Source organism: Pseudomonas fragi (assembly GCF_002269505.1).
Taxonomy (GTDB): domain Bacteria; phylum Pseudomonadota; class Gammaproteobacteria; order Pseudomonadales; family Pseudomonadaceae; genus Aquipseudomonas; species Aquipseudomonas fragi_D.
Genome location: NZ_NQKQ01000004.1, coordinates 2,301 through 59,971, shown reverse-complemented (window position 1 = coordinate 59,971; position 57,671 = coordinate 2,301). Strand labels below are relative to the sequence as shown.

The window sequence follows — 57,671 nt, the reverse complement described above, 5'->3', positions numbered from 1 at the left end:
CAAAGCAGAAGACATCAGTCGGGCCATCAACTCGCTGACGGCGGCTGGCCTGCCCCGAACAACGCGTACCACACTGGGCGATATTTTTCGCAAGGAAGGCGTCATCTCCACGCCACTGGAAGAACGTGCCCGCTATATCTATGCCCTGTCACAAGAACTTGAGGCCACGCTGTCCAATATTGACGGCGTTATCGTGGCACGCGTGCATGTCGTACTTCCCGAGCGGGTGGCTCCGGGCGAAGCGGTCCAGCCCGCTTCTGCCTCGGTGTTTATCAAACATGACGCCAGGCTGGACCCCGACAGCATCCAGTCGCGGGTAAGGCGAATGGTCGCCAGCAGCATTCCGGGCATGACCACGGCAATCGACAATCCGCACAAGATAACCACGGTGTTTGTGCCCGCCACAGCGTTTCAAGACAAGCAGCAACTGTTGTTTTTCGGGCCGTTTCTGGTGCCAGAGGAACGCTTGGGGTTCTGGCAGGCAACCTTCGCTGCAACAGTGTTCGGCTGCCTGCTGGCGATCATTACACCAGTCATATGGCTAACGCGGCGCCACAAGGGCTCGGCATGAACGCCACCGACAAATGGTTACAGTGGTGGGCTTTCGCCTGGCGCTTCGCTCACCCGCACTGGCACACCCTAGATGCCTCGCCCGCCGAGGTCCGCAGCCTGCATGCAAGCGCCAGCACAGGTTTCGACATCGCCCCCTGCCTACCCTGCTTACCTGCCGCCAGCCTGATGCAACTGGCCCAGGCGCCGCTCTCGCACTATGACGCGTTGCTGCAACGAGTCGAACATATCTGCCGGCCCACACTCCCTACGACACTGGACGCCGCCGAGCGCCTGTGGTGTCAGCGCCTTGGCAAAGTATTGCGCTCTCAGGGCTGGCTCGAACCGGCCGACGATGTTCTGCAATTGCTCAGGGCATGGGTCGAGCCAGCGGTGTGGCAGCGTTTGCGACTACGCTTTGCCCCCGCACGGATAGAAGCTCTGGAACAAAAGCCTGTGCCGCCCATCTCTGCAGCCAAACTCTTGACGCTCTGGCAAACAGTGCTCTGGCACCAACTACCCGCTGACAAGGAAAGCGACCATGCTGTCACGCCGCACGATTGAACTGCGGCCCGGCCCCCCCGGACTGCCTGAGGCACTGATCAGCAGTCAGACCCTGATCGACTGTAGCCAGGCCAGTGAGATACTGACACGGGCACGCGCTCAGGCTGATGAACTGCTGAGCAACGCTCAACAAGCTGCCGAGGCCCTGCTGCAAAAGGCCCACGACGAATTCTGGCAACAGGCCAATACCCATTTGGCGCGCTGGCAGCAGGAACACAGCGCCTTGTGCCAGGCGATTGAAATCAACGCCTCGCAAGTGGTCAATCTGGCCCTGGCGCAACTGCTCGGTGAGGTGCCGCCACAGATCCGTATAAACGCCTTGCTGAGGCAACTGGTGCAAGTCCAATGCCCACCACTGGGTGCAACCTTGCGTTGCCACCCACAGATGCTTGCACCTGTGCAGCAGTGGCTAAGTACCCACCCGGACAGCTCTTGGCAGCTGCAAACCGATGACCGCCTCGATACTCAGGCTCTGGTGCTGGTTACGGCACAACATGACCTGCACATCGACTGGACCACAACGCTGAAGACATTGTTTGTCTCCACGCAACCGATGGAACCGATCCGCCAGGCACCACCACTGAGTTGTGAACATTGACTGATGGAGGATGTATGGCTTCGTTCGAAAGTATCCAGCGCCGCATCGACACCCGCTTTCTAAACGCGCAAAAAAATCTGGAGACTATCGCCCTGAACAATCAAGGCGACCCCGAAGACATGGCGCGTTTCCTTGACGCCTCACGCAAAGTGGCCATCACCAGCTTCTCAATCAACGAGCAAACCCGATTCAAGCACAGCCTGACCAAAAGCATTATTGATGCCGTGCAATGAGAGTCTGGATCAAGCGCGCCAGCTATATGGCACTGTTGTCATGCGTTCTTCTGCGGCCCCCCGAGACGATGGCCGCCGTCCCCGCAGACTGGAAAAACACGCCCTATGCCCGTGAAGCCAATAACCTGCCGTTACGTGCCTTTTTGCAGGAATTCGCCCATACCGTGGGTCTGCAACTGCAAATTGACGGGACGCTACAAGGCGTCGTAAGGGGCAAGCTGCGTGCCGATACGCTCACCGATTTAATGGAGCGGCTTGCACTGGAACACCGCTTCCAGTGGTTTGTGTATAACAACACGCTCTACATCAGCTCACTGGACCAACAAACCTCAACCCGCCTTGAAGTCGCGGACGACACCATTGCCGATCTGAAACAGGCCTTGAGCCAGGTTGGCCTGCTGGATGAACGTTTCGGCTGGGGCGAGTTGCCCGATATCGGGGTCGTGCTGGTGTCCGGGCCCAAACGCTATATCGAGCAGATCAGGCAGTTCAGCCGCAAACGGGCAGGGCCAGCCAATAAACAGGATGTGTTGAATTTCACACTGCAATTCGCCAACGCCGCAGATCGACAGATCAACTATCGCGGGGAAAAGCTGAGCATTCCCGGTATCGCCAGCCTGTTGCGCGGCCTGCTTGATGCCAAATCATCGACCCCGTTCGATGCTCTCCTCCCCGGCGCCTCACCGATATCCGGTATTGCCTCCAGCATGCCTTACTCAAACAACCCTCCATCGGCCCCGCTCACCTCCGAGCCGCAACTATCAGGCCATAACGCCATCCGCGTGGAGGCCGATGTGCGCAATAACAGCGTACTGATCTACGACGTCAGCGAACGTCGGCCACTGTACCAGGCACTGATCGCCGAGCTGGATGTGCCGCGCAAACTGGTGGAAATAGACGCGATAATTCTCGATATCAACCGCACCCAACTCAACCAGCTGGGGGTGAACTGGGGCTTTCAGAGCGGCCGTTTCGGGGCAGCTACGGGGTTGTCGGGTACTGGCTCGACAACCGTGTCCATGATCCAGATTGACCGTTTTGCAGCCGATATAAAGGCACTCGAAGCGCGCGGCCTGGCAACCGTGGTGTCCAACCCCTCGATCATGACCCTGGAAAACCAGCCCGCGGTTATCGACTTCAATCGCACACAATATATCCAGGCCGTCGGTGAGGGAGTGGCCAATATCATGCCGGTGACCACGGGCACCAGTTTTCAGGTCATACCCCGGGTGATCGAAGCCAATGGCGCCAATCAGATTCACCTGATCATCGATATTGAAGACGGCACTTTTGCCGACACCACCGGGCAACAGTCCACACCGGATGTGCGCAAAGGCAACGTCAGCACCCAGGCGGTGATCCACGAACAGCAATCGCTGGTCATCGGTGGTTTTCATGTGGCAGAAGAAGCCGACAATCTGAATAAAATCCCCGTACTGGGGAATATCCCCTGGCTGGGCAAGCTGCTGTTTTCGTCTACGCAGAACACTAAAAACCGCCGTGAGCGGTTGTTTATCCTGACACCCCGCCTGATTGGCGATCAGACCAACCCTGCCCGCTACCTGCCGCAATCGGATCAGGCGCAACTTGAGGCAGCTCTGACCCCATTGGCACGGCGTGATGCGAAGCAGCCGGTGGTTCAGCCCTCCGATATTATCCAGGTGTTCCGACAACTGGTCACGGGCCACGTCCCTGACCGGTTCACTGCCAGGCCGATGCCGGTCCGGCCGGCCAGTCTGTGCAAAAAGCTCACGTCTGTGAAGGTCGATACCAAGCGTCAACAGTGGTACGAAAGTGAGGATTACAACGTGGCCGTACTGGTATTGCACAACCAGGGTCAGAGCCGGGTGCGCGTCGATGAACGTGATTGCAACACTGCCAGCACCCTGGCGGTCAGTGTCTGGCCGACTCCGTGGCTGGCGCCCGGTGAGCGTACGCAGGTGTTTATCGCGACACGTGCGCCCAGCCCCGACGAACACTCTAGAGTGTCTCGGCCATCACTGCTGGAGGCCACACCATGACTCGGTTTACCGCAGTTGCCATGGCAGCGTGCCTGGTTGGACTGCTCCAAGGCTGCACCCCCCATTGCCGTGGAGACTTGTGCGCCCGTCCGGCCTCCAGCGCCAGCATGCTGGTGATCTGGTGGCCGCCACACATGCGCCTGGAATCAGGTCCGAACGCTGAGCGTTCAGATCATCAAGTTGTGCCCCTTGAACGATAGATCAACCGTGCAAGTAGAGGTTGCGCTGGTGATCTGAAGCCATTCAAACCGACTCTTCCACTAGTGCGCCGAGTCTTTTTCCTCGCAACCTTGTACCGGTCTGCCTGATTATCAGGCAGACCGGTACTGTCATTACATCAAAGGGTTGCGGCTCTGCCGGACCCTTTGATCAAGCTGCTGGGGATTCGGCTCGCGAATACGGACCGTGGGCGACGTATCCTTGAACTCTACGCGCAATGGGGCATTCTGGTCCTTGCCATATTTCAGCTCAATGCTGAGGAGTTTGCTGGAATGGCTCAATGCTGCCTTACTGGAATATGACAAGAGAGGAACGGGTGTTTTTATCCCGTCGGTTCTACTTGCCGTATAGCTCACGGTCAGGGTTTTAATCCGCAGGTTGTCGGTATTTTCCAGGGCCTTTTGCACATCATTCATGGCTTCTTGGCTATCCCCGAACTGATTTTCAATCATGCGCAGTACCTGCGGCTTGACCTCTAGCCCGATCACTGCCGAGGTGCCCTTGCTGCTTCCCAGATCATTGAGGATCCGCTCAAATTGTGGCTGCTGGGCAAACAGCCGGAGAATTGCCGCCTTGTTAGCGGGCGCAGCGTCATCCAGCCACTCATGATCAGGGCCACCTTTTACCCTCATGTATGAAACCGTTCTTTCAACTGATATGAGTTCTCGCCGGCCTTGTGCGGCAAGCGCCTGCTGGTGAAGGCAAGTTTGCAGTTGTTCATTGAGGGCATGGTGCTCTTCAGAGCGGATGGCCGGTGATGGTAACTGCTCGAATAGACGATGCAGACGTTGCAGTTGCTCCACAGGCGAGCCTTCTGCTGAAAAAGAGTCCAGCTGTTGCTTGAGTTGCGCAGAATGCCCGGACAAGACATTGCGTAACCCATTGACTTGCGCCTGATCGATCACAGCAGGCTGTTTGAAGGTAAAACGCATGCTGCGGGCAACACTGCGATCAAAAGCCAGGGTGAATGAAGAATCATTCATGGCATAGGGCACCAACGCAGGGCCACCGGCATCGAAATCAGTCCACAAGAACATAGTGGCCGGCGACCCCCCTAAAGAAGCACTGCCGTTGGGTAACCATTGGGTATTCGAGCCTTTGGTCCGGGTCACCTCATCCTGCCCCAACTCAGCAGTGTTACGCTTGTCAGCGTGAAACAGTTCAAGATTGCCTACCCCATTCACCATGGTACGCAACAGGCCACCTGATGCATTGGAGCTTCCCGGCATCAACACGTTCAAACAGGGCTGCACTTGAGCTGAAACACTCCAGTCCAAAGCGGTTTTCAAACTCTTACTGCTCTTGTGATGGCTGCCAAGATCCAGCAAGTCGAAAACACTCCCTTTCTCACCGGTCAGGATTTCCATCATTACTGGAAAATCAGCTTCCTTTATATCAAAGCTGATGCTGTGCTCCTTTTCACGTGCCACCTCCAGTGTTGTCCCGGCCCCCACCTTGAGCCGGGCTTCGAGTACATTCCCAGGGGGAAACAACAAGTGACCTACACCTGCATAGCCACTGACTGAACGGGTAGTGCCCATAGTGATGTCAACTCTGGCCCCCTGATCGGTTCGACTCATCGTTATACCGTTGGTATTGTCTCTTGAAACACCACCCTCGATCTCAAGCCACGGTTTAGGAAGTATAAATATGGATGCCGATAAGGTCTTGCTACGGCTCGATGCAACTGATTGGCCGCTGTCCGACTCTTGAATGGATTGCAACAGAGCCTGCTTGACTGTCTCTTGCGCCTTGAGCCCCAAGACAGTGGTTAAATGATAATTGAGTGCTGATCCCGGAGTACCCAGGTCCTTGGCCAACAACTTGAAGTTGTTATACAAGGTTTCTGCTTGCTTCAAGCTATTGATGTTTTGCGATGTTTTCTTGTGTACTGGACTGCTTTGATAGCCCTCTTTCACTTTCTCCAGGCGGGCTGCTATATCGGCCTGATCCGGCGATTTACCCTCCAGCCGGCCGACAAGTTTGACGAGTCGAAAAAGTGTCCGGGCGTGCTGAATCAAATCACTTTCAATCAGCCCTGTCGGATTGCTCAAATCACGTTTAAGGCCAACGGCGTGCAACGACAATGAAACGCCCTGTTTCTCATAACTGCGCAGCAACGCCGCTGTGATATTGGACGTTGAAGGGGCCAGTTTTTCAAAGGCCTTGCGCATTTGGAGCAGGTTGCTCGTTGCGCCTTTAGTGAGATTGCCAATAGCTGTGGGCAGATATTCCGGAATCACACTGGCGCCCTTAATGTCGCCCAATCGCCTGGCCAATTGCACGCTGTGTTCTTCTACCTGATTCAGAAAACGCCCGAGTTCTTTGGCCAGGGCCTGCGTTGGCTTGCACTCGCTCAGGCGGTCAAGGCGAGTCTTAATATCCATCGTATGCAGGGTCACGTTCGCCAGCGTATGCAAAAGCCCCTGCAATTCCCGCGCATCAATGTAAAGCTCTGCCAGTCCGCGTCGCCCTTTAACATTATGCAGGATGCCAAATCCGATATTTTTAAGTCCCTGAACAGGATGGAAATGGGCGAAAGCACTTTGAATAAACCCTCGTTCAGCCGGCAGGCCTTCAGTCACGTGGCCATAACTTTCGGAGGTCACGGCCCAAGAGGTGCCATTGTTCTGACTCTTTAACAACGCGCCCACTGACCCCTCGGGTGTGTTTGGCTGTGCCGTAACAGGCTTCCATTGCGGGTCGCCATCCGCTGAAACAGTCAACTGCCGATACTGTTCACCCCATTTTTTTTGTAGCGCATTGTTTTCACCCCAACTGACGATCAACTGCTGACCTGCCCCCATACGCAGCGATTTAATGGGCATATTGTCCGGGACCGGCACTGGAGTCCAGGTGAGTTCTGATGTGCCAGGGGCTTGCCATTGAGCCTTTTCGAGCCTGAGCAACTCGCCGGCTCTGGTCTGTGCATAAAGGTCTCCCAGACGATCAAGTGCCAGTGCCACAAGCTCTTTTGGCTGGGTAAAGGCCAAGGCCATATCGTTTCCGTTGACGTGTGCAACCAGCTTGTTTTCAACATCAAGAGTTACAAAGCGTCTAGGGTTATCGATAGCAAAACGGGTGATCTTTCGTCCGTCACTCTCAATCAGCGCTACATCAAGATTCACATGGGAATGGGCCTCACTTAAAGGTGTCAAGTCATAACTGGCACCGCTGTTCGCCGCATCCCGCGTTTTATGGATAGCCAGCGCTTTCAGCTCCGCGCCTTGCAATACATAAGCGCGACCATCCAGACCACGCTCCAGTCGCGCCACATTCTGGTGATCGGTTGTATCCCATTGCTGTGAATTCCCATTCCAGCAAAGCAATGAGTTGCCCTCAAGCGCAACCTTGCCCCGCGGCCCAAGGTCCACCATACCAGCGAGTGTGCGCAGCCTGGGCTCGGGCAAACCTTTGTCGTTCACTCTGAGCATCACATCACTGAGGTTCCAGCCCGACACCTGATCAGGGCCATCGCTCAAAGGGGTGCTGTGTAACTGTCTGCGGGAATCGAGAATAAGAGCATTGAGCTGGCCATGATCGTCATGCATAAACCCCTTGATGCTGACTGCACCCTGGTGCAGTTGCTCAAGCTTGTCGAGCGATTCAGGCCGCATGATCAAATGCCCGCCCTCAGCATTGCGCAAATCCGCGCACAAAAGCTCACCCTCAGGTGTCGATGCATACAACACATCGTCCGCCAGCCCCAGATGCGCCAGCTGCACCGGTTTGCTCGACTCGTTGACGGGAACGAGAGAAAGGACCGCTGCGGCTGTGTCGCGACTGATTTGTAGCCTGGAACCCTCCAGGCTCGCCCGGGTTTTACCATCTATGCTCATGTCCAAGACACTCCCTGGCACTTTCATCAGTTGCCCTTGAGCGCTCAAGCCAATACGGCTGTATTGGGCCGCGTCTTTATCGGGAAACCAACGATAAGTCTGCGGCTCAAACCGGTGCAGGCGCTGGTCAACCAAGCGGAATTGATCACCGTCGACCGTTGTGTGCACATCACTGATTTTCCCCAGGTGGGCGCGCCCGGGGTTGATCGGGGCCGCCAGGTGAGACCCCTGGGGGAGGCTGCTTTTGAATACCCCGGCAGCGGCAGGTGTGGACTGGATATGAAACACATTAAACCTGTGATCCAGCATTCGCAGGCCCTGATCGATGCCCACTTTTTGGGGGTCTTGCGTGAACTGGCCGGGCAACCGATTGAGCTGCTCGGCAATGTCCTGGCCCACATACGAGCCTTGGGTCACGACTTTCCCTTCAACCAGGCTGGCGCTGAATACCAGGGAGGGTTGGTCATAGTGGCGAAAGTCAGTCATTTCCACAGATCCGATGATGCGACCGGTATGCGGGCAAATGGTGCCGTTTTTTTCTGACGGGATCGGTTTTGTGAGGTCAAACGACTTTATGGGCATTTAGACTCGACTCTGATGGGCTGATGAAGAGTGAGTGGCCTGAAGCACCGTGCGGTTCCTGCCCCGATCAACGTTGTTCAAGTTCCGGCAATTCGATAATTTGACCCCGAATGTCATCATCCAGCTCCCGCAAAGTGCGGTAGACCAGCGCAACCGCCTGCAGGGTCTCGCGGCTGATGCAATTCCCGATCTCAACGCCGTACAGCGTACGCGCCAACCACACACACTGAATCACCGGAACATCCGCAGCCTGTGCCCTGTCGATCATTCGTCGTGCCTGGGCATCGGTACCCTTGGCAATCAGTGTCGGCAAAGGGGTCTGTGGCGGCCGGTAGTACAGGGCCACGGCGAAATGCGTGGGGTTGATCAGCAGCATATCGGCCTCTTCCAGCGGCGGCGCCCTGGCCGCAGGCTCTTCATGGGCCAACTCTTGGGCCAGTGACCGACGCAGCATCTTGATATGCGGATCTCCCTCCATACCCTTGTATTCCTTGACCACCTCGACATGGGTCATGCGCATGCGCCGGGCAAAAAAATACCGTTGCAACGCCAGGTCAACCGCTGCGAGCACCAGCAGCAGGCCAAGGCACACGTGCAGCAAGTGCCGGAACAAGACGACAAGAGCGGCGATATAGCCTGGCAGGTCAGCGTTTACCAACCCCACCAATGCCCCAAGGGACGGCCCGATCACCCGGTAAAGCACCACACAGATCAGCAGTGCCTTGACCAAACCGGTGAACAGGGTCATCAGCGACTGGGGCGAAAACATCTGTTTGGCTTGATTAAGGGGGTTGAGCCGGTTGAAGTCCGGGGTCAGTACCTCGGGGGCAAACAAAAAGCCGAATTGCAGCCAACTGCTAACCAGCTTCATTGCAATGGCAGTCCCCGTCATCAGCAAGGCAAATCCGAAAAAAACATGACCGGCCTCAGCAACGACAGCTGGCAGCGAGCGGCTGAACGGCTGCCCGACCAGCGATACGGGCAGCATCAGCAATTGCCCGAGTTGATCCAGGCTGCTCTGAGCCCTGAACAAAGCAATTTCACTGATAACAGCCAGCACCAGCAGTTTGCCGATGTCCTGGCTCTGCGCGACCTGGCCTTTTTTGCGTTGGTCCTGCAGTTTTTTTTGGCTCGCGGCGTGTTTCTTTTCGCCTGAATCTTCACTCATGGCGATGGCACCTTGAACAGCAGGCCCAGTGCATGTTCAAGATCTCCCAGCTGGCCCATACGCCCCACGATCAGCTCTTGCAGTTGCGGCAGATAGAACAATAGAAAGCATAGCCCGGCCAGACTTTTGGCCGGCATCGACAACACGAACACCTGCAACTGCGGGCTGTAAAGGCTCAACAAAGCAACGGCGAACTCGACAAACAACAGCAATGCAATAAAAGGCGCTGCGTACAACACCATGTGCGTAAAGGTATCGCCCAGCAGCGCCAGGAACACGCCAGGGCCATCCGCAGCCGGGGCCGGAAACCAGAGCGCAGCAGGCCAGATCAGGTAGCTGTCCCAGATCACCTGGGTCAGGCTGCCCAACCCCAGTGTGACCATCAACAAGAAAATGCTCAGTTGCTTGAACAAATGCCCGACAGGCGTGGCATCCGGCCCCAGTGAAGGATTGAGTTGCCCGCCGATCAGTGCGCCACGCTGGTTGTCGAGCAAAGCCCCTGCCGACTCGAACAGCCAGAACGGCATGTACAGCAGCATGCCCAGCAAAAAGCCCAACACGGCCTCTTTAAGCATCAGCCCGCAGAGCGCGAGCAAGCTGTAATCCATACCAGACAAGGCGTGATAAATACCGGGAGCAGGCATCAGTGCCAGGGCAAAAACGATGACATGCCGGGGCATGCCCCGCACATGTTCAAAGCAGAATGCCGGGATCAGGAGAAAACAGGGATAAAGGCGCGCCATCGCAATTGCGAGGCTGGGCAGGTATTCGAGAAACGGAATCTGTGGGGCCATCGCGTGCTCCTTTTACAGTGCCGATCGAGCGGCCATGTCAAAGGTGAGGTTGATCAATTGAATCAACTCAACTCCGATCCAGCGCCCCGTCAGCGCCAGCGTGACGCCCACCGCAACCAGCTTGATGCCGAACGGCAGTGTCTGGTCCTGTACCTGCATCAGTGCCTGCATCAGCGAGGTCAGCACGCCCACCACAACGGCCACAATCAGCGGTGGCGCGGACAGCACCACCACCAGCAACATGCCCTGCTTGAACATCACAATCGGCTCCATTGGCGCCTCACAGAAAAGACAGAAAAAGGCTGTCCAGCAAGCGTGTCCAGCCCGAGACCAGCACAAACAACAGCAACTTGAGCGGCAGTGAAATGGTCATGGGCGAAACCATTTGCATACCCAGGGCCAGCAGCAAGTTCGAGACGATCAGATCGATAACGATAAACGGGATATAGATCAGAAAGCCGATCTCGAAACCCGCCTGCAACTGCGACAGGACAAAGGCCGGGACCAGCAAAACCATGTCATCGCGGCTGACCTGTCGGGCCATGTCTGCTGGCCACAGGCGCTCGGTGTTGTCCAGCAGATGGGTCTGCACATCCGGGTCGGTGTTGCGCACCATAAAGGCCTGCAAGGGCTTTACTGCCTCCAGCCCGCTGCCCTGCAAAGCTTGCACGCTGCTCATATCCAGTGGTGATTGCTTGAGGATTTGTGCGGTTTCATACCCCACCGGCGCCATGACAAACAGTGTTGCAGCCAAGGCAATGCCGTAAAGGGCCATGCTCGGCGGCACTTGCTGTACGCCGATGGCGTTGCGGGTAATCATCAGCACAATGCAGATTTTCAGGAAGGCGGTGCACACCACCATCAGCATGGGCATCAGTGACAAGGCACCCAGAAACAGCGCCAGCAGAAAGGGATCAACCCCTTGAACGGTCATTGCGAAAAACTGATGCGCGACAGTTGCAGGCCCAGGCGGCCGTCGACCTCCACCAACTGCCCGTGGCCGATCGGCCGGTCGCCGTAATACAACCCGGCCATGCCCGTACCATAGCCATCCAGGTTCAACACCATGCCGGGGGCCAGCTGGCGCAACTCGCTCAGGCTCAACTTGAGTACGCCACAGCGCACGCTCAAATCCACCAGCAAGGTTTCAAACAGCTCATCGCCTTCATGAACGCCAACGTCCGCACCCGCACCCGCAAACATCTCCTCATCCACAACCGACTCCTCAATAGAACACACTGTCAGGCACCGACGCCCGCCGTCATCATCAATTTGCAATTGCAGCCGCAACCGCCCCACGCTCATCTGCCCCACGCCATCAGCGCTGAACAGCGGGCGTTCCGGCACCAGTACGTCGCCGGGCCGTACTGTGCGCAACTGCTCAACCGTCAACGGTAGATAGCCGAGCACCACGGGCACAGGCACGGCAAAGCATGTGGGCAACGGTGCCTTGACTGCTTGCCACTGCCCTGCGTCGCAAAGCGCCAACAGGCTGCGTGCCGTCATCATTAATCGGCCGATACTTCGTGACTGCCCCAGCACCACGCTGAGGCAGCACTCAAATGCACCCGGCTGCCTGTCGGCAAGGGGCCGCAGAAAGCCAAAAAGCGCCGTCAGTTGCTCACTCATGCGCTGCTCAAAATGCCTCCAAAACCATGACTGCGGGTCGTTGCCGGTCTCGGCCAGCACTACCGGGCACTCGCCAAACAGGCTAAGCAATGGGCCTGCATCACTCAGCGTAAAGACCCCGCAGCGGCTCTCGAACGAGACACATACACCGCCCTCTGGCGCACGCCCCGGTTCCAGCAAAAGCTCACCGGGCTCGCCTGCGACCTGGAACGAATAGCGCAGGCCACGGCCAAGCCGCCTGCAAGCCGCGACCGTGGTTGCGTCCAGCCGTGGCAAGGTGATCGGCGCTATCGTCATCACTGGCTCTCCTGCAATAACCGGATCCTGACGATCTGTCCCAATGCACGGGCCAGACGCCGTTGACAGGGTTGCTGCTGACGGGCGAGCCATTGTCGGGTGGCGGATTGCTGCGCTCTTAAAGTGATGAGCCAGCCTTGATGTTCATAACAGGCGCTCACGTTGACCCGCCCGCGATGCGCCAGATGCAGCACAAACTGCATACATGGCTGGCACCCCGTTGCACGGGGCATCAGGGCCTCGGACAACGCCTGTGCCAAGCCCTTATCCGCACCTGCAAGGCTGTCTGCAAACAGCTTGCAGTCGGCTGCGTGCTCAGGGGCTACAGCCTGAGAGCGATCCCGTGCCAACAGCAGCGGGATTATTCCTGATGACCCGGCCATTGATCCTCCTCTGCCAGCAACACCGACAACTCCAGCAGTTTTTCGACTTTTCTCTGGCATTCACCCGCGTATTGGCGGGCACTCTCGACATGGATCGCAACCAGGCGTTGCTGCTCAAGCAGCACTTGCAAAGCCCTTGCCTGCTGCGCTGTTTGAGCCGCCAACTGGCGCTGTGATTCGTCCCAACCGGACAGGATTGCGGGCGACACCACCTGGCCCTGATACCGGCCTGTCAGCTCGGCCTGCTGCCGGCTTTCGTGTTGCCTGGCCTGCTCAACCGCCGAACGGGCCTGCTCGATGCTCAGGCTCAAGGCTCGCTGCTCCATACGCTTTATGTGCCACAAGCGCTCAGCCCGATCGACCCGATGCTGGCGTAAAAGCCGCAGGGGATCGGTTACCTGCAGACTGTTTTCAGAAGGGCACATGGGCCGTCAACTCGTGCAGTTGCTCAAGGGTTGCCGCAAAACCCGCAGGCTTGCGCAAGTCCTGACGCAAAAAGGCCTCAACCCGCTGTCGGCTTTCCACGGCCATATCGGTCAATGCATCGTTGCCCGCCTGGTACTCACCCAGCCTGAGCATCAGTTCGATCTGCTGATGCGCGCTCAGCAATCGCCTTAACGCGACCATGTTTTGTACATGTTCTGGCGCAGCCACATTGCTCAGAATCCGTGACAGGCTGCCCAGCACATCTATTGCCGGGTAGTGACCGCGCTCTGCCAGTTTGCGGGACAACACAATGTGACCGTCCAGCAAGGAGCGGACTTCATCTGCAACCGGATCGCCCATGGAGTCCTGCTCGATAAGTACGGTATAGATCGCGGTGATAGCTCCCTCGCGGGTCAGGCCTGCGCGCTCGACCAGACGTGGCAACAGGCTGTAAACCGAGGGCGGCAACCCGCCTCGCCCCAAGGGTTCACCAGCAGCCAGGCCGATTTCCCGCTGCGCGCGGGCAAAGCGGGTCAGGGAGTCGATCAGCAATAACACCCGCTGCCCTTTTCCACGAAAGCCTTCGGCCAGGGCGGTTGCGGTAAAAGCTGCCCGCGCACGCTCCATACTTGAACGATCAGAGGTCGCGCACACCAGCACGGCTTTGGCCCGCAGCCCCGCGTCCAACTCATGGTCAAGGAACTCTCGCAGCTCGCGGCCACGCTCGCCGATCAGGCCAAACACGATCACATCACACTCGACGTTGCGGGCGATTTCGGCCAGCAGGGTGGTCTTGCCGCAACCGGCACCGGCAAACAGCCCGACTCGCTGACCCTCACCCAGAGTCAACAACCCGTCGATGGCCCGTACCCCTGTCGGTAAAGCGCGACTGATACGTGGCCGTTGAGTGGCCAGGGGCGCGTCGCATACCACTGCCTTGGCATCATCGCAAGGCGGCCTGGCAAAGGCGCCTGCGCAACTGTCTGCAAGCGCCCGGCCAAATCCGTCGAGCACCTGCCCCAGCAAGTCATTGCCGACGCGAACCTGATGCACAGCCCCAAGCCGCTCAACTGCTGCCCCCGCGCTTATACCTTCCAGGCTCGCCAAAGCACTGAGCGTTGCGTCGAGCTGATCAAAGCCGATGATCTCTGCCAATACCCATGCGCTACCCTGCGTCTGAACCCGACACAGATCGCCAATTCGGGCCTGGGGCAAGCGGCATTGCAGGAGCATGCCATTGATCCGCAACACCCGACCGCACAGGGTCACCGGTGAAAAGCCCGCCAAGCGCGTGAACTGACGCTGTCGCCAGCACTCAAGGCCATCAGCAGTCGCACGGTTCACCAGTTCACCTCATAGCGCTGCTTGCCTTCAAACAACACTCGGCGATTGTCGATCGCAGTCAGGCGCAAACCATCAGTCTCATCACCAAAAAACAGCCGTCGCCCGTCTGCCAAAACAACATGGGCCTTTTTACCGCCGATTATCTGGACGATCCTGAAGGGCAACGCCGTGCTGATCTCCTGAACCTGATTGATGATCGCAACCGGCGTTGCAAACTGCGCCTCGAAGCTATCGAGCATCCGCGAGATCAGCGCCAGCGAGTCTTTGCCGACATCACCGACCAGAGTGATTCGATCATCCCCCACCTGCAGCCGGATAATGTTGCCCAGCTCTCGCTCGATCAACATCTTGAGCAATTGCTGATGGACCTGAAGCGTTGTTGCAAGCTGACGTCTGTCACTGACTGCCGATGGCATCGGGGAAAGTGCCTGTGCCGTGTTCAAAGGCTGCCAGGCCAGTACCGCCAGTATCAGCACGGACACGCTCAGCGCCAGCGCCAGCCACTTGCTCTTGCGGCCAGCAGGCACTGTATTTGGGTGATCGAATACCGCTTCGCTCTGTACGCCAGATACTTCTGCGGGTTCATCCACCCAGGCACTTTGCGTATTGGCGACACACAACTGAATACCGCCAATTGAAAACAGAGTACCTGGAGCCAGATCGGCAATCTGTGCCCGGGCCGTACCGGTTTCATCCTGCAAGAGACCTTCCTGCGCCTGTACCGTCCAGCACCCGTCCATGCAGTGCAACCGGGCATGCCGGGCTTCAACACCAGGGTCGTACAACTCAAGGTCGGCGTCTTGATGGGCGCCGATGCCCCAGCACTCACCAAACAAAGGCAGTGCAGCCCCCACATGCAAACCGCTCAGCACTCGTAACTCGAACAACAAGCCAGGCTGTACCGAATCGGATACCACGGCGGCACCATCAGGATGAACATGCCCCGAACTCAAGACACGGTCTCCCGCAGCACACCGTCGAATTGCAGATCAAAACGCCCGAGCACCTTGACCTTGGCCGCGCCCATCAACTCGGCGAAGGATAAGACCGGCACATGGTTGAACTCATCAAACAACAATGTGCGCAACGGGCTGCGCAGATCCTGCGCCACCAGCAATACGCTGGTGTCCGGCTTACGGGGGGAAAAAGCCTCTTTGAGCAACGCTACAAATTGCGTACTGAGCTCATGGTCCAGGGCAAGGAACACGCCAGACTGGGTTTGGCGCAATGCCTCGCGAAAGAGATTTTCGCTATGAGCGGACAACAGCCAGGCATGCAGCCCGTCAGCCTGACTGTACAGATGATAGATCTGCGACTTCAGGGCAATCCGCGCATAGTCCGCCAGGGCTGACACTTCCCGTTCATGCTGGCCATGTTCGGTCAGGACTTCGACAATCAGACGCACAGCCCGCAAGGGCACGCCTTCACTGGCCAGACGCTGCAGCACACCAGAAAATCGGGACAGGGGCATGATGCGCTGCAACTCCTGGACCAGCTCAGACTGGTGTTGCTCAAGCCAGCCGAGAATCAACTTGCACTCCTGCAGCCCCAAAAACTGCGGCCCGCTGATCATCATGGCCTGACGCATGCGCTCAATAATCAAGGCATGGGTACTGAATGACTCGACGCCTTCCCGTGCCAGCAGCGGATCGTCGGGCTGCAGCCATAGCCAGTCCAGTTCGTCTCGCTGCTCGCTGCCTCTGAGGGCACTCGGAGGAGCATCCGTGACACTGTCCCGTGCCACGGCCCGGCGCTCATCAAAGGTCGCCTTGAGCATGGGTACTTCGTGAATACAAAAGCGAAACTCATCCTCAGCCAACAGGTCGCTGTATTCGATTTCAAAGCAGGGAAGGGTCAAGCCGATGCGGGTAATGATACTGTTGCGCACCTGACGGATCCCGTGAATCAGCCGGGTGGTGCGCTCCAGGCTTTGATGGGCGGTGGCGAACTGCAACAGATAAGGGCGTGTAGGATCAAACGTTCTCAGGTCTTCATCACCATTTTGCTCAGGGGCAACCTGCGCTGCTTGCGCCTGATCCGACTCCCCGGCCGGCCTGTTTCTCGACCACAAGTAAAACCCCAGCGCAAAGGTACACAGTGCAATAAAGCCAAACACCGGGGCGGGCATTCCCGGCAGTGCTGCGAAGGCCAGCATTGCCGCCGATGAGATCATCCAGCTCTTGGGCTCACTGGTTATCTGCTGGCCGATTTGTGCACCGATATGACTGCTTGGCGATTGGTCGTCGGGGGCGACACGGGTGATGATCATCCCCGCGGTCAAGGCAATCAAGAGCGCCGGAATTTGCGCGATGAGACCATCGCCGATGGTCAATACCGAATACAGCGTTATGGCCTCGCCAGCGCTCATCCCGTGTTGCAACATCCCCGTGGAAAACCCGCCCAGGATATTGATCAGCACAATCACCAGGCCTGCGATGGCGTCCCCTTTGACGAATTTCATGGCTCCGTCCATCGCACCAAACAGCTGGCTTTCCCGGGACAACCGGTCACGCTTGTGGCGGGCCTGCGCACCATCGATCAAACCGCCACGCAGGTCACTGTCGATGGACATCTGCTTGCCCGGCAGCGCATCCAGACTAAAGCGCGCCGCCACTTCAGCGACACGCTCCGAACCCTTGGTAATCACCAGAAAATTGACGATTGTGATGATCAGAAAAACCACCAGCCCCACCGCCAGATTGCCCCCCACCACAAAGTTACCAAAGGCCTCGACAATCTTACCGGCATCCTGCTCCAGCAGGATCAGGCGGGTAGTGGCAATCGACAACGCCAGACGAAACATCGTGGTCAACAGCAAAAGTGCAGGAAATGAAGAAAATGCCAAAGGGCTGGGTAGATAAAGCGCCAACACGATCAACAGGCTGGCTATGCAGATATTGACCGCGATCAGCACATCGACCAGCCAGGTCGGCAACGGCACGATAAAGATAAACACAATGCCCAGCACCAGCATGGCCCCGAGTACTTCGCCCGGGCTTGCCACATTGCCAAGGCCTTTGTTGATCCATTGCACAATCCTCATCGAATCTGCCTCAACAGCCCGGGCGACAGCTGGACGATACCTTCGCGTTGCGTGTGCTCAACCATCAGGTTAAAAAAAGCCTGCAATACGTCCTGACGGCTTGGCGAATCACTCCAAACGGCCAGCGGGAGGCGCTGGACCAACGGATAGACTTGATTGAGCGAGACCAGTTGACTGGAAAGGCTCTCGCCACCCAGCTCCCGACTCAGGCTTTGCACCTCTTCGCTATCGATGCCCGTGCCCGCGTACTCCAGCAGACGTTGCAACAGGGAGACTGGCGACAGCTCGGCCTGCCTTTCGCGGGATGACAATCGCTCAATAGACAACCTGCAACTGTGCAAGAGGCTGCTCAACTGGGTGCAGCCTTGAAGTCCGATCAACAAGGTACGCAGCTTGAGAGTCGGCACCGAGGGTCGGTGGGCAGCGATATCATCCGCCAGCGCGCGCGACATCATACGCAATCCGTCATTGACCCTCTCTTCATCGAATAACTCCAGCAAGGCCTGGATAATGCTGACCAGTGATTGTTTGAGCACCACCTTGGAGTAATACAACGTGCGAACAGCCTGGCGCAGAGCGGCATCGCTTTCGTCTGCCGTCAGTGCCAACGCAATATTCAGACCCGCCTGAATTTGCCGGGAATAGCCGGAGTGCAGCTGTGCCTGAACGTTCTGCGCCAGCTCCGTTTCACGTTCATGCCCTTGTATCCGGGCCTGAGCGGTCACGTATTGCAAAACAACACTGGTGCGGGCCGGGTCATCGCCGGTCAACGCCAGCAAATGCTCAACCCCCGTATTTGTCGCCAGCTCCAGACGAACTTGCCGGGCCAGCAGCCCCAGGCTGATCTGACCTGGATGCCCCAGTTGTTCATAGAGTTCGTTCAACTGCTGGATACCCTGAACCTTCTGCACCCGTGCATCTACCGTGCGCAGCTCGCGTTGAGACAATACCTTGCTGCTGCTCTCGACTTTCTGGCTGAACAACATGCCGACTTCTTCGGCGGCACTTTGCGCAGAAGACTGCGGTGTCTGCCTCCCAACGCCCCAAGAGGAGAGCAGGATCTGCGCGGTATCATTTCGCCCGTCAACTTTCATAGCGGTGCCAAGTCCGGAATTTTCAATGACCTGTGTGGTTGACCACAGGCAAAGGGTTCCCTGAGAGTTCCATTGACATGCTTTTGAATAAACTGGCGCAAGCACAAGGCCCGCTACGCAAGATCCGGCACAACAGCGGTTATTGAACGACAGAAAAACACATACAAATCATATAGTTGAATTCACCTCACGGATTGGCATACGCGATGCTTAGGAGTCTTTGTCGAAACCATTTTCGATAGCACTCACCCTGAGGAAAAAAAATGGATCACCTTGATCATGCTCCCCCCCCAGCCCCCGACATTCTGGATCTGTCGACTAACCTCCAAAAAAAGCTGAAAGCGTTTATCCACAAGCGCGTACTGAACCCCGAAGATGCAGAGGATATTTTTCAGTTGACCTGCCTGGAGGCGTGGCGCAGCCAGGCACGCTTCAACGGCCAGGCAACGCTCAGCACATGGATGTGCGGCATTGCCCAGAACCTGATTCGCAATCATTTTCGTCGATTGCACGCAAGGCCTGTGCATTGCGAGTTCGACGAGACGCGGTGCCATGAACAGGACCACAGCCGCGACCTGTACGGTCAGCTTGAGACTCGCCGCAGGCTTGAGCTAACGCTCATTGCCTTCAACCGGCTGCCCATCGAAATGCGCGATACGTTGTATGCATCAGTGCAAAGCGGCAGCAGTTATCGCGACACCGCCAACGCTCTGGAAATTCCCATAGGGACAGTTCGCTCACGCATCTCGCGAGCTCGCGAACAGCTCAAGATGGCGACCCACTGCTAATGCCCGCCACGGACGCTCAGAAATGTCCATGATTGAGGGCACGCCTGGAGCAAGGCCAAGGAGTGGCCCCCACTACCGATTCAGGTTTTTTGCGTTCGCGGCAGCAAAATCGCCAGCACGCCGAACAACGGCAGATAAGAGCACAGGGTATACACATACTCGATGCCATGAATGTCCGCCAAATGCCCGAGCAAGGCAGCGCCAATCCCGCCAAAACCAAACATCAGGCCAAAGAAGATACCGGCAATCATCCCCACATTGCCCGGTACCAGCTCCTGGGCATAGACCACAATGGCCGAGAATGCCGAGGCCAGGATAAAGCCGATGATCACGCTGAGCACACTGGTCCAGAACAGGTCGGCATAGGGCAGTAGCAACGTGAACGGCGCAACCCCGAGAATTGAAAACCAGATTACCGCCTTGCGGCCGATACGGTCACCGATCGGGCCGCCAAAGAACGTGCCCGCCGCAACTGCGCCCAGGAACAGGAACAGGTACAACTGTGAGGTAGACACTGACACGTCGAACTTTTCGATCAGGAAGAAGGTGTAGTAGCTGGTCAGACTCGCCATGTAGAAGTACTTGGAGAACACCAGCAAGCCGAGCACCGTCAACGCACCGAGTACCCGCTGCTTCGACAACCCATGAGTAGCCTTCTGCCCGGCCTTGAGCTTGAACAGATTCAAATGGTTGCGGTACCAGCGGCTGATGACATACAGCAGCCCGACGGCGAACAGCGCAAACAGGCCGAACCAGGCCACGTTACCCTGACCAAAGGGAATGATAATTGCCGCAGCCAGCAACGGCCCGAAGGCCGAGCCGGCATTGCCACCTACCTGAAAGGTCGACTGCGCAAGCCCGTAGCGCCCGCCTGAGGCCAGCCTTGCTACACGGGAAGCTTCGGGGTGAAACGTAGAAGAGCCGATACCCACCAGGGCGGCGGCCAGCAAAATCAGCGGAAAACTGCCGACCTGAGACAACATCAAAATCCCGACCAGGGTGCAAACCATCCCGGCTGGCAACAAAAGCGGATTGGGATGACGGTCGGTGTAGTAACCCACCCACGGCTGCAATAGAGAAGCCGTCATCTGAAACGTCAGGGTAATCAGCCCGATCTGGGTAAAGGTCAGGTCATATTTGGCCTTGAGCATCGGATAGATCGACGGCAGTACCGCCTGGATCAGGTCGTTGATCAGATGCGCCAGGGCCACGGCGCCGATAATGCGCATGACCAAGGGGCTGGTCTGTGGGGCAGGAGAAGACGCTGTTGTAGTTGTTTGTGCGTTGCTAAGAGCCATTGGGGTTTCCGTACGACTGGTGAATGCGCGCTTGCAGGTGGGTCAATGTGCCATTCTTTTGCAAGATATTGCCATCCAAACGCCGTGAAACCTTAAGCAATTGATAGAACGAAGATTTTTTTTAGATATTTGCTTGACACACCCCCCGTACGAGGGAATAATGCGCGCCATCGGCTACATAGCTCAGTTGGTTAGAGCATAGCATTCATAATGCTGGGGTCCGGGGTTCAAGTCCCTGTGTAGCCACCAAACGCTTGTTTACAGAAGTCTCCATGAGTCTGCAGACAGTACAAGAAGCCCGCCTAGTGCGGGCTTTCTTGTGTCTGGGGGTTTCTCCTTGTCTCCCCCTATACCTTCCCTCCGTGTATCCCCTCCTGTGTATCCCTGGCCAAAAAAGCTACAAAGGGAAAACCAATACCTCAGCTAGTCCTGCAGACATGCTGCTGATCTCTAAGCGCGTACCTTTGTTGGATCAATACCTTGTGACACATCGACCTCCCCGACTCCCCAACTGAACCAGTACAACCTGCCATAATTTGCCAACCTATAGGCAAGTTGCGTACACTTTAAGCCAATGAAAACAGTTTTCTTTGAAACTACAAGCTTCACCGCCACGGTAGGCGACTACCTTAACGACGATGAATATCGGCAGCTTCAGGTAGAAATGCAGGCGAACCCGCTTGCGGGCGATGTAATGCCGCGCACAGGAGGATTCAGAAAGCTACGCTGGCAAGATACCCGCAGAGGGAAAGGCAAACGAGGTGGGTTGAGAGTGATCTATTACTGGCTGTTGGATGATGGTCAGTTTTGGATGTTTGCAATCTACGACAAAGATGAACTGGAGAACCTGACCGCCGATCAGGAGAAAGCGCTAAAAACAGCCATCGGCGCAGAATTGAAACAACGAGGTGGGAAATGAAAAAGCGCGATCTGTTTGCCGAGCTAATGCAAGGCGTAAACGAGATGGGCGAGCAGCGTGAAGGAAAGATCACCCTTCGCCAGTACGAAATGAAGGCGTTACCAGCTCCTGAAGTAACTGCTGCCGAAATCGTTTCCATCCGCAAAAAACTGCATATGTCCCAGCCAGTGTTTGCCCGGCAGATCAGAACCAGCCCGGACACCCTGAAAAACTGGGAGCAATCAAAATCGAAGCCAAACGCCCAGGCGGCGCTGCTGATCAAATTGGTTGAACGCTTCCCGGATATGGTTGATCGACTCAACGCGGTTTGAGTTGATCACTTCTCGCAGAGCGATGATTATTGTGTGGGAGCGTTGCGCGCTTACTCCAACTTGACAATATCCACCGATATCTCCACCGCCTGTACCGCCCCCCTGTTCTCAAGCCAGTGCGTAGTGTGCCTGTCTTCGGGCCAGCCCACTCCCGGACCATACTCCGTGGCGATACCATTTCGATGGTCAGTGATAACTCCATGCAGAATGTAGACGGTACCGGGCCTGTCTATATGGTTATGAACCGGTCCGAAAACACCCCCAGGCTCAATCGTCACCCTGCGCATGCGAAGCTGGCGCCCTGCCATTCCCTCGATCTCGGGGCCAAGGTCGATGGTGGCCAGCAACGTGACCGTAACGCCTTTCGTCTCGGGTACTGCGTGTTCATTGCTCATCGCGCCCACCTCTTCAAAAGACAAAGCCTTATTGGAAGTAAACACCCTCGAAGGCGTAACGAGTGACGAGGCGACAAAGGGACAGGCAGAACAGATTTGCTCCACCCGAAAACAAAAAACCCCCGAAGCCATGAGGCATCAGGGGTTTTGCTGTTGTGGTGCCCAGAGACGGAATCGAACCGCCGACACGGGGATTTTCAATCCCCTGCTCTACCGACTGAGCTATCTGGGCAAGACGGCAATTAAACGTGTTTTACTGTCGGTGCGTCAAGCCCGAAATAAAAAAAGACCAATGAATACCTGCGCTTACGATCCCGGGTTATGTGCCAAAACCCCTCATCTCAAGCCTGACATCAACCCAGGGGCAGGATTTTTCCAGGGTTCATCAGTCCAAACGGATCGAGGGCCTGCTTGACCAGGTGCATGACACCCAGCGCGGAACCATGCTCCAGGTGCATGAACTTTATCTTTCCCGAGCCAATACCATGCTCTCCGGTGCAGGTGCCCTCCAGGGCAATGGCACGCTCGACCACCCGTTCATTAAGCGCTTCGGCTTCAATCATTTCTGCGGCATTGCCCGGGTCGACCACCATCCCCAGATGGAAGTTACCGTCACCCACATGCCCGACCATACCAACGAAAAATGAAACCCTGGCCACATCTTCAGCCGTTTCGGCAATGCACTGGGTCAGCGCTGAAATGGGTACGCATACATCGGTGCTCCAGATCCGCCCATTCGGCCGCATAGACTGCATTGCATAGTGGACACTGTGCCGGGCACGCCACAAGGCATTGCGCGCATCAGCATCGCCAGCCGCCTGAAAACCCAATGCACCATTGCTTTCAACAATCTCTCGGGTCAGTTCAACCTGCTCCGCCACACTGGCCGGGGAACCGGCGAACTCGAAAAACAGCGTCGGTGTTTCAACCAGGCCCATCTGCGAAAAACGGTTGACCGCCTGCACCGTGCGCGCATCGAGCAACTCGACCCGTGACACTGGAATGCCGTACTGAATGATCGACACCACCGAACTGACCGCCGCCGCAATAGTCGGGAAGGTACACACCGCCGCGCAGGTGGTTTCCGGAATACCGTAAAGGCGCAGCGTGACTTCGGTGATGATCCCCAGGGTGCCTTCCGAGCCGACAAACAAGCGCGTGAGGTCATAGCCCGCGGATGATTTTCGCGCCCGCCCGCCGGTCTTGATCACCTGACCGTCAGCCAGCACCACGGTCAGGTTCAATACGTTTTCACGCATGGTTCCATAACGCACCGCATTGGTCCCTGAAGCGCGGGTCGCCACCATGCCCCCCAGGGTACTTTCACCCCCCGGGTCGACCGGAAAGAACAGCCCGGTGGTGCGCAGTTCGGCATTGAGCTGCATGCGAGTAACCCCGGCCTCCACAGTGACATCCAGATCATCCGGGCGCACAGCGATGATTCGCTGCATGCGGCTCAGGTCGATGCAGACCCCGCCCTGCGTCGCACCCACATGCCCTTCCAGTGAGGTGCCACCCCCAAAGGCAATGATCGGCACCCGCTGCGCGGCACAAAGCTTGACGATAGCCGCGACCTCGGCGGTGGACTCGGCATAACACACCGCATCCGGCGGCAGCGTCGGGTGGTAGGACTCACCACGCCCGTGCTGCTCGCATTCGGCACGGCTGGTGCTTAAGCGCTCACCGAGCAGCTCGCGCAAGGCGTCAAGCAAGGTGGGCATGGAGGAAGACAGAAACGCTGGGTTGGAGACCATAGAAACGTCCATATTATTATTGGGGGACGAATCCAAGATACAACAGTGATCCTGTGGCGAACATCCATCGCAAGCGGCGCGTTAGCCCTTCGGGTACAGCTCCCCTTCAACCAGCCTGGCCAGCACGCGGTGCAGACGATCGAACAATGCATTGATCACTTTGCCGGTCTCGGGATTCAAGGGCTCGCGCAGCAAGGCGATTTCACACGCATTGCAGGCCGCCGCCAGAGTGGCCGCTCCAACCGTTGCAAAAGAGCCATTCATCCGGTGCACGTAGCTGACCAGCGTCGAGGTGTTGGCATTTTGCAAAGCTTGCTGCGCCTTCGCCAGGTCCTCCTGCAGGGTAGTGATGAACAGACGGTGCATCATCGGCGAAAGGGTAATCCAGTCTTCAAGATCATCCGCTGCCTGCAACACCGCATCCACCTTCAGCGTGAGCAAAGGCGCCGTTGCAGGCCGGGGGCAGTAGGCTGTGAGGGTCTGGCGCAAGGTGGTCAGGCTCAAAGGCTTGACCAGCCAGACATTCATCCCGGCTTCCAGGCAATGCTCACCCTCTTCGCGCAAGGCATTGGCGGTCACACCAATAATCGGCACCTGCGCATCGAGCGAGCGCAGGCGGCGGGACAACTGATAGCCATCGAGTTTGGGCATATTGACGTCGGTGATCACCAGATCGAACGCCGCCTCATGCCAGCGCTGCAGCGCCTGCTCACCGTCCTCGGCCAACGTCACCTGCACCCCCAGGGCCTCCAGCTGCTCCTTGAGAATCTCGCGGTTGACGGGGTTGTCTTCGGCGACCAGAACGTTCAACTCAAGGCGTGTCAGAGGCTGCCCCGCGCTGGAGGTCAACTCGGGAGCGGTACCATGAGCAACCTGCATCAGTGTTCGGGCAATGGCCCGGATATCATAGGCATTGACCTCCCAGCCCCGATCAGTTTTTTGCGGCTGGCTGCGCCCCGCTTCGGTTGCAATCACCCGCTCACCCGACCAGTGCGGCGTGAGCTGCGGATCAGGGTCAACGTCCAGCAGGATGACAGGACCGTCACGCGTCTCCACTGCCGGAAATACCTGAGCCCGCGCGCCCCAACGACTTAACCAGTCAACCAGGACTTGCCCGATATCACTGCGCGGCGCGCGCACACAGACATTAACCCCCTCAAGGTCGATATCGGCGCTGTTATCCAGCGCGCCAGCAACCACCGGCAAACTCATGTGCAATGAGAAACTACTGCCCAGCCCCGGCTCACTGACAACCCGCAGGTTGGCGCCCATCATCTCGCTCAGCCGGGCGCAAATTGACAACCCCAGACCCGCGCCAGCAGCGCGTTCGCTGCTGCCTACCTGAGAAAAGGGCTTGAACAGGCGCGTCAGTTGCTCCTCGCTAATGCCCACGCCAGTATCGGAAACCTGCCACTGCAAGGATGCCTGCCCTTGCTCGATGCCGATCACCTTGAGCCTGAAAACCACCCAGCCAGCGTCTGTGAATTTGATCGCATTGCTCAGCAGGTTATTGATGATTTGCCGAATACGTACCGCATCCCCGGTCAGGAGCGGCGGCAAACTTGCGTCAGGACAGGCAAAAATCTTCAGACCTTTATTGCTCGCCGCCGCCGAATAACTGCGTACGCAGTCTTCAAACAAATCCAGCGGGCAGAATGTTTTGAGCTCGACAGCCATTTGCCCGGACTCGATCTTGGACACGTCCAGCACATCGCTGATCAACTGAAACAACACCGTTGAAGAGCGCTGAATGGTTTGCAGGTATTCATGCTGACGATCACTTAGAGGCGTGAGCCCCAACAGTTCAAGGTTGCCGAGCACCCCGTACAGAGGTGTTCGGATCTCATGGCTCATGGTGGCCAAAAACATGGTCTTGGCCTTGCTGGCCTCATCCGCCGAACGACGGGCCTGTTCCATCAGGTTGGCGTCATCCACATGCCGGGTAATGTCGTTGAAACCACAGAGCACTACGTTCTTGCCCTTGTAGCGAGTGAAAGCAAAACAGGCCTGCAGATAACGGCCTGAGACCTCAAGCTGGATTTCCCCCAACTCATGTTCACCATAATCGCGCTTGAGCAGGGCTATCAGCTCAGGCGTGCCCTGCCATTCGTGCGCGCGCTGGTTTTCCAGCAAGACTACACCGGTACCGCGCTCGACCACGCACAGGCCAACGGGGGCGCTGTCGAGCATGACACGGCTGAATTCTTCGCTTTCCGTCAGGGACTGACTGGCCCGCTGGGCAGGTTCGATGATTTGCTTGCGATACCAGCGGTTGACGCGCCAGCCAATCAGTACAAACAGCAGAAGCAGGCCAATGGCTCCCGCCAAAGGCCATTTGGCATAGCCAAAAAAATTCTGATAGCTAATTGCATACAAGCCGATCCAGGGCGTGTTCCCGCCCGAACTCAACTTGAAGCGCAAGCCTTTGCCGGTAATGCTCAAGCCCAGCGGTAAATCCTCGACATCCTGAACCTCCCCCAGCAGCACATCACCTGCAGGCGAGATCAAGGTCAGGCGACTGTTGGTGGGGTGCATCAACAAGCGCTCCAGGTCACTGATATCGCTGACATCCAGCAAGGCACTGAGGATCACCGAGTCATGGTCATCAACCCCCGGCGGCATAAACTGACGGGACAGGTTAAGGCCGATAGCGCCAACAATGTACCTGCGCTTTTGAATCAGCCCCTGCGGGGCTCTTAACCAGATCAACGTATCCCCATCAAGCTCCTGACTGTGCGCTACAAGCTCATCGTACAAACGCTTGGTCACATCGAAAAAGGTGTTTTTGAGAAGGATGGGGTATTGCCGTGTGCCATCAATGCCGGGCACCGCAATGGTGAATTGATCGCTGGGGGAAAAAACAAATACCTGCGGCGCCACATAGTGGGAATCGGACCAGTAAGCCGTGAAAAGGTCAGTCAACTGCACCCCGAACGAGTAAACACCCTGCATATCTTCATGGGTGTACTTGTCTCGCTGGCTCACCGTAAAGGGCAATGACTTGGCGGTGTCACGGTTCTGGAACAGACGCTCATCGCCCTGACGGATCAGCGCCATGTGCGAGCGTGGCTGGTTGTCTATCAGCAGGTTGTCGTTGGACTGACTGTAGCTCTGCGCAGCAATACGTAAAAAGGCTTCATGTTCATGAATGCTTTCCATCAGCCGAGCGAAATGAAAATCGGTCTTCTCGCCCTCTTCCTTCAACACCCGGTTAACAGCCCAATAACTCATGCTCACCAACAGCAGGGCAAGCCCGGTCAGCAGGAGCAGCAGTTTGTTCAGTCGCAGTGAGCTCAGTGCCAATGCACCAAGACGTACCTTTGCTTGCTTCATGGTTATTGCCGCTCTAGCAGGAACTTTGCGGGTCAAGGATACAGAGACAGCCAGAACAGGAATCGTCTGATGGGGTTCAGCCTCTTCTAATTGCATCCTGTGTAACACCTGCTGCGGCAAGCCGTGAACAGGAGGGGGCAATAAAAATGGGTAACACACATCACTCGTCTGTAGAGGTCATCTCACATGTTTCAAAAATTCGGTAAATACACTGCGCTTTGTGGTTCTTCGCTACTGATCGTCATGGCTGCCGCTACCGCGCAAGCAGCTGATGGCCAGGTTGAATTCACCGGCACCATCAACGACAACGCTTGCACCATCAACAGCGAAAGCGTGAAAAAATCCGTTGATATGGGCCAGGTTCGCATTGCCGACTTCCCGAACACAGTCGGGGCTGTCGCTACTTCAGGCGCCACGCCGTTTTCGATCTCACTGGAAAACTGCAGCGGTTCAACCCTGAAAAACGCGTCCATCAAGTTCAGCGGCCAGCAGTCCGGCACCGATGCAACCGTGCTGGGCATGACCGGTGAAAACCAGGTGAGCGGCGTCGGTATCCAGATCAATGATGCCCGTACAGGTAACAAACTGGCATTGAACACTGCCAGCAACGATTACGTACTGCGTCCACAGTCCAACACTTTTGACTTCACCGCGTCTTATGTACGTCTGGTTGCCGACACCGAGGCTTCGGGCGACACCCCGGGTGCACGCGGTATTGGTACCGGTAAAGTCAATGCATTGGCCAGCTTCGACGTTACCTACAAGTAATTCATGTTTTTAACGAGGGAGCTCGCGGCTAATCGCGAGCTCTGACGTTAACTAGAGGACACCTTCATGCGTTTAAAAGTTGCAGCCTTTTTGGCTCTGGCAGCAGGCTTCTGGCTGCCTCAGGTTCAGGCAGGCGTCAACGTGGGCTCCACGCGCGTTGTGTATCAAAGCAAGGAGAAGGAAGCCAACCTGGTACTTTCAAACTCGGGCGATGATGGCGTGCCCTATCTGGTTCAGTCATGGGTCAGCCCGTTCGACAATCGCGATGCAAGCGCGGACGAATTTATTGTCACGCCACCCCTGTTTCGCCTGGACGCCAAGGGCCAGAACATTTTGCGGGTGATTGCCACCAATGCGCAGAACCTGCCCAGTGATAAAGAAAGTCTGTTTCTGCTCAATGTCAAAGCCATCCCGGCCAAGAGTGAAGAGCAGCGTAATCAAAACGTGCTGCAAATCGCACTCAAGACCACGATCAAACTGTTTTATCGCCCAGCCAACTTGAAAGGCACTTTACCCGAAGCGGTAGAAAAACTTCAGTGGGGTACGCAAGGTGGAAAACTGACGGTGCATAACCCGTCGGGCTTCAACGTTGTGGTCAGTGAACTGTTGGTCAACAACACCGCCAGCAAAGACATACCCGAAGTGATCAAGCCGGGCAGCACGGTAACCACCGGCACTGCCGTCAAGAACAGCGACACGCTGGTCCTCAGCTACATCAACGAATACGGCAGCACGGTCAAGGCAGCTCCCGTTACCCCGCATTGATGACTGAATAATTCGCCGACTGGAAGGACTCCCTCATGCTGCGACCGCGCATGTGCGCTTTCGCGCGCAGAATAAAGTGTTGGAGCATCGTCACCCTCGGCGCTGCCGGTCTGACATCGAACGTAGTCCATGCTGATTACAGCTTCGATTCTTCCTTTCTGGAAATTGGCGGCGGCAATGCTTCGAGCGAAGTGGCCGAGCAAGTAAAAGCCTTGAGCCAGGGGCAGCTGCCTGGCATTTACCGGGTTGACTTGTCAGTCGATGACCGGCTTGTTGAGCAACGCGACCTGCATTTTATTCGCGAGACAGCGAGCCAGATTTCGACCCCCAACGGGCTGTTCCCCTGCTTCAGTCTTCAAGGCCTGACGGATTTGGGCATTGATCCGGCTCGTCTGAAAAACGCAGACATCAGTACTGACAATTGCGTGTACTTCAACCGTGACCTTACGGGTGTCACCTATGACTACGACTTCAACAAGCAACAACTGAACCTGCAAGTTCCCCAGGCGTACATTGGCAGCGTTCCATTCGAGACCCGGCGCAAAACCTGGAACGACGGAGAACAGGTAGCCTTTGCCAACTACAGTTTTTCCGGCAGTAACTACGAGAACCAGTTCGGCAGCCGCCAATCCCAGTTCGGTAGTATGCACAGCGGATTCAATAGCGGCGCCTGGCGCTTTCGCAATTTCTCCACCTGGCAAAAAAGCACTCACGTCGATGGTGACTGGAAGTCCGTAGACACTTACGTACAGCGTGACCTGGGTAAACTGATGGCTATCGCCACGGTGGGTGAAAGCGCGACCGACAGTGATTTGTTTGACACCATTTCTTACCGTGGCGTGGGCATTGCCTCTGATCTGGACATGCTGCCCGATGACGCGCGCAACTTTGCACCCGTAGTGCGTGGAGTTGCCAATGGCCGCTCGCTGGTGACGTTGCGCCAGCGTGGTTACGTGATCAGCGAGCAGTGGGTTCCGTCAGGCCCGTTCGCGCTCAAGGACCTGTACTCGACCTCCGGCAACGGCGATATCGAAGTCACCATCGAGGGCCCCAACGGCGAGCGCCAGGTGTACATCCAGTCGTTCTCGTCGGTACCGTACATGCTGCGTGAAGGCCAGCAAAGCTACGCAGTGACCGCAGGCCAGTATCGCCCTGCCGACGGCGCACAGAACACGCCAAAACCAGGTTTTGTCCAAGGCACCTATCGCCGCGGGCTGACCGAAGGCACCACGCTGTTTGGCGGCAGTATCGTCAGCGAACAATACAAATCGGCGCTGCTGGGTTTTGCCCACGACTTTGCGGGCTTTGGCGCCATTTCACTGGACGTGACCCATGCCATCAGCGACGACATGGGCACCGATGCCAAAACCATGAGCGGGCAGTCCTATCGCTTTCGCTACTCCAAGTCCATCGACCTGACCGACACCAGTTTCAGCCTGATCGGCTATCGCTACTCCACCAGCGGTTACTACAGCTTTAACGAAGCGATCAACGCACGCTCCAACAACTCGCTCGCCCCCTATACGGATGAAATGCAGTTCAGCAGTGCGACGTTTTCGCCGTATTTGACCGGCCACATGAAAAGCAGCTTTACCGCCAATGTGTCGCAACAATTTGGCACCTATGGCGGCATGTACGCCAACCTGACCAAAACCGATTACTGGAACCGGGCCAAGAGCAATACGTCCGTTCAATTGGGCTACAGCTTCAGTGTTGGCAGCGCCTCTTACAATCTGGGCCTGGCCCAGAACAGCGGAACCGGGGATGACATTCGCAGCGTTTCGCTGAGTGTCAGCCTGCCGCTGGGTAACCCGGGCAGCAGCAGCCGGATAGGTTTGAGCACCAACCAGGACTCGGCTGGTAATGCCAGCCGCAACGCCACGTTCAGCGGCTCGCAGCTCAAGGACGATGCCCTGTCTTACAACCTGGGCGTCAACCAGCAAGTCAGCGATGACGATCGCGTGCTCGGTGGCTCGGTGGCCGCCCGTTACAACGCGGCCAATGCCATCTGGCACGGGTCATACAACAAGGATCAAAACACCCGCCAGATGGACTACGGCGTGGAAGGTGCGGTGGTAGCCATACGCAACACCGTAATGTTCACCCAGCCATTGGGCGAGACCAACATCATCGTCGCCACCCCCGGTGCCGCCGATGTGGGCGTACTGACCAAAAGCGGGATCAAGACCAACAGCAGCGGCTACACGATTATCCCTTCGGCCCAGCCGTACCGGAAAAACAAGGTATCGCTCAACACCGACTCGCTCTCGGACAACACCGATATCGCCAATCTGGTACAGGAAGTCACCCCTAACCGTGGTGCCTTTGTAATGGCCAATTTCGAGACCCATAACGGCCGCCGCCTGCTGGTCAGCGTCAGTGCAAGCAATGGCAAACCAGCCCCTTTTGCCGCCGAAGCGCAGCTTTATGACCTCAACGGTACCTTGCTGAGCACCGCGATGGTTGCCGACAAGGGCCGGGTATTTATGACCGGCGTGCCCGACAAGGCGCGACTGCAGATCAACGTCAACGGCCAGCCGTGGTGCGCCAAAGACCTGGATCTCAATAACTACAACCTGTCAGAGACGGGCATCGGTCAACTGCACGTCAGTTGCGATGCCAAACCGACAGACACCCAAAGGACTCCCGATGCGTGATTCAACCTCCAAATCATCTCGCCTGAGCCTTTTGAAAGGTAGCTTGTTGCTGCTTTGCATCCTGCTCAGCCTGGCAAGCCCACAGGCGTTTGCGTTGATTCAGAACAACCTCGCGTGCACGGCCACAGGCACTACCGGCATTATTCAACTTGGCGATATCTCGCCCTCAACGAACTACACCGCCAACATGACCGCCAACTGCCGCGTTACCCGTTGGTATCCCTATGGCGCGTCATTGCAGCACAGCCAGTTCTACAACGCGGGCAGAGGCAGCAAGGTTCAAGTGTTCCATACCAACTCGGGTTTGATGGTGCCTGAGCTCCCTATAGGAACTGCCAGCAGCACATGCATGCCCTCAAGCTGCGTTCAATTATTCGTAGGCAACACCTTTTCCTACAATGTACTGCTCCTAGGAACGGCACCCGTTACGCCCGGCAACTACATGGTCAGCGTTTCACTCACCGATACCTCTATCCGGGGTTATGAGGCTTACGGCGACTACCTGCAGACAGTCATTCTCAGCTTCAGGGTCATCCAGCCGGCCTGCTCGATGGGCTCGGCAAAAACTCTCAACCTGCCCTTCGGCACACTCAGCAGCAATGACTTCGCCAGCTCGCAGCAAATTGCCAATATCACCATGAATTGCACTCGCGGTACGCAAGCGACCGCCACGCTAGTACCTACCCAGGCAGCCATCAGCGGCAGCCCGGGGGTTTCAGCCACGACCCTGGCAGGCCTGTCGATGGCCGCCACGTGGGCCGACAACAACACCGCAGTGACCTTCAACAGCCCGCGTACGCTGGCGCTCACAAACGGTGCCAACAATATTCGCCTGGGTTTCCGCCCACGCCTGAATACCAGCGTTTCACCCACTGGAAATTTCTCCAGTCAGTACACCCTCAACATCACCTATCTCTGATCAGGCACAGGAACTCGACCATGAAATTATCCATCTCGCTGACCGCTGCACTTTTTGCGGGCCTGCTCAGCACAGCCGCCAACGCCGTAACTGACACCGTGACCATCAACCTGAGCGGGACCCTTACACGTCCGCCCTGCACCCTGACGAGCAGCAAGACGCTGACCGCCAACTTCGGCAGCCTGCGCTATGACCAGGTTGCCGATGCCGCGCTGATCGACATCCCCCTCACCATGACCTGCCCGGCCAACTCGGTGCTGGCCGTCAGCATTCTGGCAGCCCGCACGATTCAGGGCTCAACCACCCAAGCGTCAACAGGCAAAGCCAATCTGGGCTATTCACTGCTCTGGAACAGCGACAGCACAGCCGCCAACATTACCGGAGTCAAACGCAACCTGACTAACCAGAGCGGTACGGTAGACCTGAGCTTGAAAGCCAAGTTGATTGCCTTGGGCGTACTGACCGAGGGCGCATTCAGCACCTCTGCGGTCATAAGTATCGAGTACCTGTGAGGTGTCCATGTTCGCCAGAGTAAGCCTGTGGGTGGCTCTGCTATCGACCGCTGCGCTGCTGTTCAGCTCGGCCAGCCGCGCACAGGATGGCGCCCTGATTGAAGTGCTCGGCACGCTGATAAAACCGCCCTGCACGGCCAATTTCCCGACCTCACAGAATGTTGATATTCCCAAGACGAATCTTAATTCGCTGAATTCGGACATCACCGGCTGGACTGACGTGAGCCTTGATTTCCAATGCATCAAGGGCAGTCAAGTACACCTGCGCTTCAGTGCGGGAAATGGCTCTTTTGACAGTAATACACTGCGCACAACGCTCGACAGGCTGGGGCTCAGAACCCGCTTGAGTGACATGACCGGTACGTTGAAAGTGCTGGATTTGAAGCTGGACGAACAACTGATATTTCCGGTTGACGGCACCCGGCTCAAGCTTCAACTCTCGGTACGCCCAGTAAAGACAGAGCAAGAACTGCCAGCTATCGGTAGCTACAGCTCTACGCTGCTAATGGAAATGACCTACTTGTAACACCGGCCAATCAGGCGAACAGATTGGCCTTTACGCACAGGATCAGCAGCGCCTGATCGTTGTCGACATTCAGCTTGCGCATCGCCGAAATCTTCAGGGTGCTGATGGTTTTAATGCTGCGATTCAGGCTCTGCGCAACCTCCCCCACACTCACTCCTGTTGCGAACAGACGCAAGACTTCAAACTCCTTGACCGTCAACTGGCTGAGCATTTGCGAAATGCCATCTGCATCATCACCCGGAGCACCATCAGGGGTGCCTTGCTGATAATGCCCCTCACGGTAAAACGCATCCAGCGCCACCAGAATTTGCTCAAGCCCTGCACTCTTGGAAATAACTCCGCTGATACCCAACTCATACAACCAGCTCAGCACCTGCGGATTGGAGATCACAGTGAGGATCAGCACGCGCGGCCCGGGAAAGTGTCGTCGCAGATACTCCACCAGCCGGGTACCGTCACCGTACTGCTCGTCTCCCGGCATGTTGTAGTCCGTGATGATCACGTCCGGGTTCAGTTGCGAAATCTTGTCGACCAACTCCGAAGAACTCATGGCCTCGCCCACGACCTTGAATCGCGGGTCACGCTCAATGATTTCGCGTACCCCCATCAATACAATCGGGTGATCGTCAGCCAGTAAAACTTTCATTTGCGGCATGGCGTGCATGACTCCGGGTCGGCAGCGACTAAAGGTTCCACGGATCGGCCTTGATGCAGTAAGTGATCAAGGCATGGTCATTGAGTACCTCCAGCTTGCGCATTGCCGACACTTTCTGGGTGCTGACCGTTTTGACGCTACGTTGAAGCTGGCGGGCGATATCACCCACACTGCTTCCCGCTACAACCAGGCGCAGAACCTCAACTTCGCGGGGCGACAGCGTGGAGAAACGCTCGTCGATGACCTTGGGGTTGCTCAACACAGACGTGGCGGGCACGGCAGGCGCATTGTAGGGGCGATCATTGGCCAAGGCATTGAGCGCCTTGCCGATTTCTTCGCGGATATGGCTTTTGGCAATCACCCCCGCCACCCCCATTTCCAGCAACCGCGAGATAATCAGCTGGTTGCTCACCATCGTCAGCACCAGGATCTTCACTGCCGGAAATTGTTCGTTGAGATACTCGATCAGTTGCAAGCCGTCGCCATAGGTTTCATCACCAGGCATATTGAAATCGGTGATCACCAGAGCAGGCTGATGCAACGCCAGTTGCTCGACCAATTGCGAAGAGCTCAGCGCCTCACCTGCCAGAATGAAACGTTCATCACGTTGAATCACTTCCCGAAGCCCCAGCAACACCACTGGATGATCGTCGGCAATCACTACCTTTAACTCGCGCATTGCCTGACTCCAGTAAAAAGGGCACGCATGACTCTGCAGGAACTGATGCGCTCCTGCACAGGGGGGGTGCCCATCAGTGATGACTCAAGCTATCCCCATGATGGCTTAGAGCTATCTTCGAGCAAAAGAGTTTCAAAGTCGGTGCACGATACGGCGGCGCAAATCAGAAATCCCTGGGCCTGGTCACATTCGATGCTGCGCAGAAAGGCAAGCTCTGCCTGTGTCTCCACGCCTTCAGCGACCACCGTCAGGCCCAGTTTCTGGCTTAACTCCACGAGACTGCGCAGTGCTGATGCCAGGTTTTCATTTTCGACGCAGCCATGCACCAGCGAGCGGTCTATTTTGAGCTCACTGAAGGGAGTGGAAACCAGGTTGAAATAGGAGCTGAACCCCTTGCCGAAGTCATCCTGAGCCAAACCAAACCCCATCATGCGCAAGCGACAGGCGCCAGCGTAGTAATTGCTGAGTTCCTCAGTGGTTGAGCTTTCCATTAACTCAAAAACAATACTGCGCGGCTCTGCACCATCCGCCACGACGTAGTCGCGCAAACTGTCGGCCAGATCATGGTTATCCAGCAAATGCGTCGGCAAGTTGATGGATACAGGGATATCCCAGCCTTGCTCACGCCATTTTCTTTGCGCTGCCAGGGTTTGCTCCAGCATCAACCACAGCAGACGCTCTTCCAACCCCTGGGCAATGAGGATGGACAGAAAGTCTTTGGGCAATAACAGGCCTACTTCGGGGTGGGCCCAGCGCACCAGCGCTTCAGCGCTGAGAATGTTGCCGTTGCGCAGCGATTTCTTGGGCTGGAACCAGGCCTGGATCTGGCCATTGCCCATCGCCATTTCGATTTTTCGCGGGTCGACCTCTATGGCCAGCGCAGGATCCACTTCACCATTGAGCCGAAAAATTGCCATACGCTCCTTCAAACGCATCACGGCATTGAATTCAACCGGCTTGGAGATCAAACCGACCACGCATATTCCCAGGTTCTTCGCTGCCAGCCCGGCACTGATCAACATTCGACGCGATGAGGCACTCATCAGTGCAAGTGCCGGTCGTTTTTTCAGGGCGGCAACTTTCTGGATCAATTGCACGCCATCCATGCCGGGCATCAGCAAATCACTAAGCAACAGATCATAGTCATTACGCGCCAGGCACTTCAAAGCACCATCGCCGTCCCAAACGGTGTCAACTGTAAAGCCACCCACTTCATTGAAAACATTCAGCAGGTACTCATGCTGAAAGGGATGATCCTCAACGACCAGTACACGATAGGGTTTCACTGGACCCTCCTTTAGAAGTGTTGAAGACAGTTGTGTAGGGTATGCAACGTAAAAGGCTTGATCAGGCAATGATTCATCCCGGCGCTCAGGCAGCGCTCACCTTCATCACGCATGGCATTGGCTGTAGCGCCGATGATCGGCTGCGACATATTCATCGCCCGCAGTCGTGTAGCCAGCTCATAACCGTTCATTCTTGGCATGTTGACGTCGGTCAGCACCAGGTCAAACTTGCCCTCCTGCCAGAGTTCCAGCGCCTGAATGCCATCGCTGGCCAATGTCACCGTGCAACCCAGCTCTTCGAGCTGATCACGCAAAATTAGCTGATTGATCACATTATCTTCTGCTACCAGAATGCGCAGGCCGAGTTTGAGTTCAGCCTTGGCGGCACCCGCCTCCAGCGGGGTTCCGATGTGCATGCCCTGAGCCTTGGAAAGCGCCCGATAAACGTCCTGCAAACTATTCAGATCAGCCTGCCAACAAGGATTCTCTGATGTGTGAACCGCCGCAAGATCACTGGCAGCGACTACCAGAGGCCCTGTCCATGTGGGCTCCAGCAATTGCTGGGCAGAGCCAGGGTGTAGTTCCAGCATGACCGCATCATCAGCGGCGGCCCCCTGTTTGGGCGCGCCCAGATGCGCCCGCGCTCCCCAGCGGCGTAACCAGGCGCAGTAACATTCAGCCAGCTCACGCAAGGGCGAAACTACGTACACCGTACTGGGCAATAGCTCGCGCGCAGGGCCCAGGCGAGAAGCGTCCTTGACCTGTACCAATGGCAAATGCAGGGTGAAACTGCTGCCCAGGCCCGGCTCGCTGACCAACCGCATGGTGCCGTTCATCAAGTGCATGAGGCGCTTGCAGATGGACAGCCCCAGACCTGTTCCGGCAACCACATTTTGTGCCGACTCCACCTGATAAAAAGGTTCGAACAGGTGAGCCTGCTCTTCATGAGCGATGCCTTTACCCGTGTCCGAAATCTGCCAATGCAGCATGACGCGTTCATCATCACGGCTGTCCATTTTCAGGCGCAGGACTATTTTTCCGTAGTCAGTGAATTTCAGCGCGTTGTTGAGCAGGTTGTTCAAAATCTGGCGAATACGGGTGACATCACCGCTGAGCCATTCAGGCACCGTCGAATCAATCAGGGCAAACAACTGCAGGCCCTTGGCCTGGGCAGCGCCGCTGTAGCCTTGAACCACCTCCTCTATCAGCTCCATCGGGCTGAAAGTGTTGAGCTCAAGTTGCAATTGGCCTGCCTCAATTCGAGATACATCCAGCACATCGCAAATCAACTGCAATAAGTTGCCGGATGAGCGCTCGATGGCTTTCAAATAGTTGTTTTGCTGATCGTTGAGGTCCGTACGCGCCAGCAACTCAAGCGTGCCCAAAACGCCATACAAGGGCGTACGGATTTCATGGCTCATGGTCGCCAGAAACAAGGTCTTGGCTTCATTGGCCCGATCTGCCAGTTGGCGGGCGCGCTCCAGTGTCACTTCAATCTGCTTGCGGGCGCTGATGTCGCTGAACGCGCAAATCAGCACGTCCTGACCGTTGTAGCGGGTTGGCGCAAAGGCCAGGTAGAGAAGACGGCCATCTTCCATTTCAATCTCATCGCTATTGCGTGCGTCCTGCTTATCGAACGCGCGCGCAATCCAGCCATGGCACAACCTGCTCCGCTCACTGCCGCCACCAAGCCACTGTTGCGACAATGAGTTTTCAAGCACCACCGTGCCGTCTATGCGGCGGATCACACACAGTGCAATGGGTGCGACCTGCAACACGGCGCGACTGAAAGCCTCGCTTTCAACCAGCGCCTGAATGCGGTTTTCGCCCGGGGTAATCAAACGTCGATCAATGCGCATGATCAGCAACCGCAGCCCAATGCAGACAGCAATGCATAACAGCACACACACCAGTAAAGGCCAGCCCAGAACAGGCAGCAAAGACTGAATGTCCACGGCATAGACAATTTGCCAGCCTGAATAACCCAACTTTTTCCTGATAGCCAGGCTGTCGGGTAGCCAGCCGGAGCCAATAAAGCCAAAAGAGTTCTGGGGTTCCAGCGTGTGCAACGAATCCATCAGGGTGGATTGTGCCGCATTGGTGAAAATGATCTGGCCCTGACTGCCCAGCAGCATGAAATCGCCAGCGTTTTCACTGCGCAATGCCTCGACCAGATCTGGCACCTCGACCTCAATGCCCAGCCATCCCGATGCCGGGTTGCGACTGTCGAGCCGTGTGAACAGATAAAAAGGCGAGTCCAGTACCTTGTTGTCAGTCAGCCACAGGTCGTCACCATAGGAGTACCCCCGACTCCCCTCATCGGCCAACCGTTGCAAGACCACCTTGGGCAATGGCTCCTGGCGGGACGACAAATCAAACAGACGCACCACTTGGGGTTCATCCGTTTGCGGTACATAGAGCAAATTGACTTTACTGTCGTGCAGGTAGTCCATCATCCGCCGGGTCAGCCAAAGGCTCCAATGCCCGGCTTTACTACCCAGACTGATGTTTATCTCTTCTTCGGGATCAACACTGACAAAGGATTTGTCACCATTTTTATCAGGCACAGTCGCCAGCACCAGACTCTTGAGCAAGGTCTGGCGGCTGATGAAAAAATCCTGGGCATTGAACACCGCCTCATTCATAACGCTGCGCCGAAGAGAGACTTCTTCGTTAAAAACGGCGCGCAAATAAACGAACGAACTCGCAATAACCGCGACGATCAAACCGCAGGCAAATAAGTGGAGGAGTTTTCGGGCGGCTTGGGGGGTCGATTTCATACCGCAAGCCTGAGGCTGCGGCATGCAAAAAATAATCAGACAATTCCTGAAACCGCGTAAATCCTGTAGTAGCTTCGCTCCTCAGCGACTACAGGGCACCCGTGTTTTTTACAAAACCCGGACCGCACTCAAATCCATCCGTCCGTCTTTCATCGGCGGGCACCAGTAGTAGCCACCGTTAAGTGGACGGCTGTAACGATACAAACCGTCGATAATGCCGTCTTCAAGACCGCTCATACGTCGTAGCTGCACTTCAAAGGCGTTCAGCGTGCGGCCAAAGGCGACAAACATCAGCCCGGACTTGCCGTTTTCTGTCCACGGCATGGAGCGACGCACAATAAAAGCTTCAGGGGTGAAGCTTTCCTGAGCAGTGCGTTTGACGTGGGCCGACTCCGGCGCATCGTCCAGCTCTTCGTTGTCGCTCTTGCGACGGCCCATGATGTTGTCCTGCTCCTCGGAAGGCAGTGCGGCAAAACCGTTCAGGTCATGCTGCCACTGCTGAATGGCCACAAAGCTGCCCCCGTCCAGCCCGGCGCCAGCATTGGCAACGATGGCCGCGTCCACAGCCGCTTCATCCACCGGGTTTTCAGTGCCATCTTCGTAGCCGGTCAGGTCACGGTCGGTGCCATAACGGAAGCCTTCGGTCACTTGCAGCAGGTTGAAGGCTGGCGCCAATGCAGTCTCGATGGCCTGGCTGCGGTGCAGCAACTCGCCGCGGTCATCACCCAGCAACCACAGCCACAGTGCGTGCTGGGTCGACGGGTTTTCAACCATGGCATTGATCGCAGGAAACACCCGCAAGCCCGGGACTTTCGCGCCAAGGGCCAATACCAGCGGCGAACCAAAACCGGCCACCACGCTTTTGCCATCCACCCACTGCGACAAGGTGTCCAGTGCAGCCGGCAAAGCTTCTACTGACTTGAGGGCGAAAAACATGTAACGCGCTTGCGAAGGTATCGGTTTGGCAAGAATGCTCGACTGGTAGAGACTCATAGAAACTCCTTTGGAAAGCTCCGAGTTTACTCCTACCAGTACTTTTTCCGTCACTAATAGGGGTTTTTTCTTAAGTTCAACCCCTGCATATCAAGGCTCAGGACGACAGCTGGTTGGCGAACTGCCCTACAGCGTTAACGACTTTCTGTGCGCCTTCCTGAATCTCGACGATCACCGTGCCTGCTTGCGCGGCCAGCGCCAGCCCTTCTTCTGCCTGGAGCGTGCCCTCTGTCATGAGGGTAACGGCATCACGGGCCATGTCCTGGTTTTGCCGCACCACACTGATGATTTCTTCAGTAGCCTTGCTGGTGCGCGACGCCAGCTGCCGCACTTCGTCAGCCACAACGGCAAAGCCGCGGCCCTGCTCACCGGCGCGCGCAGCTTCAATGGCGGCGTTAAGCGCCAGCAAGTTGGTTTGGTCGGCAATTGAGCTAATGGTCTTGACGATACTGCCAATCACTTGCGACTGATCGCTCAAGGCTTCAATTCCCTCACCTGCCTGCTGCATGTGCCGGGCCAGACCACGCATGACCGCTACAGCCTGGGTCACGACTTTAGTGCCGCGCTGGGCGCTGCTGTCGGTTTGCAGTGACGTGCTGTAGGCAATGCCTGCAGCTTCGCTGACCGCCTGTTCCTGATGGACCTGAGCGGTAATAACCGTGGCGAACTTGACCACTTTGTACAGGGTGTTGTTGGCGTCACGCACCGGGTTGTAGGTGGCCTCCAGCCATACATCCCGGCCGTGGCTATCGATGCGTTGAAACCGCGCCGCGACAAATTCACCGGCATTCAAACGCTGCCAAAAAGCCTGGTATTCAATGCTGTTCTGTTCTTGCGGGGTACAGAACATGCGGTGATGTTTGCCCTGAATTTGCGCCAGGGTGTAGCCCATGCCCGAGAGAAATCGCTCATTGGCAGTCAGCACCTCACCCTTGAGGTTGAACTCGATCACCGCAGTGGAGCGCATCAGCGCGCTCATCAGGTTTTCGTGATCCCGGGAGCTTTCAATGGTGCGTGTCAGATCGCTGGAAAAGATCGAAATCCGTAGTACCCGGCCAGTGGAATCCAGGATCGGCTGCATGATCGAACGCAGCCAGGCCTCCTGGCCGTTGCCACGCAGCAACCGGATAGTGCCGCTGTAATGTTCAATGCGGTTGATGGCGGTTTTGAAACGGCGATAGTGCTCGTCGTTCTTCAGGTGCGCGGGCACCAGCTCGTCAATATGCAGCCCCGCCAGCGATGCACTGGCGTAGAACATTTGCTCGGTGAAGTTGTGGTTGGCCGTTTCAATACGCCCATCGGCGCTCAGGGAGAGCACCAGCATTTCGCTGTCAAGGCTCTCCCGGACTTGCTGAAGGCTGGATATTTCTTCGCGAAGAGCCGCCAGCTCTTGCTTCAAGCGTGTGTTGAACATGGGATACCTGGAGCAATGAAAGAATGCGTGCAACAGAATCGGCTTTAAACGGGTTTTCTGGAGCGCCGAACATGACCGTTCATCCAAAAAACATGGCCTGCATGACCGGGGTAAAACCACGCTTTTACTCATTTGAGCATCGGCATGCCTCACCGATTGATTTACTGTGCTCGCCAGGCAAATGTCCGGGCGCAAGCGCTGAGATTGGCCATCCAATAATCATAAGAAAACCGAGGTACTTCCCATGGCCGCTGAAATTACAGACAGCCGCTCTGCACGTTTCGCCCTGCGCTGTTCGAACTTCGCCGAGCGCTGGTTCCCCGATTCATGGGTGTTCGCTGCTGTCGCGGTGATCACGGTGGCACTGGCCACGATGCTGATGGGCGCCAAACCCACCGATGCCGCAATGGCATTTGGTGACGGGTTCTGGAGCCTGATTCCTTTCACCATGCAAATGGCCTTCGTAGTGATTGGCGGTTATGTGGTGGCCAGCTCGCCGCCTGCCGTCAAATTGATCGACAAACTGGCCCGGGTGCCGAAAAACGGCCGCCAGGCAGTGTGCTGGGTTGCGTTGATTTCAATGGTCGCGTCATTGCTCAACTGGGGGCTGTCGCTGGTTTTTGGCGGGTTGCTGGTACGGGCGCTGGCCCGGCGTACCAACCTGCGCATGGACTATCGTGCCGCTGGTGCTGCGGCGTACCTGGGGCTGGGCGCGGTATGGGCACTGGGGTTGTCGTCTTCGGCGGCGCAGTTGCAGGCCAACCCTGCCAGTTTGCCGCCGTCGATTCTGGCGATTACCGGGGTTATTCCCTTCACCGAAACCATCTTTCTCTGGCAGTCCGGCGTGTTGCTGGCGGCGCTGGTGGTGGTGTCGTTGATTGTCGCCTACGCCACCGCCCCCGGCGCAGAGTCGGCCCGCGACGCAGCTGCCTGCGGTATTGACCCGAGCTTCAGTTCGCCACAACTGCCGCCGCGTACACGCCCGGGCGAGTGGCTGGAATACAGCCCGCTGCTGACCATTTTACTGGTGCTGCTGGCCGCGGGCTGGTTGTTCCATGAGTTTTCGACCAAGCCGGCGATCAGCGCCATCTCCGGGCTCAACACCTATAACTTTTTGTTCCTGATGCTCGGCGCGCTGCTGCACTGGCGTCCGCGCAGCTTTCTGAATGCCGTGACCAGCGCCGTGCCAACCACCACCGGGGTGATGATCCAGTTTCCGCTGTATGGCTCGATTGCAGCGCTGATGACAGTGGTCAAGGGGACTGACGGGCAAACCCTGGCCCATCACATCTCGACGTTTTTCGTACAGATCGCGTCGCATGACACCTACGCGTTATTGATGGGGGTGTATTCGGCAATTCTGGGCTTTTTTATTCCGTCGGGCGGCGGTAAGTGGATTATCGAAGCACCGTATGTGATGCAGGTGGCCAATGATCTGGGCTATCACCTGGGTTGGGCCGTGCAGATCTACAACGCCGCCGAGGCGCTGCCCAATCTGATCAATCCGTTTTACATGCTGCCGCTGCTGGGCGTACTGGGCTTGAAAGCGCGGGACTTGATCGGCTTTTCGTTTGTGCAGTTGTTGGTGCACACGCCTCTGGTGCTGTTTCTGCTATGGGCATTGGGGACAACGCTGGCATATACGCCGCCAGTAATGCCGTAAGCGAACTCATAACCCAATGTGGGAGCGGGCTTGCTCGCGATTCGGGCGGCGCGGTAAAACAGGAAAACCGCGTCGATACCATCACGAGCAAGCCCGCTCCCACAGGTTATGCATGCAACTTTATACTGCGCCCACCGGCCGCAAGCGATACTGCGGCGGCAACTGGTCAAGGCCGCTGATCGTGGTGTTCAGGCTTTTCCAGCGACCGTCCTTGATCCCGTAGATGCAGCCATGCACCGACAGCTTCTGCCCGCGATGCCAGGCATTTTGCACAATGTTGGTGTGCCCGACGTTCGCCACCTGCTGGATCACGTTCAACTCGCACAAACGGTCGACGCGCTCTTCCTCGGTAGGCAACAACGCCAGCACTTCACGATTCTCGTAATACAGGTCGCGAATGGACCGCAGCCAGCCATCGATCAGCCCCATCTGCTGGTCTTTCATCGATGCGCGCACACCGCCACAGCCATAGTGGCCGGTTACCAGAATATGTTTGACCTTCAAAACGTCGACCGCGTACTGGATCACCGACAGGCAGTTCAAGTCCGTGTGCAACACGACATTGGCCACGTTGCGGTGCACGAAAAGATCGCCGGGCAACATGCCGACAATTTCGTTGGCCGGTACGCGCGCATCCGAACAACCAATCCATAGGTATTCCGGCGTTTGCTGGCGAGCCAGCTTGGCGAAGAAGTCGGGATCTTCCTGCTTGATCGCGTCGGCCCAACGCTCGTTGTTATCAATCAGATCTTGTAGTTCGTTCATGCGGTGAAGCCTCAAGAGTTGATGCGCTGATTTGACAGCCGACCAACGGTCGGGGTCACTTGCCCCATGACATTCCGGCGGTCAGTTGGGTGGAATCTTCAGCAATGGCTACAGTCATCGTATTAAAGCACCCAGAGTATGAGGAATTACCATGACTGATTCACGTCGCCCCTACGGGGCACCACAACCCGCGCCCATCGACGATATCGAAGACGCCATGGGTTCGGTAGAGCCACTGGATTTTGATGATGACGATACCTATGAGCCCATCAGCGACTTGTTTGTCGACGATGTCGGCGTCAAGCACAGGGCGGCGCTGGATGACGAGCTGGACCTGGGCCTCAATGACGACGACCTGGAGCAGGAGATGCTGATTCGCGAAGACGGCGCCCGCGATGCCAAGGAGGCAGCGCAGAGCCCGGACGGTGCTGCTGACTGGGATTTGAGCCTGGTCGATGAAGACGAAATCGGCGCTGGCAAAGGGCTGGATGAAGCAGAGCTGGCAGAAATCGACCCCGTGGGGCGCGAGCGCTGAAGTCTTGATGGGAGCTGGAAGCCAGCTCCCACAGGGTCAGTCGACCAGCGTACAGGCCATCACCACCGCATCTTCACGCCCACCCACAGCCGGGTAGTAGTCGCGACGACGGCCGATTTCATTGAAGCCATAACGCTCATACAACTTGAACGCCGCAGTATTGCTGTCGCGCAGTTCGAGGAAGCATTCGCGCGCCTCATGCTGGTAGGCAATCGACATCAGGTGCTCAAGCAGCTTGAGCCCCAGGCCACGGCCCTGGCTCTCGGGTTTGACCGTGATATTGAGCAAATGGGCTTCGTCGAGGATGATCTGCACCACGCCATGCCCCACTTGCTGCTCACCTTCAAACATCAGCCAGATATGGTATTTGCCCAGACCGTCGAGAAAAATGCCTCGGGTCCAGGGATGGCTGAAAGCGGCGTATTCAATTTTCAAGACCGCATCAAGGTCCGCCTCGGTCATCGGGCGAAAAGTTACTGCATCACTCATCATTTTGTTTCCAGCGCGCCATCAGCCGGCGCATGGCTTGCCACACCTGCGCTTTGCGCTGTGGCTCTTCCATCAAGAGTTCCAGGCCCGGCAGCGCCCATGCGCAGCCCAACCCTTCAATTTGCAGTTCAGTATTGAATGCCTCGGCATCCGCCTCACCGGCAAAACGCACCGCAGGCAGCCCGATCAGCCATAAGCAGGCGCATTCCGCCTCTTCCAGGCGGGCCATGACAAAGCCCTGCACAAACTCACGCGCCGCATCCGGGCCCTGATCCACATTGCCACGGCGCAACAATGGCCAGCGCACCGGCTCGCCAATGATTTGCGGACTATCGGGCAAGCCAGCAGCACGCAACATGTCTTTCAACAATAAATAGGCAGGGTCGCGGCTCTGGAAGGCGCCACCTGTGGGTAACTCCACCAGCACCAGGCAGCGCCCGGCGCGCAGTAACTGCAGGGCAAAACGCGGCGGTGGCAACGCTACAACCTTGGCCGTGACAGGTGCGGGCTCGGCTGCGACCACAGGTTTGCTGACAGGGCGACTGACCGAAGGCCGTGGCATTTCGATTTTTGGCCGCTCGCCAGATTTGCCCGGCACAACCGCTGGCGCGACCGCAGGGCGGGTGATCACAGGCTCTGCCGGCGGCTCAGGGAGCACCAGCAGCTCTGGCCGCGAAGGCGCGGCAAACGGCAGTTCAGTGCGCGGCAACCAGCTGACCACTTGCATGGCGGTCAAAAAAGCGCGGCGGCGGGACTCGTTCAACAAAGGTCGGCCATCTGTGGATAACTAAAGAGGGGGGATTCTACCGCCCTTCTGCCCTTCCCGCCCGCAGTTGATCCGCCAAGTGATGACTCGACCGCACGTTGCAGTACAATCGCGGCCTTTACTTGCCAATTGACTGGCCCTCCCATGATCGAACCCAAGCGCGTTTTACGTGCCCTCGCTGAGCACTGGGCACTCCTTGAGCCTTTGTGTGAACACTTCGACCAAGGCACCCTGAGCCTGAACGAGTTGCGCCTGCAACTGGCCGCTCATCAGATGGACAGCACGCCGCAAGATATCACCAGCGTGCTCGATGCCTGGATTCGTCTGGATATTCTGGTGCCGGTTGCCAAAAGCCCCAACCGCTTCGAGCTCAACGCCCAGATCCACGACTTTCTCGCCTATCTGCGCCACGAGCACCGCCTTGGCCTGTGCCTGGAAATCGAAGCCTACCTGCGCCATCTCGAGCGTCTGGCAGGCTACATCCAGGATGCCTTCGACATTCGTGACGGCCATGATCTGGCGCGCCAGCTGCGTTTGCTCGACATGCGGGTACGCGATGTTTTAAAAAAACTCGCCAACGATGAACAGGCGCTGGTGGCCGTCGCTGAACGGGCCAAGACCAGCGACCGGCAAATTCCGTTGCGCCAGCGGTATGCCGAAGTGCTGGCAACCTGGGATGAATACGTCGAACCCATGATTCAGTTGGTAAACGCCGATGGCGCTTTCGAGCAAGGCGTGCGCAAGGTCGAAGTGGTTCTGCTGCGCATGCTCAGCGAACAACAACGTCTCGGCCACCTGGTGGACGACGACATGCTGCTGCGCACCCATGCGCGCATCCTCGAAATGCAGACCAGCGCCCAGATGACCCTGCGCCATGCCCGCGAGCTGCTGCTGCCATTGCGTGAGGAAGCACGCCGGCACAACGCCGTGACCCGCGGTGCCGCGCTGGCCCTGGCCGCCATCCGCCGTAAAGGGCTGGACGCAGTGCCGCAAGCAGCCATGCCGATGTTCACCCGCCCGCAGAGCACATTTTTGGGCAGTGCCAGTCAAGTCGAAGCCTATGTTTATGCCCTGGCCCGCTTCGAAGCCAAACCGGCGAAATTTCCCAAGGCGCATAAGGTCCACCGCGGCGAAACACCCAAGGCCCCGCGCACGGTCAAGGAAATGCTCGATCGCTGCAGCGATGCGCTGCCAATGCCGGACTTGATGAGCTGGCTCCTGGCCCAGGAGCCCGACGGCGACACCGACGAATTGCTGTATTGGTTCTCGCGCCTGTCCCGTGAAAAACGCTTCGTGCGCGAACGCCTTGAGCGCCGCGATTACCACACCCACGAACATTTGGTCAGCCTGCGCTCCTTCGCTCTGCTTTCCCACAGCGAAGATGCAACCCAGACTACTGCGAGCCCTCTGCATGCATCTTGATCTTTCTGAACTGTCCCAGCTGGCACCGATTTTTCGTGAGCTGTTCAAGGGTTATCACGTCAGCCGCCGCGACCCGGAGCTGTACGCGCAACTGTCGAACTTCCAGGATCAATACCGCGCCCTGTTTAAAGCCCTGGGCTTTGAGCTGGTGTGTGATACCCGCGGCTTCTATTACTTTGTGCCCGACACCGCCACCGCGCAGGTCAACAAGACCGCGCAGCGTCTGGCGCTGTTCACCTTCATCATCGTTGAGCATCTGGCCGATCAGGGCCGCGACCCGATTGCCGTGCTCGACGGTGGCAGCCTGGGTCGCGACGAATTGCCCGCGCTGCTGGAAAAATACCGCGACCTGTTTGTACAGGCCGAGGTCACCAGCCAGGACGAACTGGAAGAAAAGATCATGCGCCGCATGACCCAGCTCGGTTTTGCCAGTGAAGAACCCGGCATCTATCGCTTTCTGCCGCCCATGCACCGTTTTCTTGATGTGTGCCTGTCGGTACAGCAAGACCGCGATCTGGCGGCCAGTTTGCACAGCATCCTGCCGCTGCCTGCGCCGGTGCTGGCCGATGACGACATTGATGACGAAGACGATGCACTGGCCCGCGCCATTGCCGACGAACAACAGGAGATGAACGCATGAGCCAGGAACGCCACGGCATTCGCCGCTTTGCCCTGTTGAACACCGCCGGTTACAGCCTGGGGCTGTTCCCGCTGGAGCATCCGCTGTCAGTCTACGGGGCGAACAACCTCGGCAAGTCGGCATCGATCAACGCCCTGCAGTTCCCGATTCTGGCGCGCATGTCAGATATGAGCTTCGGCAAATACAGCCTTGAGCAGTCACGACGGTTCTACTTTGCTTCGGACACCAGCTATATCCTGGTCGAAGTGTCCCTGCCCCACGGGCCCCATGTAATAGGTGTTGTGGGGCGCGGCCCGGGTGGTGGCTTTGGCCACCAGTTCTTTGCCTACGCCGGCAAACTGGACCTGGCCCACTATCAGAAAGACGACACCTGTCTGCGCCAAAAGGAACTGTTCAACAACCTTGAGCGCAATGGCCTCAAAGCCTACGAGCTAAAGCCTGATGAGCTACGGCGTTTGCTGGTGGGCGGGCATACGTCGATCCCGCTGGACCTGACCCTGATCCCGCTGCGCTCCACCAGCGAGCAGAGCCTCAAGACCTTCCGCGCACTGTTTATCAACTTGCTGCATATGCGCGAAATCACCGCCGCCAAGCTCAAGCAACTGTTCCTCGATGCGTTCGAACACAGCCTGCGTTCGGGTAGCGTGGATTACATTGCGGCATGCGAAGAAGCCTTCCGTGATGTACGACGCATGGAACAGGACTACAACGCACTGGTCGGCGCCGGACCGTTGGTCGAGGCATTGGCCGCAGGTGTTCGCCAGCGCGACCTGCTGCGCGGCAAACTGCATCGCCTGTCACCGCTGCTCGACTCCCTGCTCGGTACCTGGCAGGACTACGCAGGGGCCCGCAAGGAAGAGCTGCTGATCCAGTCCGAGCACTACCGCAACGAGCAGGACAGGCTGCAAAATGATCAGCGCAGCAGCACTCAGGAGTTGATGCGTCTGGAGCGGGAAATTTCCGGCATCCAGCGCTGGCTCGGCGAATTGTCGGTGCTCAAACATCGCTTCGCCCTCGTCGACGACGTCAAGGTGCTGGAGCAGCAATTGCTAAGTGCCAAGGACGCCCATGACGAACTGGCTGGCGCGTTGGCGCAGTCGCGTCAGTTCAGTGCCGAGGATCTGGACGAGCGCCTGCGCGACCTGGAAAAACGCCTCAAGTCGGTCAAGCAGCAACTCGATCATGCCGACAACAACAGCTACGCCCGCCTGCGCGAAGAGTTTTCGCAACAGGATGTCGAGCGCCTGATGCGTCTGTTCAACAGCGCCCTGTTCAGCCTGCCCCTGGGTGAGCACGGGATTGCACTGGATGACAGCGATGCCTGGGTCAAGTCACTGGAGCTGATCCTCGACGGTTTTAAAGGCGAACGCTTTGAAGCGCCGGGCCTGTCTATCGACCTCAGCCATATCGAGCCCCCTGCCCTGCAGGCACTGGCCGACCGCGCGGCGTTGCGCGAGCAGAAAGAGCGTCTGGAAAAAGAACTCAAGCAACTGAAAACCCAGCAAGCCGTGACCTCTGACCGCGCTGCGAGCAAGAGCGAAGCCGAGTCCCTCTATCAGCAAGTACTGGATGCACAGAAGGCCCTGGAGGATTTCCGTCGCAGCCAGACATTAAGCGCTGAAGAAGGCGAAAAGCTCGAACAACTGGCTCAGGCTGAAGCCGCACAGGACGAATTGAAGCGTTCCAGTGATGCCTTCACCGAACGCGTCCAGCAGTTGTCGGCCAAATTGCAGCTGGTAGGCCGGCAGATTGGCGATATGGAAGCCAAGCAGCGCACCCTGGATGACAGCCTGCGTCGACGCCAACTGCTGCCAGCCGACCTGCCCTTTGGCACGCCCTTTATGGACCCGGTCGACGACTCGATGGACAACCTGTTGCCATTGCTCAACGACTATCAGGACAGCTGGCAGGGCCTGTTGCGTTGCGACGGCCAGATCGAGGCGCTGTACGCCCAGGTACGCCTCAAGGGTGTGGCCAAGTTCGACAGTGAAGACGATATGGAGCGGCGTCTGCAGTTACTGATCAACGCCTACGCCCACCGCACCGAGGAAGCCCTGACCCTGGGTAAGGCTCGCCGTGCCGCAGTAACAGACATCGCCCGTACGCTGCGCAATATTCGCAGTGACTACGACAGCCTTGAGCATCAACTGGCGCTGTTCAACCGCGAGATCAACAAACGTCAGGTTTCCAACCTCAAAAGCTTCCGTATCGTGCTGGCGCCCAACAAAGAGGCACTCAAGCATATCGATCAGATTATCCACAGCGCCGGTCAGTACGAAGAAGGCGAGACCCTGTCGGTGTTCGACCTCAGCCAAAGCGCCGAGCAAGACAACAAGAACGAAGAGGCCAAGGAGTATCTGGCGCGCCTGGTGGCAGCCAACCATAACCAGTTGGGCCTCAAGGACTTGTTCGAGCTGGCGTTCGAGATCACCAAGCTCAACGGCCAGCCGGTGATCCATACCGATATCGATGGCGCTGCGTCCAACGGTACGACCATGACCATCAAGGCGCTGACCAACATGTACTTGTTGTTGCACTTGATGGACCGCGATCAGGCCGGGCGTATTCGCTTGCCGTACTACCTGGACGAAGCTGCGGACATCGACGAGAAAAACCAGACCGCCCTGCTCGAGACCAGTCTGCAGTTAGGCTTTGTGCCGATTCTGGCCAGTGTCAAACCGCAGGTCTGCGCCCATGTGGCTATCGACCTGGAGGGCGGCAGCGGCCCTAACGGGATTTACATCGATGAAGACGACTGGAAGTACATTCGTCGTCATGACGAGGTGAAACCTGATGTGCTGACGGCTGTTGAAGAACCCGAACTGGATGAAGTCTGAGACTAAATCCCAAGCATAAAAAAACCGCGATCATTGATCGCGGTTTTTTTTGCAGCTTATTTACCCAACGGGATCTTCGGTGCCCACTGCAGCCATTCGTCTTCGAACTTGTCGAAAAGCGCAAAGGTCTGCTCAGGGCGGGCCTGGGTACCCAGCTTGTCGCCATCCGGTGTGGCGAAGGCGATACCACCCTGAACCAGGGTTTCCAGAGATTCAGTGCGAATCGTTGCGCCCTTGAACAGGCCGAAGTCGACACCGAAACCGCTGGTGTTCCAGAAGCGGCTGCCACTGCGCACCAACGGCGCGTAACGTGGCTCGATCAGGATATGCACCAGTACACGATCAGCGGTGCTACCCAGCTCATAGCCCGTGACCTTGCCTACAGTCACTTCACGGTAGGTCACCGGCACGCCTTCTTTGAGCGAGCCACGACGGGCAGCACTCAATACCAGGCTCAGGCCGGCTTGAGGTACGGCGGCATCCGGTGCCTGTTCCAATGCAACAAAGCTGGTCTGGCGTCCCAGTTGCTTGCTCGCCGGTTGCACTTCAAGGTACTGGCCGGTGACCAGGGTTTCGAGGTTGGCCGTTTTCATCAAGCCAAGCTCTGGCTTGACTACCCAGAACTGGCTGCCCACCCGTGCGATGCGATCCGGGACTTCGGTAATACGCGCCTGGAGCATCACAGATTGCAGATCGTCACTCAGGTCGACACTCTCGATCTTGCCAACATCCAGCCCCTTGAAGCGAATCGGCGTACCGGCACGCAAGCCATCGGCACGCGCAACCTTGATCGTCACCGCTACGCCTTGCTGCATGGCAGCATCACGGTCGGTGAACAGGCGGAAACGCGGAATGCGCTTTTGCAGCGGCGCTTTGGCTTCCGGCGTTTCAAAGGCAATCCCGCCAGCCATCAGACTTTGCAGCGATTCGCTTTTGACCTGGATTCCGCCGGTCAAACCACCGGTCAGGGTGATACCGCTGGCATTCCAGAAACGGGTCGAGGCGTTAACCAGGTTTTCGTATTCCTTCTCGATATGTACACCGATCACCAACTGCTTTTTGGTGCGGGAGAACTGATAACTCTGAACCGAACCGACTTTGACCTGCTTGTAGAGAATCGGGCTGCCAACATCGAGCGAACCCAGGTTCTCGGTGAAGAGCACCATATGCAGGCCCGGCGAACGCAGATCCAGCGGAGGCGCCTTGGGCCGGGCAACGAATTCACGCTCCGGCGTACTGCCCTTGTCCCCTGGACGAATGGCGATGTAGTTGCCTTTGACCAGTGCCTCCAGCCCGGTAATGCCGGCCAGCGAGATGGATGGCTTGACCACCCAGAACTGGGTGCCCTGCACAAGGTAATCTTCGGCCAACGGATCGAGGGTCAGCTCCGCGCTGGCACTGGTCAGGTCCGGGTCGACCTTGAGGCCCTTGAGGCTACCGACCTGGATACCTTTGTACATCACTGGCGTACGGCCAGCCTGCAGGCCCTCGAAGTCGCTGAGTTTGACTTTAACCTTGATCCCCGCCTGCGCCGCATCGAAGTCCTCATAAAGACGGAACGGCAGGCTCGAATCGGTGGGCGGGCTGTCTTTACGGTTCTCTGGCGTGGCGAAGGCAATACCACCGGCGACGATGCTGGCCAGCGACTCGCTGCGCAGTTTTACACCCGACAGGTTGGCGTCGATGCTGATGCCGCTGGCATTCCAGAAACGCGTATGTTTGCGCACCAGATTGGCATAGGTCGGCTCGATAAAGACTTTGATCTCAACGGTGCTCTGGTCTTCGGAAAGCACGTAGCTCTTGATCTGCCCGACCTGGATCTGTTTGTAGAACACCGGGCTGCCACGGTTCAACGAGCCGAGACGATCAGCCTTGAGCGTCAGGTGCAGGCCGGGTTTGGTGTCGGACAGGGGCGGTTCTTGTGACAGCGCCTTGAACTTGCGTGCCGGCTCGCCATCGGCGGGGCTGACCGCAATATAGTTGCCCGACACCAGCGTTTCGAGCCCGGTGATACCGGCCAAGGTGACGCTGGGCTTGACCAGCCAGAAACGGGTATTGGTTTTCAGGTATTGCTCAACATCCTTGTCCATTTCGACGGTGGCAATCACCCCTTTGCTGGGGCCAGACTCGTCGAGGGCCAGGGTTTTCACCTTGCCCACGGGCATGCCTTTGTAGACCACCTCGGTCTTGTTGGCGACGATGCCTTCGCCGCTCTCGAAACGCACCTGGATATCGATGCCGGTTTCGCTGTAGGCACGCCATCCCAACCAGCCGCCAATGATCAGGGCTATTAGCGGGAGAATCCAGATGGCCGACCAATTGGAAGCCGGGCGGGTTTTAGCGGTAGGCAAGTCACTCATGGTCGTCGTCCGACTCCGTATTATCCCAAATCAGTCGGGGATCAAAAGTTACAGCTGCAAGCATTGTTAGCACCACCACACTGGCAAACGCCACGGCACCAAGATTGGCTTCGATGCTGGCTATGCGTCCAAAATTCACCACGGCCACCAAAATGGCAATGACGAAAATATCCAACATTGACCAACGGCCAATGAACTCGATAAATCGGTACATGATGATACGTTGCCGGGCAGACAGGGGCTGATGGCGCTGTACCGAAAACAACAGCAAGGCGATACCGACCAGCTTGAAGGTAGGCACCAGAATACTTGCCACAAACACCACGGCGGCAATCGGGATCATGCCGTGCTGCACCAGCTCAATGACACCCGCCATGATCGTACTCGGCGAGCCTTGACCCAATGAGTTGACTGTCATGATCGGCAGCAAGTTGGCCGGGATATAGAGAATGGCCGACGTCAGCAGCAATGCCCAGGTGCGCATCAAACTGTCGGGGCGTCGCGCGTGAACCAGAGCACCGCAGCGAGTACAGGTTTGCTCGTCGGTTTCGGGGTCTTGCCTGTTCAGTTCGTGGCATTCACCACAGATCAAGATACCCGCATCAATCGCCCGCATGAGCATCCTCCCCGGAAAGCGCCTGCCAGATCTGGTGAGGTGACATCACCACTTCCAGCCAGACCTGAACCAGCAACAGGCTGACAAAACAGACCAGGCCCAGGCCAAGACTCAGCTCAGCCAGATCGGACAGTTTTACGATGGCCACCAGCACGCCCATGAAGTACACCTCAAGCATGCCCCAATCACGCAGATGGTGATAAACGCGATAAATCAGCAAACCGTAGCTACGGCCAATATCCCAGCGAATGCTCAGCAATACGGCGAGCTGGCAAAGCAACTTGAGCAGCGGTATACCCATGCTGCACAGGAACACCACCACAGCTATGCCCTGCATGCCGGTATTGAACAAGCCAAGCACACCACTCCAGACCGTGTCTTGCGACGCCTGGCCCAGTAGATTGAGTTGCATGATGGGTAAAAAGTTCGCAGGTATGTAGAGCAGTAACGCAGCGATCACAAGCGCAAGGCTGCGTTCAACCACCTTGTACCTATGGGCGTAGAGTTCGTAACCGCAGCGCGGGCATTGGGCTTTCTCACCGAGAGCGAGATGCGGCTTACGCATCAACAGATCACACTCATGACAGGCCACCAACTCGTCCAGCGGTAATTCTGACACCCTGCGGGGGTCAACCGGATCTGGCATATAGGGAGTCTCAGGCTCAGTAAATGACTGGGCCTATTCTAGTGCGCGAGCTGCAAAATAACTGTGCCTATTTACAGGACTTTAGCTGCAGGCGATCTGAAGCCTGGCGCGGACGCGCCGAAACTTTTCTCGGCGCAAAAACAAACCCCCTGTCTGCGTTAGCAGACAGGGGGTTTGGAATTTAATCTTGACGATGACCTACTCTCACATGGGGAAACCCCACACTACCATCGGCGATGCATCGTTTCACTACTGAGTTCGGGATGGGATCAGGTGGTTCCAATGCTCTATGGTCGTCAAGAAATTCGGTAGCCAGGTCGTTTACCTTTCGGTTCACGCTCCAGCGAATGGGTATGTAATAGAATTTGGTGTTTTGTGATTCGCAAACTTTCGGTTTGTATCGTCTTCACACACCGCAATTCGCTTCTAAGCAAATTGCTTGGGTGTTATATGGTCAAGCCTCACGGGCAATTAGTATTGGTTAGCTCAACGCCTCACAGCGCTTACACACCCAACCTATCAACGTCGTAGTCTTCGACGGCCCTTTAGGGAACTCAAGGTTCCAGTGAGATCTCATCTTGAGGCAAGTTTCCCGCTTAGATGCTTTCAGCGGTTATCTTTCCCGAACATAGCTACCCGGCAATGCCACTGGCGTGACAACCGGAACACCAGAGGTTCGTCCACTCCGGTCCTCTCGTACTAGGAGCAGCCCCTCTCAAATCTCAAACGTCCACGGCAGATAGGGACCGAACTGTCTCACGACGTTCTAAACCCAGCTCGCGTACCACTTTAAATGGCGAACAGCCATACCCTTGGGACCGGCTTCAGCCCCAGGATGTGATGAGCCGACATCGAGGTGCCAAACACCGCCGTCGATATGAACTCTTGGGCGGTATCAGCCTGTTATCCCCGGAGTACCTTTTATCCGTTGAGCGATGGCCCTTCCATACAGAACCACCGGATCACTAAGACCTACTTTCGTACCTGCTCGACGTGTCTGTCTCGCAGTCAAGCGCGCTTTTGCCTTTATACTCTACGACCGATTTCCGACCGGTCTGAGCGCACCTTCGTACTCCTCCGTTACTCTTTAGGAGGAGACCGCCCCAGTCAAACTACCCACCATACACTGTCCTCGATCCGGATAACGGACCTGAGTTAGAACCTCAAAGTTGCCAGGGTGGTATTTCAAGGTTGGCTCCACGCAAACTGGCGTTCACGCTTCAAAGCCTCCCACCTATCCTACACAAGCAAATTCAAAGTCCAGTGCAAAGCTATAGTAAAGGTTCACGGGGTCTTTCCGTCTAGCCGCGGATACACTGCATCTTCACAGCGATTTCAATTTCACTGAGTCTCGGGTGGAGACAGCGCCGCCATCGTTACGCCATTCGTGCAGGTCGGAACTTACCCGACAAGGAATTTCGCTACCTTAGGACCGTTATAGTTACGGCCGCCGTTTACCGGGGCTTCGATCAAGAGCTTCGCGTTAGCTAACCCCATCAATTAACCTTCCGGCACCGGGCAGGCGTCACACCCTATACGTCCACTTTCGTGTTTGCAGAGTGCTGTGTTTTTAATAAACAGTCGCAGCGGCCTGGTATCTTCGACCGGCAGGGGCTTACGCAGTAAATGCTTCACCTCCACCGGCGCACCTTCTCCCGAAGTTACGGTGCCATTTTGCCTAGTTCCTTCACCCGAGTTCTCTCAAGCGCCTTGGTATTCTCTACCCAACCACCTGTGTCGGTTTGGGGTACGGTTCCTGGTTACCTGAAGCTTAGAAGCTTTTCTTGGAAGCATGGCATCAACCACTTCGTGTTCTAAAAGAACACTCGTCATCAGCTCTCGGCCTTAGAATCCCGGATTTACCTAAGATTCCAGCCTACCACCTTAAACTTGGACAACCAACGCCAAGCTGGCCTAGCCTTCTCCGTCCCTCCATCGCAATAACCAGAAGTACAGGAATATTAACCTGTTTTCCATCGACTACGCTTTTCAGCCTCGCCTTAGGGACCGACTAACCCTGCGTCGATTAACGTTGCGCAGGAAACCTTGGTCTTTCGGCGTGGGTGTTTTTCACACCCATTATCGTTACTCATGTCAGCATTCGCACTTCTGATACCTCCAGCAAGCTTCTCAACTCACCTTCACAGGCTTACAGAACGCTCCTCTACCGCATCATCCTAAGATGATACCCGTAGCTTCGGTGTATGGTTTGAGCCCCGTTAAATCTTCCGCGCAGGCCGACTCGACTAGTGAGCTATTACGCTTTCTTTAAAGGGTGGCTGCTTCTAAGCCAACCTCCTAGCTGTCTAAGCCTTCCCACATCGTTTCCCACTTAACCATAACTTTGGGACCTTAGCTGACGGTCTGGGTTGTTTCCCTTTTCACGACGGACGTTAGCACCCGCCGTGTGTCTCCCATGCTCGGCACTTGTAGGTATTCGGAGTTTGCATCGGTTTGGTAAGTCGGGATGGCCCCCTAGCCGAAACAGTGCTCTACCCCCTACAGTGATACATGAGGCGCTACCTAAATAGCTTTCGAGGAGAACCAGCTATCTCCGAGCTTGATTAGCCTTTCACTCCGATCCACAGGTCATCCGCTAACTTTTCAACGGTAGTCGGTTCGGTCCTCCAGTTAGTGTTACCCAACCTTCAACCTGCCCATGGATAGATCGCCCGGTTTCGGGTCTATTCCCAGCGACTAGACGCCCTATTAAGACTCGCTTTCGCTACGCCTCCCCTATTCGGTTAAGCTTGCCACTGAAAATAAGTCGCTGACCCATTATACAAAAGGTACGCAGTCACCCAACAAAGTAGGCTCCCACTGCTTGTACGCATACGGTTTCAGGATCTATTTCACTCCCCTCTCCGGGGTTCTTTTCGCCTTTCCCTCACGGTACTAGTTCACTATCGGTCAGTCAGTAGTATTTAGCCTTGGAGGATGGTCCCCCCATATTCAGACAAAGTTTCTCGTGCTCCGTCCTACTCGATTTCACTGCAAAGATGTTTTCGCGTACAGGGCTATCACCCACTATGGCCGCACTTTCCAGAGCGTTCCGCTAACATCAATACAGCTTAAGGGCTGGTCCCCGTTCGCTCGCCACTACTAAGGGAATCTCGGTTGATTTCTTTTCCTCAGGGTACTTAGATGTTTCAGTTCCCCTGGTTCGCTTCTTAAGCCTATGTATTCAGCTTAAGATACCTAACTTATGTTAGGTGGGTTCCCCCATTCAGACATCTCCGGATCAAAGTCTGTTTGCCGACTCCCCGAAGCTTTTCGCAGGCTACCACGTCTTTCATCGCCTCTGACTGCCAAGGCATCCACCGTATGCGCTTCTTCACTTGACCATATAACCCCAAGCAATCTGGTTATACTATGAAGACGACATTCGCCGAAAATT

Annotated in this window: 48 protein-coding genes, 2 tRNA genes and 2 rRNA genes (1 of these 52 only partly in view); 21 read left to right on the top strand and 31 right to left on the bottom strand. The window is 56.8% G+C overall.

The window, feature by feature from the left end; all coding sequences use genetic code 11:
- The 6 genes in view from sctJ to hrpT are tightly spaced (at most 14 nt apart) and all read left to right on the top strand, a layout consistent with a single transcriptional unit that may run on beyond the window.
- A protein-coding gene (sctJ, locus tag CJU81_RS05300) for a type III secretion system inner membrane ring lipoprotein SctJ (RefSeq protein WP_095035794.1) crosses the window boundary here: on the top strand, positions 1–571 show its 3' portion. It extends 185 nt beyond the left edge of the window; the window shows 571 of its 756 coding nt (coding positions 186–756); its start codon lies off the left edge, out of view; the stop codon is at positions 569–571.
- Positions 568–1,113 carry a type III secretion protein gene (locus CJU81_RS05295; protein ID WP_095035793.1) on the top strand — a complete coding sequence of 182 codons (546 nt, stop codon included), beginning with the start codon at positions 568–570 and terminating at the stop codon, positions 1,111–1,113. The genes sctJ and CJU81_RS05295 overlap by 4 nt, the downstream gene beginning before the upstream one ends.
- Positions 1,091–1,711 carry a type III secretion system stator protein SctL gene (gene sctL / locus CJU81_RS05290; RefSeq protein WP_254924788.1) on the top strand — a complete coding sequence of 207 codons (621 nt, stop codon included), beginning with the start codon at positions 1,091–1,093 and terminating at the stop codon, positions 1,709–1,711. The genes CJU81_RS05295 and sctL overlap by 23 nt, the downstream gene beginning before the upstream one ends.
- 14 nt (positions 1,712–1,725) lie before the next feature.
- Positions 1,726–1,944 (top strand): type III secretion protein HrpF, encoded by a 219-nt coding sequence (locus CJU81_RS05285; protein ID WP_095035792.1) that lies wholly within the window; start codon positions 1,726–1,728, stop codon positions 1,942–1,944.
- Positions 1,941–3,965 (top strand): type III secretion system outer membrane ring subunit SctC, encoded by a 2,025-nt coding sequence (gene sctC / locus CJU81_RS05280; protein ID WP_095035791.1) that lies wholly within the window; start codon positions 1,941–1,943, stop codon positions 3,963–3,965. Before CJU81_RS05285 ends, sctC begins: the two co-directional genes overlap by 4 nt.
- On the top strand, positions 3,962–4,165 hold the full coding sequence (hrpT, locus tag CJU81_RS24210; protein ID WP_095035790.1) for an HrpT family type III secretion system protein: 204 nt from the start codon (positions 3,962–3,964) through the stop codon (positions 4,163–4,165). Before sctC ends, hrpT begins: the two co-directional genes overlap by 4 nt.
- Positions 4,166–4,297: 132 nt before the next feature.
- On the opposite strand, the gene CJU81_RS05270 is transcribed toward hrpT, so the two are convergent.
- The 12 genes from CJU81_RS05270 to CJU81_RS05215 all read right to left on the bottom strand — a co-directional run bounded on the left by CJU81_RS05270 (position 4,298) and on the right by CJU81_RS05215 (position 18,675).
- Positions 4,298–8,509 (bottom strand): AvrE-family type 3 secretion system effector, encoded by a 4,212-nt coding sequence (locus CJU81_RS05270; RefSeq protein WP_254924787.1) that lies wholly within the window; start codon positions 8,507–8,509, stop codon positions 4,298–4,300.
- A gap of 163 nt (positions 8,510–8,672) precedes the next feature.
- Complete coding sequence (sctU, locus tag CJU81_RS05265) at positions 8,673–9,773, bottom strand: type III secretion system export apparatus subunit SctU (RefSeq protein WP_095035789.1); 1,101 nt, start codon at positions 9,771–9,773, stop codon at positions 8,673–8,675.
- On the bottom strand, positions 9,770–10,567 hold the full coding sequence (gene sctT / locus CJU81_RS05260; RefSeq protein WP_095035788.1) for a type III secretion system export apparatus subunit SctT: 798 nt from the start codon (positions 10,565–10,567) through the stop codon (positions 9,770–9,772). The genes sctU and sctT overlap by 4 nt, the downstream gene beginning before the upstream one ends.
- 12 nt (positions 10,568–10,579) lie before the next feature.
- Positions 10,580–10,840 carry a type III secretion system export apparatus subunit SctS gene (sctS, locus tag CJU81_RS05255; protein ID WP_095035787.1) on the bottom strand — a complete coding sequence of 87 codons (261 nt, stop codon included), beginning with the start codon at positions 10,838–10,840 and terminating at the stop codon, positions 10,580–10,582.
- A 7-nt stretch (positions 10,841–10,847) separates the two neighbouring features.
- Entirely contained in the window at positions 10,848–11,501 is a 654-nt protein-coding gene (gene sctR / locus CJU81_RS05250) for a type III secretion system export apparatus subunit SctR (protein WP_095035786.1), read from the bottom strand.
- A complete protein-coding gene (locus CJU81_RS05245) occupies positions 11,498–12,493 on the bottom strand; it encodes a FliM/FliN family flagellar motor switch protein (RefSeq protein WP_095035785.1) in 996 nt (331 codons plus the stop codon). The genes sctR and CJU81_RS05245 overlap by 4 nt, the downstream gene beginning before the upstream one ends.
- Positions 12,493–12,876 (bottom strand): type III secretion system HrpP C-terminal domain-containing protein, encoded by a 384-nt coding sequence (locus CJU81_RS05240; protein WP_176464803.1) that lies wholly within the window; start codon positions 12,874–12,876, stop codon positions 12,493–12,495. Before CJU81_RS05240 ends, CJU81_RS05245 begins: the two co-directional genes overlap by 1 nt.
- Positions 12,855–13,187 (bottom strand): hypothetical protein, encoded by a 333-nt coding sequence (locus CJU81_RS05235; protein ID WP_254924786.1) that lies wholly within the window; start codon positions 13,185–13,187, stop codon positions 12,855–12,857. Before CJU81_RS05235 ends, CJU81_RS05240 begins: the two co-directional genes overlap by 22 nt.
- 100 nt (positions 13,188–13,287) lie before the next feature.
- Positions 13,288–14,646, bottom strand: a complete 1,359-nt coding sequence (locus tag CJU81_RS05230) for a FliI/YscN family ATPase (RefSeq protein WP_095035783.1) — start codon at positions 14,644–14,646, stop codon at positions 13,288–13,290.
- On the bottom strand, positions 14,643–15,599 hold the full coding sequence (locus tag CJU81_RS05225) for an FHA domain-containing protein (protein WP_254924785.1): 957 nt from the start codon (positions 15,597–15,599) through the stop codon (positions 14,643–14,645). Before CJU81_RS05225 ends, CJU81_RS05230 begins: the two co-directional genes overlap by 4 nt.
- Positions 15,596–17,689 (bottom strand): type III secretion system export apparatus subunit SctV, encoded by a 2,094-nt coding sequence (gene sctV / locus CJU81_RS05220; RefSeq protein ID WP_095035782.1) that lies wholly within the window; start codon positions 17,687–17,689, stop codon positions 15,596–15,598. Before sctV ends, CJU81_RS05225 begins: the two co-directional genes overlap by 4 nt.
- Positions 17,686–18,675, bottom strand: coding sequence for a TyeA family type III secretion system gatekeeper subunit (locus CJU81_RS05215; RefSeq protein WP_095035781.1), 990 nt, complete (start codon positions 18,673–18,675; stop codon positions 17,686–17,688). The genes sctV and CJU81_RS05215 overlap by 4 nt, the downstream gene beginning before the upstream one ends.
- 371 nt (positions 18,676–19,046) lie before the next feature.
- Between CJU81_RS05215 and CJU81_RS05210 the strand changes: the two genes are divergently transcribed.
- Complete coding sequence (locus tag CJU81_RS05210; protein WP_095035780.1) at positions 19,047–19,571, top strand: RNA polymerase sigma factor; 525 nt, start codon at positions 19,047–19,049, stop codon at positions 19,569–19,571.
- An 80-nt stretch (positions 19,572–19,651) separates the two neighbouring features.
- Here the strand turns inward: CJU81_RS05210 and CJU81_RS05205 are convergent, their stop codons facing one another.
- Positions 19,652–20,869: an MFS transporter gene (locus tag CJU81_RS05205; protein WP_095035779.1), complete on the bottom strand. Its 1,218-nt coding sequence runs from the start codon at positions 20,867–20,869 to the stop codon at positions 19,652–19,654.
- A gap of 172 nt (positions 20,870–21,041) precedes the next feature.
- On the opposite strand from CJU81_RS05205, the gene CJU81_RS05200 reads away from it, so the two are divergent.
- From CJU81_RS05200 to CJU81_RS05190, 3 genes are all read left to right on the top strand, one after another.
- Positions 21,042–21,118, top strand: a tRNA-Met gene (locus CJU81_RS05200).
- Between the two features lie 325 nt (positions 21,119–21,443).
- Entirely contained in the window at positions 21,444–21,788 is a 345-nt protein-coding gene (locus tag CJU81_RS05195) for a toxin (protein ID WP_095035778.1), read from the top strand.
- A complete protein-coding gene (locus CJU81_RS05190) occupies positions 21,785–22,099 on the top strand; it encodes a helix-turn-helix domain-containing protein (RefSeq protein ID WP_095035777.1) in 315 nt (104 codons plus the stop codon). Before CJU81_RS05195 ends, CJU81_RS05190 begins: the two co-directional genes overlap by 4 nt.
- 50 nt (positions 22,100–22,149) lie before the next feature.
- Here the strand turns inward: CJU81_RS05190 and CJU81_RS05185 are convergent, their stop codons facing one another.
- The 4 genes from CJU81_RS05185 to CJU81_RS05170 form a co-directional block, all read right to left on the bottom strand.
- Positions 22,150–22,494 (bottom strand): cupin domain-containing protein, encoded by a 345-nt coding sequence (locus CJU81_RS05185; protein WP_095035776.1) that lies wholly within the window; start codon positions 22,492–22,494, stop codon positions 22,150–22,152.
- 156 nt (positions 22,495–22,650) lie between these two features.
- Positions 22,651–22,726, bottom strand: a tRNA-Phe gene (locus tag CJU81_RS05180).
- 121 nt (positions 22,727–22,847) lie between these two features.
- Entirely contained in the window at positions 22,848–24,248 is a 1,401-nt protein-coding gene (locus CJU81_RS05175) for an FAD-binding oxidoreductase (protein ID WP_095035775.1), read from the bottom strand.
- An 81-nt stretch (positions 24,249–24,329) separates the two neighbouring features.
- A complete protein-coding gene (locus tag CJU81_RS05170) occupies positions 24,330–27,581 on the bottom strand; it encodes a hybrid sensor histidine kinase/response regulator (protein WP_095035774.1) in 3,252 nt (1,083 codons plus the stop codon).
- Between the two features lie 186 nt (positions 27,582–27,767).
- Here CJU81_RS05170 and CJU81_RS05165 point away from each other — a divergent pair, with 186 nt between their 5' ends.
- From CJU81_RS05165 to CJU81_RS05140, 6 genes are all read left to right on the top strand, one after another.
- Complete coding sequence (locus tag CJU81_RS05165) at positions 27,768–28,349, top strand: fimbrial protein (RefSeq protein WP_095035773.1); 582 nt, start codon at positions 27,768–27,770, stop codon at positions 28,347–28,349.
- Between the two features lie 66 nt (positions 28,350–28,415).
- Positions 28,416–29,114 (top strand): fimbrial biogenesis chaperone, encoded by a 699-nt coding sequence (locus CJU81_RS05160; protein ID WP_095035772.1) that lies wholly within the window; start codon positions 28,416–28,418, stop codon positions 29,112–29,114.
- Positions 29,115–29,149: 35 nt separating this feature from the next.
- Complete coding sequence (locus tag CJU81_RS05155; RefSeq protein WP_095035771.1) at positions 29,150–31,771, top strand: fimbria/pilus outer membrane usher protein; 2,622 nt, start codon at positions 29,150–29,152, stop codon at positions 31,769–31,771.
- On the top strand, positions 31,764–32,690 hold the full coding sequence (locus tag CJU81_RS05150) for a fimbrial protein (RefSeq protein WP_095035770.1): 927 nt from the start codon (positions 31,764–31,766) through the stop codon (positions 32,688–32,690). The genes CJU81_RS05155 and CJU81_RS05150 overlap by 8 nt, the downstream gene beginning before the upstream one ends.
- Positions 32,691–32,710: 20 nt before the next feature.
- Complete coding sequence (locus tag CJU81_RS05145; protein WP_095029069.1) at positions 32,711–33,202, top strand: fimbrial protein; 492 nt, start codon at positions 32,711–32,713, stop codon at positions 33,200–33,202.
- A gap of 7 nt (positions 33,203–33,209) precedes the next feature.
- Positions 33,210–33,728 carry a fimbrial protein gene (locus CJU81_RS05140; protein WP_095035769.1) on the top strand — a complete coding sequence of 173 codons (519 nt, stop codon included), beginning with the start codon at positions 33,210–33,212 and terminating at the stop codon, positions 33,726–33,728.
- A 10-nt stretch (positions 33,729–33,738) separates the two neighbouring features.
- On the opposite strand, the gene CJU81_RS05135 is transcribed toward CJU81_RS05140, so the two are convergent.
- The 6 genes from CJU81_RS05135 to CJU81_RS24345 form a co-directional block, all read right to left on the bottom strand.
- Positions 33,739–34,383 (bottom strand): response regulator, encoded by a 645-nt coding sequence (locus CJU81_RS05135; RefSeq protein WP_095035768.1) that lies wholly within the window; start codon positions 34,381–34,383, stop codon positions 33,739–33,741.
- Positions 34,384–34,411: 28 nt separating this feature from the next.
- On the bottom strand, positions 34,412–35,062 hold the full coding sequence (locus tag CJU81_RS05130; protein WP_095029072.1) for a response regulator: 651 nt from the start codon (positions 35,060–35,062) through the stop codon (positions 34,412–34,414).
- A gap of 89 nt (positions 35,063–35,151) precedes the next feature.
- Positions 35,152–36,348: an EAL domain-containing response regulator gene (locus CJU81_RS05125; RefSeq protein WP_095029073.1), complete on the bottom strand. Its 1,197-nt coding sequence runs from the start codon at positions 36,346–36,348 to the stop codon at positions 35,152–35,154.
- An 11-nt stretch (positions 36,349–36,359) separates the two neighbouring features.
- Positions 36,360–39,128 carry an ATP-binding protein gene (locus CJU81_RS05120; RefSeq protein WP_095035767.1) on the bottom strand — a complete coding sequence of 923 codons (2,769 nt, stop codon included), beginning with the start codon at positions 39,126–39,128 and terminating at the stop codon, positions 36,360–36,362.
- A gap of 108 nt (positions 39,129–39,236) precedes the next feature.
- Positions 39,237–40,121: a Dyp-type peroxidase gene (locus CJU81_RS05115; protein ID WP_095035766.1), complete on the bottom strand. Its 885-nt coding sequence runs from the start codon at positions 40,119–40,121 to the stop codon at positions 39,237–39,239.
- Between the two features lie 97 nt (positions 40,122–40,218).
- Positions 40,219–41,535 (bottom strand): methyl-accepting chemotaxis protein, encoded by a 1,317-nt coding sequence (locus CJU81_RS24345; RefSeq protein WP_095035765.1) that lies wholly within the window; start codon positions 41,533–41,535, stop codon positions 40,219–40,221.
- Between the two features lie 244 nt (positions 41,536–41,779).
- On the opposite strand from CJU81_RS24345, the gene CJU81_RS05105 reads away from it, so the two are divergent.
- Positions 41,780–43,198, top strand: coding sequence for a short-chain fatty acid transporter (locus CJU81_RS05105; protein ID WP_095035764.1), 1,419 nt, complete (start codon positions 41,780–41,782; stop codon positions 43,196–43,198).
- 120 nt (positions 43,199–43,318) lie between these two features.
- On the opposite strand, the gene can is transcribed toward CJU81_RS05105, so the two are convergent.
- Entirely contained in the window at positions 43,319–43,963 is a 645-nt protein-coding gene (can, locus tag CJU81_RS05100) for a carbonate dehydratase (protein ID WP_095035763.1), read from the bottom strand.
- Between the two features lie 151 nt (positions 43,964–44,114).
- Here can and CJU81_RS05095 point away from each other — a divergent pair, with 151 nt between their 5' ends.
- Positions 44,115–44,498 (top strand): serine kinase/phosphatase, encoded by a 384-nt coding sequence (locus CJU81_RS05095; RefSeq protein ID WP_176464802.1) that lies wholly within the window; start codon positions 44,115–44,117, stop codon positions 44,496–44,498.
- 36 nt (positions 44,499–44,534) lie between these two features.
- On the opposite strand, the gene rimI is transcribed toward CJU81_RS05095, so the two are convergent.
- Both rimI and CJU81_RS05085 read right to left on the bottom strand, forming a co-directional pair.
- Positions 44,535–44,987 carry a ribosomal protein S18-alanine N-acetyltransferase gene (gene rimI / locus CJU81_RS05090; protein ID WP_016781701.1) on the bottom strand — a complete coding sequence of 151 codons (453 nt, stop codon included), beginning with the start codon at positions 44,985–44,987 and terminating at the stop codon, positions 44,535–44,537.
- Positions 44,980–45,753 carry an energy transducer TonB gene (locus CJU81_RS05085; RefSeq protein ID WP_095035762.1) on the bottom strand — a complete coding sequence of 258 codons (774 nt, stop codon included), beginning with the start codon at positions 45,751–45,753 and terminating at the stop codon, positions 44,980–44,982. The genes rimI and CJU81_RS05085 overlap by 8 nt, the downstream gene beginning before the upstream one ends.
- 144 nt (positions 45,754–45,897) lie before the next feature.
- Between CJU81_RS05085 and mksB the strand changes: the two genes are divergently transcribed.
- Genes mksB through mksF form a run of 3 tightly spaced genes read left to right on the top strand, consistent with a single transcriptional unit; the run spans position 45,898 to position 50,652 of the window.
- Complete coding sequence (mksB, locus tag CJU81_RS05080; protein ID WP_095035761.1) at positions 45,898–47,175, top strand: Mks condensin complex protein MksB; 1,278 nt, start codon at positions 45,898–45,900, stop codon at positions 47,173–47,175.
- Positions 47,165–47,815 carry an Mks condensin complex protein MksE gene (gene mksE / locus CJU81_RS05075; protein ID WP_095035760.1) on the top strand — a complete coding sequence of 217 codons (651 nt, stop codon included), beginning with the start codon at positions 47,165–47,167 and terminating at the stop codon, positions 47,813–47,815. The genes mksB and mksE overlap by 11 nt, the downstream gene beginning before the upstream one ends.
- Positions 47,812–50,652: an Mks condensin complex protein MksF gene (mksF, locus tag CJU81_RS05070; protein ID WP_095035759.1), complete on the top strand. Its 2,841-nt coding sequence runs from the start codon at positions 47,812–47,814 to the stop codon at positions 50,650–50,652. Before mksE ends, mksF begins: the two co-directional genes overlap by 4 nt.
- 56 nt (positions 50,653–50,708) lie before the next feature.
- Here the strand turns inward: mksF and CJU81_RS05065 are convergent, their stop codons facing one another.
- The 5 genes from CJU81_RS05065 to CJU81_RS05045 form a co-directional block, all read right to left on the bottom strand.
- A complete protein-coding gene (locus CJU81_RS05065) occupies positions 50,709–53,012 on the bottom strand; it encodes a PqiB family protein (protein ID WP_095035758.1) in 2,304 nt (767 codons plus the stop codon).
- A complete protein-coding gene (locus CJU81_RS05060) occupies positions 53,005–53,628 on the bottom strand; it encodes a paraquat-inducible protein A (RefSeq protein ID WP_095003217.1) in 624 nt (207 codons plus the stop codon). The genes CJU81_RS05065 and CJU81_RS05060 overlap by 8 nt, the downstream gene beginning before the upstream one ends.
- A complete protein-coding gene (locus CJU81_RS05055) occupies positions 53,615–54,274 on the bottom strand; it encodes a paraquat-inducible protein A (protein WP_095035757.1) in 660 nt (219 codons plus the stop codon). The genes CJU81_RS05060 and CJU81_RS05055 overlap by 14 nt, the downstream gene beginning before the upstream one ends.
- Positions 54,275–54,459: 185 nt before the next feature.
- Positions 54,460–54,575: ribosomal RNA gene (rrf, locus tag CJU81_RS05050) — 5S ribosomal RNA — on the bottom strand.
- 149 nt (positions 54,576–54,724) lie between these two features.
- Positions 54,725–57,618, bottom strand: a 23S ribosomal RNA gene (locus CJU81_RS05045).
- Between the last annotated feature and the right edge of the window lie 53 nt (positions 57,619–57,671).

What these genes read in the sequence shown, in the direction of transcription:
- CJU81_RS05245 (WP_095035785.1), bottom strand. Translation starts at nt 12,493, where the DNA reads ATGACGATAGCGCCGATCACCTTGCCACGGCTGGACGCAACCACGGTC.
- CJU81_RS05160 (WP_095035772.1), top strand. Translation starts at nt 28,416, where the DNA reads ATGCGTTTAAAAGTTGCAGCCTTTTTGGCTCTGGCAGCAGGCTTCTGG.
- sctT (WP_095035788.1), bottom strand. Translation starts at nt 10,567, where the DNA reads ATGGCCCCACAGATTCCGTTTCTCGAATACCTGCCCAGCCTCGCAATT.
- CJU81_RS05215 (WP_095035781.1), bottom strand. Translation starts at nt 18,675, where the DNA reads ATGTTGTTCAGCCAGAAAGTCGAGAGCAGCAGCAAGGTATTGTCTCAA.
- CJU81_RS05165 (WP_095035773.1), top strand. Translation starts at nt 27,768, where the DNA reads ATGTTTCAAAAATTCGGTAAATACACTGCGCTTTGTGGTTCTTCGCTA.
- CJU81_RS05205 (WP_095035779.1), bottom strand. Translation starts at nt 20,869, where the DNA reads ATGGCTCTTAGCAACGCACAAACAACTACAACAGCGTCTTCTCCTGCC.
- CJU81_RS05295 (WP_095035793.1), top strand. Translation starts at nt 568, where the DNA reads ATGAACGCCACCGACAAATGGTTACAGTGGTGGGCTTTCGCCTGGCGC.
- CJU81_RS05140 (WP_095035769.1), top strand. Translation starts at nt 33,210, where the DNA reads ATGTTCGCCAGAGTAAGCCTGTGGGTGGCTCTGCTATCGACCGCTGCG.
- CJU81_RS05135 (WP_095035768.1), bottom strand. Translation starts at nt 34,383, where the DNA reads ATGCCGCAAATGAAAGTTTTACTGGCTGACGATCACCCGATTGTATTG.
- CJU81_RS05095 (WP_176464802.1), top strand. Translation starts at nt 44,115, where the DNA reads ATGACTGATTCACGTCGCCCCTACGGGGCACCACAACCCGCGCCCATC.
- rimI (WP_016781701.1), bottom strand. Translation starts at nt 44,987, where the DNA reads ATGAGTGATGCAGTAACTTTTCGCCCGATGACCGAGGCGGACCTTGAT.
- sctC (WP_095035791.1), top strand. Translation starts at nt 1,941, where the DNA reads ATGAGAGTCTGGATCAAGCGCGCCAGCTATATGGCACTGTTGTCATGC.
- CJU81_RS05145 (WP_095029069.1), top strand. Translation starts at nt 32,711, where the DNA reads ATGAAATTATCCATCTCGCTGACCGCTGCACTTTTTGCGGGCCTGCTC.
- CJU81_RS24345 (WP_095035765.1), bottom strand. Translation starts at nt 41,535, where the DNA reads ATGTTCAACACACGCTTGAAGCAAGAGCTGGCGGCTCTTCGCGAAGAA.
- CJU81_RS05185 (WP_095035776.1), bottom strand. Translation starts at nt 22,494, where the DNA reads ATGAGCAATGAACACGCAGTACCCGAGACGAAAGGCGTTACGGTCACG.
- CJU81_RS05190 (WP_095035777.1), top strand. Translation starts at nt 21,785, where the DNA reads ATGAAAAAGCGCGATCTGTTTGCCGAGCTAATGCAAGGCGTAAACGAG.
- CJU81_RS05195 (WP_095035778.1), top strand. Translation starts at nt 21,444, where the DNA reads ATGAAAACAGTTTTCTTTGAAACTACAAGCTTCACCGCCACGGTAGGC.
- CJU81_RS05130 (WP_095029072.1), bottom strand. Translation starts at nt 35,062, where the DNA reads ATGCGCGAGTTAAAGGTAGTGATTGCCGACGATCATCCAGTGGTGTTG.
- CJU81_RS05115 (WP_095035766.1), bottom strand. Translation starts at nt 40,121, where the DNA reads ATGAGTCTCTACCAGTCGAGCATTCTTGCCAAACCGATACCTTCGCAA.
- CJU81_RS05105 (WP_095035764.1), top strand. Translation starts at nt 41,780, where the DNA reads ATGGCCGCTGAAATTACAGACAGCCGCTCTGCACGTTTCGCCCTGCGC.
- CJU81_RS05285 (WP_095035792.1), top strand. Translation starts at nt 1,726, where the DNA reads ATGGCTTCGTTCGAAAGTATCCAGCGCCGCATCGACACCCGCTTTCTA.
- CJU81_RS05065 (WP_095035758.1), bottom strand. Translation starts at nt 53,012, where the DNA reads ATGAGTGACTTGCCTACCGCTAAAACCCGCCCGGCTTCCAATTGGTCG.
- sctS (WP_095035787.1), bottom strand. Translation starts at nt 10,840, where the DNA reads ATGGAGCCGATTGTGATGTTCAAGCAGGGCATGTTGCTGGTGGTGGTG.
- CJU81_RS05155 (WP_095035771.1), top strand. Translation starts at nt 29,150, where the DNA reads ATGCTGCGACCGCGCATGTGCGCTTTCGCGCGCAGAATAAAGTGTTGG.
- CJU81_RS05120 (WP_095035767.1), bottom strand. Translation starts at nt 39,128, where the DNA reads ATGAAATCGACCCCCCAAGCCGCCCGAAAACTCCTCCACTTATTTGCC.
- sctV (WP_095035782.1), bottom strand. Translation starts at nt 17,689, where the DNA reads ATGAGGATTGTGCAATGGATCAACAAAGGCCTTGGCAATGTGGCAAGC.
- mksB (WP_095035761.1), top strand. Translation starts at nt 45,898, where the DNA reads ATGATCGAACCCAAGCGCGTTTTACGTGCCCTCGCTGAGCACTGGGCA.
- CJU81_RS05150 (WP_095035770.1), top strand. Translation starts at nt 31,764, where the DNA reads ATGCGTGATTCAACCTCCAAATCATCTCGCCTGAGCCTTTTGAAAGGT.
- CJU81_RS05055 (WP_095035757.1), bottom strand. Translation starts at nt 54,274, where the DNA reads ATGCCAGATCCGGTTGACCCCCGCAGGGTGTCAGAATTACCGCTGGAC.
- CJU81_RS05270 (WP_254924787.1), bottom strand. Translation starts at nt 8,509, where the DNA reads ATGACTGACTTTCGCCACTATGACCAACCCTCCCTGGTATTCAGCGCC.
- sctU (WP_095035789.1), bottom strand. Translation starts at nt 9,773, where the DNA reads ATGAGTGAAGATTCAGGCGAAAAGAAACACGCCGCGAGCCAAAAAAAA.
- CJU81_RS05175 (WP_095035775.1), bottom strand. Translation starts at nt 24,248, where the DNA reads ATGGTCTCCAACCCAGCGTTTCTGTCTTCCTCCATGCCCACCTTGCTT.
- mksE (WP_095035760.1), top strand. Translation starts at nt 47,165, where the DNA reads ATGCATCTTGATCTTTCTGAACTGTCCCAGCTGGCACCGATTTTTCGT.
- can (WP_095035763.1), bottom strand. Translation starts at nt 43,963, where the DNA reads ATGAACGAACTACAAGATCTGATTGATAACAACGAGCGTTGGGCCGAC.
- mksF (WP_095035759.1), top strand. Translation starts at nt 47,812, where the DNA reads ATGAGCCAGGAACGCCACGGCATTCGCCGCTTTGCCCTGTTGAACACC.
- CJU81_RS05060 (WP_095003217.1), bottom strand. Translation starts at nt 53,628, where the DNA reads ATGCGGGCGATTGATGCGGGTATCTTGATCTGTGGTGAATGCCACGAA.
- hrpT (WP_095035790.1), top strand. Translation starts at nt 3,962, where the DNA reads ATGACTCGGTTTACCGCAGTTGCCATGGCAGCGTGCCTGGTTGGACTG.
- CJU81_RS05170 (WP_095035774.1), bottom strand. Translation starts at nt 27,581, where the DNA reads ATGAAGCAAGCAAAGGTACGTCTTGGTGCATTGGCACTGAGCTCACTG.
- CJU81_RS05240 (WP_176464803.1), bottom strand. Translation starts at nt 12,876, where the DNA reads ATGGCCGGGTCATCAGGAATAATCCCGCTGCTGTTGGCACGGGATCGC.
- sctR (WP_095035786.1), bottom strand. Translation starts at nt 11,501, where the DNA reads ATGACCGTTCAAGGGGTTGATCCCTTTCTGCTGGCGCTGTTTCTGGGT.
- sctL (WP_254924788.1), top strand. Translation starts at nt 1,091, where the DNA reads ATGCTGTCACGCCGCACGATTGAACTGCGGCCCGGCCCCCCCGGACTG.
- CJU81_RS05210 (WP_095035780.1), top strand. Translation starts at nt 19,047, where the DNA reads ATGGATCACCTTGATCATGCTCCCCCCCCAGCCCCCGACATTCTGGAT.